The organism is Janibacter limosus NBRC 16128, from assembly GCF_001570985.1.
Classification (GTDB): domain Bacteria; phylum Actinomycetota; class Actinomycetes; order Actinomycetales; family Dermatophilaceae; genus Janibacter; species Janibacter limosus.
The window spans coordinates 1-40,780 of the sequence record NZ_BCSS01000032.1; the positions used below are offsets into that span (position 1 = coordinate 1).

At 70.6% G+C, this 40,780-nt stretch carries 33 protein-coding genes and 1 pseudogene; 22 read left to right on the forward strand and 12 right to left on the reverse strand.

Annotated elements, in window-relative coordinates; genetic code table 11:
• A partial coding sequence (locus JLI01S_RS11885) for an AMP-binding protein (protein ID WP_157074930.1) occupies positions 1 to 427 on the reverse strand: 427 nt, incomplete at its 3' end.
• 120 nt (positions 428 to 547) lie between these two features.
• Between JLI01S_RS11885 and ligA the strand changes: the two genes are divergently transcribed.
• From ligA to JLI01S_RS11905, 5 genes are read left to right on the forward strand one after another with little or no spacing between them, the layout of a single operon-like run.
• Entirely contained in the window at positions 548 to 2,686 is a 2,139-nt protein-coding gene (gene ligA / locus JLI01S_RS11890) for an NAD-dependent DNA ligase LigA (protein ID WP_245634606.1), read from the forward strand.
• Between the two features lie 59 nt (positions 2,687 to 2,745).
• Positions 2,746 to 2,976 carry a hypothetical protein gene (locus JLI01S_RS17150; protein ID WP_169797323.1) on the forward strand — a complete coding sequence of 77 codons (231 nt, stop codon included), beginning with the start codon at positions 2,746 to 2,748 and terminating at the stop codon, positions 2,974 to 2,976.
• The gene (locus tag JLI01S_RS17155) at positions 2,973 to 3,449 is read left to right on the forward strand and encodes a mycothiol transferase (RefSeq protein ID WP_068264810.1); all 477 of its coding nucleotides are present in this window, start codon (positions 2,973 to 2,975) and stop codon (positions 3,447 to 3,449) included. Before JLI01S_RS17150 ends, JLI01S_RS17155 begins: the two co-directional genes overlap by 4 nt.
• A gap of 55 nt (positions 3,450 to 3,504) precedes the next feature.
• The gene (locus JLI01S_RS11900) at positions 3,505 to 5,256 is read left to right on the forward strand and encodes a DEAD/DEAH box helicase (protein WP_068264812.1); all 1,752 of its coding nucleotides are present in this window, start codon (positions 3,505 to 3,507) and stop codon (positions 5,254 to 5,256) included.
• Positions 5,256 to 6,260 (forward strand): class I SAM-dependent methyltransferase, encoded by a 1,005-nt coding sequence (locus JLI01S_RS11905; RefSeq protein WP_068264814.1) that lies wholly within the window; start codon positions 5,256 to 5,258, stop codon positions 6,258 to 6,260. Before JLI01S_RS11900 ends, JLI01S_RS11905 begins: the two co-directional genes overlap by 1 nt.
• Before the next feature lie 74 nt (positions 6,261 to 6,334).
• Here JLI01S_RS11905 and tpx read toward each other — a convergent pair whose 3' ends face one another.
• Genes tpx through JLI01S_RS11920 form a run of 3 tightly spaced genes read right to left on the reverse strand, consistent with a single transcriptional unit; the run spans position 6,335 to position 8,121 of the window.
• Positions 6,335 to 6,829, reverse strand: a complete 495-nt coding sequence (tpx, locus tag JLI01S_RS11910; RefSeq protein ID WP_068264816.1) for a thiol peroxidase — start codon at positions 6,827 to 6,829, stop codon at positions 6,335 to 6,337.
• Between the two features lie 57 nt (positions 6,830 to 6,886).
• Positions 6,887 to 7,681: a hypothetical protein gene (locus JLI01S_RS11915; protein ID WP_157074931.1), complete on the reverse strand. Its 795-nt coding sequence runs from the start codon at positions 7,679 to 7,681 to the stop codon at positions 6,887 to 6,889.
• A complete protein-coding gene (locus JLI01S_RS11920; protein WP_068264821.1) occupies positions 7,678 to 8,121 on the reverse strand; it encodes an HIT family protein in 444 nt (147 codons plus the stop codon). Before JLI01S_RS11920 ends, JLI01S_RS11915 begins: the two co-directional genes overlap by 4 nt.
• Before the next feature lie 23 nt (positions 8,122 to 8,144).
• Here JLI01S_RS11920 and JLI01S_RS11925 point away from each other — a divergent pair, with 23 nt between their 5' ends.
• Together JLI01S_RS11925 and JLI01S_RS11930 are read left to right on the forward strand one after the other, a co-directional pair.
• The gene (locus JLI01S_RS11925; RefSeq protein WP_068264824.1) at positions 8,145 to 8,681 is read left to right on the forward strand and encodes a type II toxin-antitoxin system RatA family toxin; all 537 of its coding nucleotides are present in this window, start codon (positions 8,145 to 8,147) and stop codon (positions 8,679 to 8,681) included.
• Positions 8,678 to 9,481: a carbon-nitrogen hydrolase family protein gene (locus tag JLI01S_RS11930; protein ID WP_068264826.1), complete on the forward strand. Its 804-nt coding sequence runs from the start codon at positions 8,678 to 8,680 to the stop codon at positions 9,479 to 9,481. Before JLI01S_RS11925 ends, JLI01S_RS11930 begins: the two co-directional genes overlap by 4 nt.
• Before the next feature lie 64 nt (positions 9,482 to 9,545).
• Here JLI01S_RS11930 and JLI01S_RS11935 read toward each other — a convergent pair whose 3' ends face one another.
• Complete coding sequence (locus JLI01S_RS11935; protein ID WP_068264828.1) at positions 9,546 to 10,487, reverse strand: PDDEXK-like endonuclease domain-containing protein; 942 nt, start codon at positions 10,485 to 10,487, stop codon at positions 9,546 to 9,548.
• A gap of 243 nt (positions 10,488 to 10,730) precedes the next feature.
• Here JLI01S_RS11935 and gatC point away from each other — a divergent pair, with 243 nt between their 5' ends.
• The 4 genes from gatC to JLI01S_RS11955 are packed head-to-tail and all read left to right on the forward strand — an operon-like array spanning position 10,731 to position 15,107.
• Positions 10,731 to 11,027 carry an Asp-tRNA(Asn)/Glu-tRNA(Gln) amidotransferase subunit GatC gene (gene gatC, locus JLI01S_RS11940; protein WP_068264830.1) on the forward strand — a complete coding sequence of 99 codons (297 nt, stop codon included), beginning with the start codon at positions 10,731 to 10,733 and terminating at the stop codon, positions 11,025 to 11,027.
• Positions 11,028 to 11,041: 14 nt separating this feature from the next.
• Positions 11,042 to 12,556 carry an Asp-tRNA(Asn)/Glu-tRNA(Gln) amidotransferase subunit GatA gene (gene gatA, locus JLI01S_RS11945; RefSeq protein WP_068264832.1) on the forward strand — a complete coding sequence of 505 codons (1,515 nt, stop codon included), beginning with the start codon at positions 11,042 to 11,044 and terminating at the stop codon, positions 12,554 to 12,556.
• A 3-nt stretch (positions 12,557 to 12,559) separates the two neighbouring features.
• Complete coding sequence (gatB, locus tag JLI01S_RS11950; RefSeq protein WP_068264834.1) at positions 12,560 to 14,134, forward strand: Asp-tRNA(Asn)/Glu-tRNA(Gln) amidotransferase subunit GatB; 1,575 nt, start codon at positions 12,560 to 12,562, stop codon at positions 14,132 to 14,134.
• Positions 14,135 to 14,189: 55 nt separating this feature from the next.
• A complete protein-coding gene (locus JLI01S_RS11955; RefSeq protein WP_369407376.1) occupies positions 14,190 to 15,107 on the forward strand; it encodes a 2-hydroxyacid dehydrogenase in 918 nt (305 codons plus the stop codon).
• A 7-nt stretch (positions 15,108 to 15,114) separates the two neighbouring features.
• Here JLI01S_RS11955 and JLI01S_RS11960 read toward each other — a convergent pair whose 3' ends face one another.
• From JLI01S_RS11960 to JLI01S_RS11970, 3 genes are all read right to left on the reverse strand, one after another.
• Positions 15,115 to 16,524, reverse strand: coding sequence for a hypothetical protein (locus JLI01S_RS11960; RefSeq protein ID WP_068264838.1), 1,410 nt, complete (start codon positions 16,522 to 16,524; stop codon positions 15,115 to 15,117).
• A gap of 61 nt (positions 16,525 to 16,585) precedes the next feature.
• Positions 16,586 to 17,977 (reverse strand): outer membrane protein assembly factor BamB family protein, encoded by a 1,392-nt coding sequence (locus JLI01S_RS11965; RefSeq protein ID WP_157074932.1) that lies wholly within the window; start codon positions 17,975 to 17,977, stop codon positions 16,586 to 16,588.
• Between the two features lie 38 nt (positions 17,978 to 18,015).
• Positions 18,016 to 19,113 (reverse strand): PQQ-dependent sugar dehydrogenase, encoded by a 1,098-nt coding sequence (locus JLI01S_RS11970; protein ID WP_068264843.1) that lies wholly within the window; start codon positions 19,111 to 19,113, stop codon positions 18,016 to 18,018.
• 55 nt (positions 19,114 to 19,168) lie between these two features.
• Here JLI01S_RS11970 and JLI01S_RS11975 point away from each other — a divergent pair, with 55 nt between their 5' ends.
• A complete protein-coding gene (locus JLI01S_RS11975; RefSeq protein ID WP_068264845.1) occupies positions 19,169 to 19,696 on the forward strand; it encodes a SixA phosphatase family protein in 528 nt (175 codons plus the stop codon).
• Here JLI01S_RS11975 and JLI01S_RS11980 read toward each other — a convergent pair.
• On the reverse strand, positions 19,693 to 20,634 hold the full coding sequence (locus JLI01S_RS11980; protein WP_068264847.1) for a GNAT family N-acetyltransferase: 942 nt from the start codon (positions 20,632 to 20,634) through the stop codon (positions 19,693 to 19,695). The two genes, JLI01S_RS11975 and JLI01S_RS11980, sit on opposite strands and share 4 nt — an antisense overlap.
• Before the next feature lie 242 nt (positions 20,635 to 20,876).
• Between JLI01S_RS11980 and JLI01S_RS11985 the strand changes: the two genes are divergently transcribed.
• The 3 genes from JLI01S_RS11985 (at position 20,877) to ilvC (ending at position 24,423) form a co-directional block, all read left to right on the forward strand.
• Positions 20,877 to 22,793 carry an acetolactate synthase large subunit gene (locus JLI01S_RS11985; RefSeq protein ID WP_439645573.1) on the forward strand — a complete coding sequence of 639 codons (1,917 nt, stop codon included), beginning with the start codon at positions 20,877 to 20,879 and terminating at the stop codon, positions 22,791 to 22,793.
• Positions 22,794 to 22,801: 8 nt separating this feature from the next.
• A complete protein-coding gene (gene ilvN / locus JLI01S_RS11990) occupies positions 22,802 to 23,311 on the forward strand; it encodes an acetolactate synthase small subunit (RefSeq protein ID WP_068264849.1) in 510 nt (169 codons plus the stop codon).
• A gap of 83 nt (positions 23,312 to 23,394) precedes the next feature.
• Positions 23,395 to 24,423, forward strand: a complete 1,029-nt coding sequence (ilvC, locus tag JLI01S_RS11995; protein WP_068264851.1) for a ketol-acid reductoisomerase — start codon at positions 23,395 to 23,397, stop codon at positions 24,421 to 24,423.
• 263 nt (positions 24,424 to 24,686) lie between these two features.
• Here ilvC and JLI01S_RS12000 read toward each other — a convergent pair whose 3' ends face one another.
• On the reverse strand, positions 24,687 to 28,214 hold the full coding sequence (locus JLI01S_RS12000) for an ATP-binding cassette domain-containing protein (RefSeq protein ID WP_068264853.1): 3,528 nt from the start codon (positions 28,212 to 28,214) through the stop codon (positions 24,687 to 24,689).
• 209 nt (positions 28,215 to 28,423) lie between these two features.
• Positions 28,424 to 28,561 carry a hypothetical protein gene (locus JLI01S_RS16975; protein ID WP_157074933.1) on the reverse strand — a complete coding sequence of 46 codons (138 nt, stop codon included), beginning with the start codon at positions 28,559 to 28,561 and terminating at the stop codon, positions 28,424 to 28,426.
• 46 nt (positions 28,562 to 28,607) lie between these two features.
• On the opposite strand from JLI01S_RS16975, the gene ilvD reads away from it, so the two are divergent.
• The 5 genes from ilvD (at position 28,608) to cimA (ending at position 35,456) form a co-directional block, all read left to right on the forward strand.
• Positions 28,608 to 30,449 (forward strand): dihydroxy-acid dehydratase, encoded by a 1,842-nt coding sequence (gene ilvD / locus JLI01S_RS12005; RefSeq protein ID WP_068264855.1) that lies wholly within the window; start codon positions 28,608 to 28,610, stop codon positions 30,447 to 30,449.
• A 93-nt stretch (positions 30,450 to 30,542) separates the two neighbouring features.
• Complete coding sequence (locus JLI01S_RS12010) at positions 30,543 to 31,586, forward strand: 3-isopropylmalate dehydrogenase (protein ID WP_068264857.1); 1,044 nt, start codon at positions 30,543 to 30,545, stop codon at positions 31,584 to 31,586.
• A gap of 59 nt (positions 31,587 to 31,645) precedes the next feature.
• Complete coding sequence (locus JLI01S_RS12015; RefSeq protein WP_068264859.1) at positions 31,646 to 32,746, forward strand: branched-chain amino acid aminotransferase; 1,101 nt, start codon at positions 31,646 to 31,648, stop codon at positions 32,744 to 32,746.
• A 28-nt stretch (positions 32,747 to 32,774) separates the two neighbouring features.
• Positions 32,775 to 33,566: an HAD family hydrolase gene (locus JLI01S_RS12020; RefSeq protein WP_068264872.1), complete on the forward strand. Its 792-nt coding sequence runs from the start codon at positions 32,775 to 32,777 to the stop codon at positions 33,564 to 33,566.
• A 309-nt stretch (positions 33,567 to 33,875) separates the two neighbouring features.
• Complete coding sequence (cimA, locus tag JLI01S_RS12025) at positions 33,876 to 35,456, forward strand: citramalate synthase (protein WP_068264861.1); 1,581 nt, start codon at positions 33,876 to 33,878, stop codon at positions 35,454 to 35,456.
• A 191-nt stretch (positions 35,457 to 35,647) separates the two neighbouring features.
• On the opposite strand, the gene JLI01S_RS12030 is transcribed toward cimA, so the two are convergent.
• A complete protein-coding gene (locus tag JLI01S_RS12030; protein ID WP_068264863.1) occupies positions 35,648 to 39,070 on the reverse strand; it encodes a proline dehydrogenase family protein in 3,423 nt (1,140 codons plus the stop codon).
• 137 nt (positions 39,071 to 39,207) lie between these two features.
• On the opposite strand from JLI01S_RS12030, the gene JLI01S_RS12035 reads away from it, so the two are divergent.
• Both JLI01S_RS12035 and JLI01S_RS12040 read left to right on the forward strand, forming a co-directional pair.
• Positions 39,208 to 40,233: an SDR family NAD(P)-dependent oxidoreductase gene (locus JLI01S_RS12035; RefSeq protein ID WP_068264865.1), complete on the forward strand. Its 1,026-nt coding sequence runs from the start codon at positions 39,208 to 39,210 to the stop codon at positions 40,231 to 40,233.
• Positions 40,234 to 40,275: 42 nt separating this feature from the next.
• Positions 40,276 to 40,780: pseudogene (locus tag JLI01S_RS12040) on the forward strand (hypothetical protein); the annotation flags it as partial.

A 40,780-nucleotide genomic window follows, 5' to 3' on the forward strand; every position in this document is an offset into this window, starting at 1 on the left:
TCGGCTCGCCCGCCGGCAGGTCCTCCTCGCTCGGGCCGACCGGGCCCGAGGTGATGACCGTGGTCGACGTGCCCTCGGCGCCCAGGTGCGCCTCAGCGGCGAAGTCGCCCCAGACGAAGGAGAACTTCGCGCCGGAGTCGGTGTAGAAGTACTCGATCTCCTGACCCTTGAGCAGCGGGTTCATCGGCACGACGATGCCGCCGGCGAGCAGCGTCCCGTAGAAGAGGATCGGGAAGGCCGGGACATTGGGCAGGATCAGCGAGACCCGGTCGCCGGGCTGCAGACCGGCAGCGCGCAGGGCGCCAGCCGTCTTGGCGGCGAGACCGTGCAGTTGCGCATAGGTCAGCTCGGCGTCATCGAGCTTGATCGCCACCGCGTCAGGGTGAGCTTGGGCGGTGGTGACCAGATTGGTCGCCAGGTTGGTCATCGTCGACTACTCCTTGGTAGGCCAGCGGGGTGTGGTGGCAATCTCTCACGGCCGCGCCCCGGAGCGGAAGGGGGTGACGCCACGACCCGCGGTGTCGGCAGCCTGCGGCAGGATGGTCGCGTGAGCGAGATCCCCGACGACGCCCGACACGCATGGACCGACTTGGCCGAGCAGGCCACGGCGGCCCAGTTCGCCTACCACGTCAAGGATGCGCCGACGATCAGCGACGCCGAGTACGACCGGCTGATCCGTGGCCTGCAGGAGCTCGAGGAGGCGCACCCCGCCCTGCGCACGCCCGACTCGCCGACGCAGACGGTCGGCGGCGCGGTCTTCTCCACCGACTTCACCGCGGTCGACCACCTCGAGCGGATGCTCAGCCTCGACAACGCCTTCGACGGTGACGAGCTGCTCGACTGGGCGCGCCGCGTGGAGCAGGAGGTGAGCGGATTCCACTACCTGTGCGAGCTCAAGATCGACGGCCTGGCGATCAACCTCCTCTACGAAGGGGGCAAGCTCACCCGCGCGTTGACGCGCGGCGACGGCCGCACCGGTGAGGACGTGACGATGAATGTCCGCACCATCGCTGGCATCCCCACCCGCCTCGACGACAGCGAGCACCCGGTGCCCGACCTCGTCGAGGTCCGCGGCGAGGTCTTCTTCCGGCTCGAGGACTTCGCCGAGCTCAACGCCGGCCTCGTCGAGGCGGGCAAGGCTCCCTTCGCCAACCCGCGCAACTCGGCCGCCGGGTCGCTGCGGCAGAAGGACCCTCGGGTCACGGCCCGCCGCCCGCTGCACATGCTCGTGCACGGCATGGGCCGGCGCGAGCGCTTCGACATCGACAGCCAGAGCCACGCCTACGAGCTGATGGCCAGCTGGGGGCTGCCGACCTCCCCGCACTACCGGGTCCTCGACTCGATGACGCAGGTGCGCGAGCTCATCGCCGAGGTGGAGCGCCAGCGCCACGAGTACGACCACGAGATCGACGGTGTGGTGGTCAAGGTCGACGAGATCGCCGTGCAGCGCCGCCTCGGCACCACCTCGCGGGCGCCTCGCTGGGCCATCGCGTGGAAGTACCCGCCCGAGGAGGTCAACACCACGCTCCTCGACATCCAGGTCAACGTCGGGCGCACGGGGCGGGTGACCCCCTTCGGCGTGATGGAGCCGGTCACGGTCGCCGGCTCGACGGTCTCCCTCGCGACGCTGCACAACGGCCACGAGGTCAAGCGCAAGGGCGTGCTCATCGGCGACACGATCGTCCTGCGCAAGGCCGGCGACGTCATCCCCGAGATCCTCGGGCCCGTCGTCGAGCTACGCGACGGCACCGAGCGGGAGTTCGTCATGCCGACCCACTGCCCGTCCTGCGGCACCGAGCTCGGCCAGCAGAAGGAGGGCGACAAGGACATCCGCTGCCCCAACTCGCGCACCTGCCCGAGCCAGTTGCGTGAGCGGCTCTCGTCGCTCGCCGGTCGTGGGGCCTTCGACATCGAGGCGCTGGGGTGGGAGGGGGCCGTCGGGCTCCTCGACTCGGGCGTGCTGACCGACGAGGGCGGTCTCTTCGGCCTCACCGCGCAGGACATCGCGCGCGTGCCGCTCTTCACCCGGACGGCGAAGAAGACCGACCCGGAGGATGCCGTGCACGACGGGCGGGTCCTGTCGGCCAACGGCGCCAAGCTCGCCGAGCACCTGCAGCAGGCCAAGCAGCAGCCGCTGTGGCGGGTGCTCGTCGCGCTGTCGATCCGCCACGTCGGGCCGACCGCCGCGCGGGCCCTGGCCCAGCACTTCGGCTCGATCGCCGCGATCCGTGAAGCCGACGAGGAGGCGCTCGCCGACGTCGAGGGCGTCGGGCCGACCATCGCGGCGTCCGTGCGCGAGTGGTTCGACGGCGAGGGCAATGACTGGCACCGCGGCATCGTCGAGCAGTGGGCCGCGGACGGCGTGCGCATGGAGGACGAGCGCGACGAGTCGATCACGCAGACGCTCGAGGGCGTCACCGTCGTCGTCACCGGCTCGCTCGAGCGCTACTCCCGTGACAGTGCCAAGGAGGCGATCCTCGCGCGGGGCGGCAAGGCCTCGGGCTCGGTGAGCAAGAAGACGCACTGGGTCGTCGTCGGTGACAACGCCGGCACCAAGGAGGCCAAGGCGCGCGAGCTGGGTCGCCCGATCCTCACCGAGGACGAGTTCACCGAGCTCCTCGAGACCGGGACCGTGGCGCGCTTCGCCGAGGCCGCGTCCGAGGCTGATGCTGAGGACGAGTCCTGACCGGGACCGGCGGACCACCGGCGTCGGACTCTCCCTTCGGCAGTCCGCTCGCGGTCTGGTTGAGCCGGCACTACCGGACCCAGGGCGCGCCCCGGGCCCACGAGTGGGAGGGCGAGCGGGGGGTCGCCCTCCCACTGAAGCCGCCACCGAGCCACCTCGGGGTCGACCCGAAGGCCACGCTGGATGTCCTGCGACGGTTGCACCTCGACCCCGCGCTGCGCGCACGGCTGGCGACGGACGACGGACCCGGCATCTTCACCGAGGTGACAGGGAGCAGGAGAGAGACATGAGCTCTGGCATCGATCGAGCCACCGTGCAGTGGTACATCGACTCGGCGCTGGCCAAGCTGCTCGCGCGAGCGGACGAGCTGGACGAGGCCGGGGGAGCCGAGCTGCTGTGCCGCCGGCCCGACGTCGAGGGGGCCAACAGCGTCTACGCCCTGATCGTCCACTGCTGCGGCGTGCTGGAGCGGTGGGGCGGCGAGACGATCGCGGGGCGATCGATCTCCCGCGACCGGGCCGCAGAGTTCACCGCGAGCGGGACTCTCGAGCAGCTCGAGGCGATCGTCGCCGCCCAGCGAGGGCGCTGGGTGCAGGATCTCGCCGACTTCGAGGCTGACGCGACCCCGCGCGGACCGGACGGCCGGGATGAGGGCGATCCCGAGCCGATCACGCAGGGTTTCGTCGCGCTGCACGTCATCGAGGAGCTCTTCCAGCACCTCGGGCACGTCGATCTGAGCGTCGATCTGGTGCGGGGGCGTTGAGGGACACACGCGCCGCTGTCGCCGTGAGGCTCTGTGCACGACTACCGTCGGGGGTGTGAGTGACGACAGTGTGACGACCCCAGAGCCCGACCAGCAGTCCTTCGCCGACCTCGGCCTCGACGAGCGCGTGGTGCGCGCCCTCAAGGACATCGGCTACGAGACGCCCTCCCCGATCCAGGCGGCGACCATCCCCGCGCTGCTCGAGGGACGCCACGTCGTGGGGCTCGCCCAGACCGGCACGGGCAAGACTGCGGCCTTCGCCCTGCCGATCCTGAGCCGGCTGGACGTCAAGCAAAAGCTGCCCCAGGCCCTGATCCTCGCGCCCACCCGTGAGCTCGCGCTCCAGGTCTGCGAGGCGATCGAGAAGTACGCGTCCCGGATGCCGGGCGTGCGGGTCCTGCCCGTCTACGGCGGTCAGGGCTACGGCGTGCAGCTGAGCGCCCTGCGGCGCGGCGTGCACATCGTCGTCGGTACCCCCGGGCGCATCATGGACCACCTCGACAAGGGCACGCTCGACCTGTCCGAGCTGCGCTTCCTCGTGCTCGACGAGGCCGACGAGATGCTCAAGATGGGCTTCGCCGAGGACGTCGAGACGATCCTCGCCGACACCCCGGACGACAAAAATGTCGCGCTCTTCTCCGCGACGATGCCCTCGCAGATCCGCCGCATCTCCAAGAAGTACCTCACGGACGCGCTCGAGATCACGGTGGAGCGCAAGACCGCGACGGCGCCCAACATCACCCAGCGCTACCTCTTCGTCTCCTACCCGCAAAAGGTCGACGCGCTGACGCGGATCCTCGAGGTGGAGAACTTCGAGGGCATGATCGTCTTCGTCCGGACCAAGAACGAGACCGAGACTCTGGCAGAAAAGTTGCGGGCACGTGGTTTTTCGGCCGCAGCCATCAACGGCGACGTGGTGCAGGCGCAGCGTGAGCGGACCGTCTCCCAGCTGAAGTCCGGCAAGCTCGACATCCTCGTCGCGACCGATGTCGCCGCCCGCGGGCTCGACGTCGAGCGGATCAGCCACGTCGTCAACTACGACATCCCGACCGACACCGAGTCCTATGTGCACCGCATCGGCCGCACGGGCCGGGCCGGGCGCTCGGGTGACGCGATCTCCTTCGTCACCCCGCGTGAGCGCCACCTGCTCAAGGCGATCGAGAAGGCGACCCGCACGACGCTCGTCGAGATGCCGCTGCCGTCCCCCGAGGACGTCAACGCCACCCGGCTGGGCCGCTTCGACGACAAGATCACGGCCGCGTTGGCCTCCAGCGACCTCGCGGACTTCCGTGGTGTCGTCGCCCACTACGTGGCCGAGCACGATGTACCCGAGGGTGACGTCGCGGCTGCCCTGGCGATCCTCCTGCAGGGTGACGAGCCGCTGCTACTGGGTCCCGACCCGGTCCGTCCGCCGCGGCGCGAGCGGGATGACCGCGGACCCCGCCGGGACGACCGGGGTGGCTCGCAGGGACGAGGCGATCGCAACGACCGTGGCTCGCGAGGCGACCGCGGACAGCGCGGCTCGTCGGGCCCGATGGCCACCTACCGGATCGCTGTCGGCAAGCGGCACAAGGTCGAGCCGCGCCAGATCGTCGGGGCACTGGCCAACGAGGGCGGTTTGGGCCGTCAGGACTTCGGACGCATCGACATCCGCGGCGACCACTCGCTCGTCGAGCTCCCCGCCTCGCTGCCGGCCGGTACCACCGACCGGCTGAGCCAGACGCGGATCTCCGGTCAGCTCATCGAGCTGAGCGAGTCCACCGAGCGCGCTGACAAGAAGCCGTACCGCAAGGGCCCGCGCACCTGATGGGTCCCGATCTCGACCCCGTGGACCGGTTGCTGGTCGACGAGCTGGGGGACCTCCCTTCGGGGCGGATCGCGGTGATCGGTGACGACCACGGCGCGCTGGCCGCAGCCGTGGCCGAGCGGGCCGGGGCTGATGTCGTGGCCCACAGCGACAGCCTGGTCAGCGAGCGGCGGGTGGCCGCCACGGGCGTCGAGGTGGCTCCCGACCTCGCGACGGCGCTCACCGGTGCCCACCTCGTGGTGCTGCGCCTGCCGGCATCGCTCGACGCCCTCGACGAGATCGCCCGCACCGCCGCGGTGGTGGGGGCGCCGGACATCCGGATCGTGGCCGGGGGGCGGGTCAAGCACATGACCCGATCGATGAATGACGTGCTCGCGGTGAGCTTTGAGCAGGTGAGCGCCAGCCTGGGCCGGCAGAAGTCGCGCGTCCTGCACGCCGCGACCCCGCGTGCGGTCGAGCAGTGCTGGCCACGCTCACGTCACCACGACGACCTCGACCTGACCGTGCACGCGCACGGTGCTGCCTTCGCCGGCACACGCATCGACGCGGGGACGGCACTGCTCATCAGCCAGCTGGACCAGCTCTCCGACACCGCTGCCACCGTCGTCGACCTCGGCTGCGGCAGCGGCGTCCTCGCCGCGCTCCTGGCTCGGCGCTTCGCCGATGTGGTCGCGCTGGACGTCTCGTCTGCAGCGGTGGCGTCGACCAGGGCGACGACCGGAGGCGCGGTCGACGTGCGCCGCACCGACGGGCTGACCGAGCTGGTCGATGCCTCCGTGGGCGCCATTGTGAGCAACCCGCCCTTCCACGTCGGCACCGCCAAGGACTCGACCCCGACGCTGGAGATGATCGCGGACTCGGCTCGGGTCCTCGTGCCCGGAGGTGAGCTGGTACTGGTCTACAACGCGCACCTGCCCTACCTGCAGCGCCTGCGGGACATCGGCGCGACCGACGTCCTCGTGCGCGACCGCAGCTACATCGTCACGCGCACCGTCCGGGACTGACCCGGGACCAGCGCAGATCGACCAAGGGACGCGACCGTGTGGTCGCGTCCCTTGGTCGATCGGAAGGGCTGGGGTCAGCCGAGCGCCTTGACGGCCGCGTCGTAGTCGGGCTCCTGGGTGATCTCGGGGACGAGCTCGGTGTGCAGGACCTTGCCGTCGGCGTCGAGGACGACGACCGAGCGGGCGAGCAGCCCGGCCATCGGGCCGTCGGCCATCGTGACGCCGTAGTCCTCACCGAAGGAGGAGCGGAAGGCCGAGCCGACCTTGACCTTGTCGATGCCCTCGGCACCGCAGAAGCGGGCCTGCGCGAAGGGGAGGTCCTTGGAGACGTTGACGACGGTCGTGTTGTCGAGGCTGGCGGCGAGCTCGTTGAACGTGCGCACGCTCGCCGCGCAGACACCGGTGTCGATGCTGGGGAAGATGTTGAGCACGACGCGACCGGGGACGTCGGCGGTGGTCAGCGACGACAGTCCGTCGCCGACGAGGTCGAAGGCCGGAGCGCTGGCGCCGGCGGCCGGCAGCTCGCCGACGGTGTTGACGGGGTTGCCCTTGAATGCGGTGGTAGCCATGTCTCATGCCTACACCCTCAGGGCCGGTGAGTCACGATCGGCCCGAGGTGTGGGCCCTCAGCCCGCCAGGTTCTGCACGAGGAGGCCGACGGGGACGAGGACGAGAGCGGACAGGCCCATCACGCCCATGACGAGCGCACCCTTGGACTCGGCATCGAGTGTCGCCCGCCAGCCCGCCCGCGTCATGATCGCCTTGACGGGCTGGTTGATCTCCGCGGTGGAGAACTCGAAGTCGACCCTCTTCTTGAAGCCGTCCAGGCCCAGGCCGTACTCGACCCGTCGGGTGTGGCCCCACTGTCGGCCGGACTGCACGCCCAGCTGGGCACCGAGGTGGGTCACCCCGGCACTCGCCTCGAGGCGGCGCGACTCGTCGGTGCGGCGGATCACGCCGGGCTTGCCGGTCGGGGTGAAGCGTGTGACGAAGGTCTGCCGCAGGTGGTGGGCCGTCGCGACGTGCTGCCAGCGCGCGTCGACGAGGTCGGCGTGCACGAGGATCGAGCGACCGTTGCTGCGCACCACATAGGGCGTGCCCTCGAAGGCCTCGGCCAGCGCCGGCGCCAACCACTCGACCGGCCACGGGTTGTTGCGGTCCGTCGCGGGAGGAAGGGGGGCTGCCGGGGGAGCGACGACGGTGTGACCCCCCTCGTCCACCAGTGCAGGGTCGGTCTCCCTGAGGAAGCCGACGAGTCCCCAGATCGTCGTGACGACCGCGATGCCCCAGATGAGCACCCACGCAGCCGCCGCCCAAGGCTGTCCGGTGCTGGCGAAGAGCACCGTGCCACCGGCGAGGGCCAGCGAGAAGGCGAGGATCATCGCGATGAAGATCAACGCCTTGACGCGGCGGGACATCATGCGGGCAGGGCCCCCGGGCCGGGGACATTGGCCGCGTGACCGTCGGCGCGCAGACGCGAGCGGAGCCGCTCGGCCACCTCGTCGAAGCGCTCGGCCGGGACGTCCTTCATGATCGCGTGCGGCTCGACCTCGGCCGCGGACGCTGCCGGCCACACGTGCACGTGCAGGTGGGGGACCTCGAAGCCCTCGAGCATCTGGGCGATGCGCGGGGTCTGCCACTCGGCCTGCTGCGCGCGACCGATGAGCCGGGCGACCTCCTGCAGGTGCGCCCATGTGGTCGGGTCGGCATCGGTCCACTGCTCGATCTCGGCGCGCGAGACGATCATCGTGTGGCCGTCGGTGACCGGCTCGATGGTCAGGAAGGCCACGCAGGTCTCGTCGGACCACACGAACCGTCCGGGGATGTCGCCGTTGATGATCTTGGTGAAGAGAGTCGCCATGCCGTCCAGCCTAAGGTGGAGGCATGCCCCAGGTCAGCGCCGACGTGCACGTCCCGATCCCACCGGACCTCGCCTTCGCCGTGTCCCAGACGACCGGCGTGGTCCGCCGACGGTGGGACCCCTTCATCCGCGAGCAACGCTTCCTCGACGGCGCGGACGAGCCGGGGGTGGGCGTGCGCACCTACACCCGCTCCTCCTTCGCCGGGCCGATCTCGCCGAGCATGGTCAGCGAATACGTCTCGTGGCGCCCGCCGACCTCCGTCGGGATGACGATGGCCCAGGGCCCGTGGTTCTTTGCGCGCTTCGGCGGTGGGTGGCGCTTCCAGCCCGACGGTGACGGCACGCTCGCCGTGTGGAAGTACACCTACGACGTGCGCCCCACCTGGCTGCAGCGCATCGCCCACCCGATCGGGCAGTGGCTGCTCGGCCGGGAGATCAGCAAGCGCATCGAAGGCTTCGCCGCCGGGTGCCGCGACGAGGAAGTCCTCGCTGCAGCGCGTGCGGACATGGCCCGTCGTGCCCGTGCCATCCCTCAGGGCGAAGGGGGCGAGGTCGCGTGAGCGGCTCCCTTCGTCTGGCGGGGTGCCAGTGGACCTCCACCGATGACCCGACCGCCAACCTCGCCCGCATCGACGAGCTCACGGGCCGCGCTGCTCAGGCCGGCGTCCGTCTGGTCGTCCACCCGGAGGCGGCGATGGCCTCCTTCGCCGGGCGCCTGGACACCGTCGCCGAGCCGCTCGACGGACGCTTCGCCGACGGGGTCCGCGCGCTCGCCGAGCGCCATGGCGTGGCTGTCGTCGTCGGGATGTTCACCCCCGCTGACGCGATCACCACCCCGGACGGTCGGGAGCGCTCGCGGGTGCACAACACGCTGCTGGTCACCGGCCCCGGCACGACGGAGACGAGCTATCGCAAGATCCACCTCTATGACGCCTTCGGCAACCGGGAGTCCGACAACGTGGCGCCGGGAGACGAGGTCGTCACGGTCGAGGTCGGCGGCTGGCAGGTGGGCCTGGCCACCTGCTACGACGTGCGCTTCGCCGACCACTTCACCGCGCTCGGTCGGGCCGGTGCGCAGGTCGTCGTGCTGCCGGCGTCGTGGGGCGACGGTCCCGGCAAGGCCAGCCAGTGGGACCTGCTGACGCGGGCGCGCGCCCACGACGCCCAGGCGTGGATCCTCGCGGTCGGGCAGGCGTGGACCGCTGAGTCGGTCTCCGGCCCCTACGGCATCGGCCGGTCCGTCCTCGCCGACCCCACCGGTGAGGTCCGCGCCCGGCTGGGCGGGGGAGAGGACGTGCTGGTCGCCGAGATCGACCGGGAGAGCGTCGAGCGGACCCGGGCGAGCATCCCGATCCTGTAGTTACCTGCGGGTACGACGTGCAGGTCTGGTGCAGGGCTGAGTTTCTTCCCCTGAATCTCGGGCCTCACGACGCGAGGTCGTCCGGAGGTGCACGTCGTACCCGCAGGTAGTTCTGGAGGAGAGTGCGCCGGACCAGCTCGCGGACCCGCTCCGGATGCCGCATCACCTGGTCCCAGCTGAAGCGCAGCACCAGCCATCCCTCTGCAATCAGCCGGTTGTAGCGGATGCAGTCGCGCTCGAGGGCCTCGCGACTCCCGTGCCATTGGAAGGAGTCCGCCTCGATGACGATCCGCAGTTGCTCGTCGGCAAGGTCCACGATCCCGATCTGTCCGTCGTCGTCGGTGATGCGCACCTGCGGTCTGACGTCCAGGCCGGGGATGTCCGAGACGATCCAGCGCAGCACCGACTCGAAGGGGTTCGCCGCGTCCGGATCGGCGAACCGGATCAGTCTCTCGACCTTGCTGCGGTACAACGGCGCCAGCCCCGCCGCCGCGAGGAGAAGTTCGTCGCGATCGACCGCACCTTCTCGCAACGCCGAGTCGAGTACCGCGACGGCCTCGTCCGGCGGAAGGAGACTGGCGCAATCGAGCGCCGTCCGCACCCGCGAGGTCACCCATCCGTCGTCACGATCGCTCGATGGCACATCGCGAATGCGTACATCGAATCTGCGGCGCACGCCGGTCGCGACCTTGCGGTTGCGAGGAAGCGCGACCTGCGGCTTGGTGGGCACCCACTTGGTCGGCCACCCCCACCGTGCCGTGGCGCTCAGCAGGATCGCGGTGCCGGACAGCTCGTGGGCCGCACGCCGTCCGGCCTCGGCCAGCTCCGTGAGCTCGGCGCGCTCACCGATCCATGTGGCGGAGGGCAGGGCATAGCGACCTCGCGACTGGCGGATGACGGTGCCAGCGGCCACGGCTCGGCGCAGCGCGCCCTCCGTGACTCGCGTGAGGAGCTCGGAGCGAGTGGCGACCCCACCGAGCTCGGCGAGAACCTCCTCCACCGGCATGTCAGCATCCTCGCGGCCGCGTGCGCAGCCTGCTCTGCGTCATCCACAGACATGTGACGTGCGGGTACGACGTGCACCTGCGGACCCTGGGGGAGTCACAAGCCAGCGTTCGCAGGCCTCGGCCCGCGACTGACGCGAGAGGTGCACGTCGTACCCGCAGGTAACAACCGATCGGTGCACCTCGCGAGGAGGCCCCGCCGACCGGGGACACCGCTCGCGCAGCCGGAACCTAGACTGTCGACCATGGCTGACCTCACTCGCGACGACGTGGCGCATCTCGCCTCGTTGGCTCGTATCGACCTGTCCGACGCCGAGCTCGACACCATGGTGGGCGAGCTCGCGACGATCATCTCCTCGGTGGCGGCCGTGCAGCAGGCCCCGATCGAGGGCGTCGAGCCGATGAGCCACCCGATGCCGATCGTCAACGTCACCCGCCCCGACGAGGTGCGCCCGTCGCTGACCCCCGAGGCGGCTCTCGCGATGGCGCCCGCCTCCGAGATCGAGCGCTTCGCCGTGCCGCGCATTCTCACCGAAGACTGAGCCAGAAGGACCCCATGAGCGACCCCACCCGCATGACCGCTGCCGCGCTCGCTGACGCGCTGGCCTCCGGTGACTTCTCCTCCGAGCAGGTCACCCGCGCCCACCTCGACCGCATCGAGGGAGTCGACGAGCAGGTCGGCGCCTACCTCCACGTCGCCGGTGAGTCCGCCCTCGCCGAGGCGCGCGCCATCGATGACCGCCGGGCGAAGGGGGAGGACCTCCACCGTCTCGCCGGTGTCCCGATCGCCGTCAAGGACGTCATGACGACGACCGGCATGCCGACGACCGCCGGGTCCACGATGCTCCAGGGCTGGGTCCCGCCGTACGACGCGACCATCGTCGCCAGGCTCAAGGCGGCCGGGATGCCCATCCTCGGCAAGACCAACATGGACGAGTTCGCGATGGGCTCCTCCACGGAGCACTCGGCCTACGGCCTCACCCGCAACCCGTGGGACCTCGAGCGCACCCCCGGTGGCTCCGGCGGTGGATCGAGCGCGGCCGTCGCCTCCTGGCAGGCGCCGCTGGCGACGGGCACCGACACCGGTGGCTCGATCCGTCAGCCCGCGGCACTCACCGGCTCGGTCGGTGTGAAGCCCACCTATGGCGGCGTCTCCCGCTACGGCATGATCGCGATGGCCTCCTCCCTCGACCAGGGCGGGCCGTGCGCACGCACCGTGCTCGACACCGCGCTGCTGCACGAGGTCATGGCTGGTCACGACCCGCTCGACTCCACCTCCATCGACCAGCCGGTCCCGGACGTCGTCGGCGCTGCGCAGCGCGCTGACGTCAAGGGCATGCGCATCGGCATCGTCAAGGAGCTCACGGGCGAGGGCTTCTCTCCGCTCGTCCAGGCCCGCTTCGACGAGTCGGTCCAGCACCTCGTCGACGCCGGCGCAGAGGTCGTCGAGGTCTCCTGCCCCAACTTCGTCCACGCCCTGGGTGCCTACTACCTGATCATGCCGAGCGAGGCGAGCAGCAACCTCGCCCGCTTCGACGCGATGCGTTACGGCTTGCGCGTCTCTCCGGACGGGGTCGACGCACCGAGCGCCGAGCAGGTCATGGCCGCCAGCCGCGACGCGGGCTTCGGTGACGAGGTCAAGCGCCGCATCATCCTGGGCACCTACGCCCTCTCCTCGGGCTACTACGACGCCTACTACGGCAGCGCGCAAAAGGTGCGTCGCCTCATCGCCGACGACTTCACCGCAGCCTTCGGCAGCGCTGACGTCCTCGTCAGCCCGACGGCTCCGACCTCGGCCTTCCGCTTCGGCGACAAGACCGACGACCCGATGGCCATGTACCGCGGTGACATCGCGACGATCCCGGCCAACCTCGCCGGCGTCCCCGGCATGTCGCTGCCGAGCGGACTGGCCGAGGACGGGCTGCCCGCGGGCTTCCAGATCCTCGCGCCTGCGATGGCCGATGACCGTCTCTACACCGTCGGCGCCGCACTCGAGCAGCGCCTCGTCTCCGCCTGGGGTGGGCACCTGCTCGAGCAGGCCCCCGAGCTGGCCATCACGAAGGGAGCCTGAGACATGGCGACGACCACCACCGACGACGTCCTTGGCTACGACGAGGCTCTGGCCACCTTCGACCCCGTCATGGGTCTCGAGGTGCACGTCGAGCTCGGCACCAGGACCAAGATGTTCTGCGGCTGCGCGACCGGCTTCGGCGCCGAGCCCAACACCCAGGTCTGCCCGGTCTGTCTCGGTCTGCCCGGCGCGCTGCCCGTCGTCAACGAGATCGGCGTCGAGTCGGCCATCCGCATGGGCCTGGCGCTCAACTGCGAGATCGCGCAGTGGTGCCGGTTTGCCCGGAAGAACTACTTCTACCCGGACATGCCCAAGAACTTCCAGACCTCGCAGTACGACGAGCCGATCGCCTTCGACGGTCATCTCGACGTCGAGATCCCCACCGCCTCCGGCGAGGGCACCGAGATCTTCCGCGTGGAGATCGAGCGCGCCCACATGGAGGAGGACACCGGCAAGAGCCTGCACGTGGGTGGCGCCACCGGCCGCATCCAGGGCGCCGAGTACTCGCTCGTCGACTTCAACCGCGCGGGCATCCCCCTCATCGAGATCGTCACTCGGCCGATCGTCGGTGCGGGCGAGCGGGCTCCCGAGGTCGCCAAGGCCTTCGTCGGGGCGTTGCGCGATCTGCTGCGGGCGCTCGAGGTCTCCGACCTCAAGATGGAGCAGGGCTCGATGCGCTGCGACGTCAATCTCTCGCTGCGCGCCAAGGCGGGCGATGACCCGACCTCACCCGAGCAGCTGGCCGTGCCCCTCGGTACCCGCTCCGAGACCAAGAACGTCAACAGCCTCCGCAGCGTCGAGCGGGCCGTGCGCTACGAGGTCTGCCGCCACGCCGCGGTCCTGACCTCGGGCGGGTCGATCCTGCAGGAGACGCGCCACTGGCACGAGGACACGGGCGTCACGACGAGCGGCCGCGAGAAGTCCGACGCGGACGACTACCGCTACTTCCCCGAGCCCGACCTCGTCCCGGTTGCTCCGAGCCGTGAGTGGGTCGAGGAGCTGCGCGCCGCCCTTCCGGAGCCGCCGGCGCAGCGCCGCAAGCGTCTGCTGGGCGAGTGGGGCTTCTCCGACCTGGAGATGCGCGATGTCATCAACGCCGGGGCCATCGAGCTCATCGAGGCCACCGTCGCGGCGGGTGCCAAGCCGCAGTCCGCACGCAAGTGGTGGCTCGCCGAGCCCTCCCGCCGGGCCAACACCGAGGGCGTCGACCTGACGACCTATGCCGAGCAGGTCGGGATCACGCCGGCGTACATCGCCGAGCTCGAGTCGATGATCGTGGCCGGCCGGCTCAACGACAAGATGGCCCGCCAGGTCCTCGAGGGTGTCCTCGATGGCGAAGGTGCCCCGACGGCCGTCGCCGACGCGCGGGGTCTCGAGCTGGTCCAGGACGACGGAGCGCTCGAGGCGGCGGTCGACACGGTCATCGCGGCCAACCCCGATGTCGCGGACAAGATCCGTGGTGGCAAGGTGCAGGCCGCCGGTGCCCTCATCGGTCAGGTCATGAAGGAGATGAAGGGCCAGGCCGACGCCGGCAAGGCCCGGGCGATGATCCTGGCGAAGCTCGGGGTCGAGGGCTGACGCCACCGCCACACCCGCGGTACCCGAGACGGTCGGCATGCCTACGATGAAGGGCATGCTGACCGTCTCCTTTCCTGACCAGACCTGGCTCGACGACGTGGGACCGATCGAGGGAGTGACCCCGGTCGTCTGGGACCCGACGCAGCAGCCGCCGGGGGAGGACGTCGAGGTCTTCGTGGCGCCCTACATGGCGCCTAGTGCCCTGCTCGAGCCGGTCCGCGACAAGCCCTCGGTGCGCTTGGTCCAGCTGCTCTCCGCCGGCGTCGACGCGGCCCTGCCCGTCGTCCCCGAGCACATCGCCCTGGCCAATGCCCACGGCGTGCACGACGCCGCGACCGCCGAGCTGGCGGTGGCGCTCGTCCTGGCCTCCCAACGCGGGTTCGACGAGTTCGCCGTAGCTCAGACGCAGGGGGAGTGGCTGCCCCGTGAGTTCCGCCCCGGTCTGGCCGACAAGCGGGTGCTCATCCTCGGCTACGGTTCGGTGGGCTCGGCGATCGCTCGCCGACTGGCCCCCTTCGAGGTGGAGCTGACCGCGGTCGCGTCGCGGGCTCGCGGAGGTGATGACCTCGTCGACCGCATCCACGGCACCGACGAGCTGCTCGACCTGCTCCCTCAGCACGACATCGCCATCTCGGTGCTGCCCGGCACGGCCGCGACCAAGGGCATGCTCGGGACCGAGGCGCTCGCTGCGCTGCCGGACGGAGCGCTCGTCGTCAATGTCGGTCGCGGTCCGGCGCTGGACACCGACGCGGCGCTGGCCGAGGCTGGCCGTCTGCGCTTCGCGCTCGACGTCACCGACCCCGAGCCACTGCCGGCGGACCACCCGCTGTGGTCGGCCCCGGGTGTCATCATCAGCCCGCACGTCGGTGGCGTGACCGAGGCCTTCCGTCCGCGCATGGTGGCGCTGCTGCGCGAGCAGCTGCGCCGGCTCGCTGCTGGTGAGCAGCCGCTCCACGTCGTGGACCGCGGCTGAGGCCGGCTCACTCCAGGGGGTAGACCCGTGAGCCGATGCGCAGGATGCCGTCGGCGATGCTCGAGCCGTCGTCGAGGGCAGCGCTGCCGCCGATGAAGGGGCCGTGCAGTTTCCCCTCGGGCGACACGGCCCACGTGGTCCGGATGCGCTCCCCGACGACATTGCTCGTGGCGTCCTCGACCGCGACCCAGCCACTGGGATCCGCCTCGGTGAGCACGATGTGAGGGCCGCCCGGGAAGCGCACGACCTGATCGGTCCCGACCTGCCACAGCCCGGCGGACCGGCCGCGTCGCACCGGCTGCCAGAGCACGTCGGCACGTTGGTCCTGCACGACATCGACATCGGACACCCACCCGGCCGGTGGCTGGGTCTGCGAGATCTCACCGGTCCGCAGGTCGAGCGCGGAGTAGTGGTCGACGACGATGTCGTTGCCATCCCTGCTCAGCTGGTCGGGGATGTAGATGGTGCCGTCGCTGTCGGGGAGGGAGAAGGGCCGCGCCCGGTCGATCCAGTCCTCTTGCCACTCGACCGCGCCGGTGCTCACCGACCGTCCGGTCAGCACCCCGGCGCCGTGCTCGACATAGGTCTCCCCGACGACGCGTCCGTAGTTGACGCAGTCCAGCCCCCGGACGACGATCTTGCCGTCATCGACGCGGGCGAGGTCGACCCCCTTCGATCCACGCGATGACGAAGGGAGGAAGACCACCGGTTGGTCCAGGTCGGGGACGTCGAGGGTCTGGGGTACTGCGTGCTTGCATTCGGTACCGGCCCGCCGTGGCGAGGTCCACAGCTCGTCGCCGGTGGTCAGGTCATGGCCCGCGGTGCCCTCGCGTGAGGTGGTGACGAGGACACCGTCGTGCTGGGCGACGGCCGTGGGCTGCCCCGGGGTCACGGTCCACCACACCTGCCGGCCCGAGTCGATGAGACGGGCGACGATGCGCCGGTCCTCTTCGCCCTCGACCGACTCGTCGAGGACGACGGTCGCATCCGTCGTGGTCAGGACATGGCTGTCGTCGGGCGCGGTCCAGCGCACCTCGCCGGTTTGCGCGTCACGGGCGACGCCCTCGGCGAAGAGGGTGCTGCCCAGGCGGAAGGAGTCGACCGCAAGGTGGCCGCGGCTACTGGCCTCGTCCCAGTGCGCACGACGGTCGGGGAAACCATGGAGACCGAGCCACGCGCCGCCGCCCACGCCGAGCGCGATGGCCAGGGTAGCGGCGACCAGAGGGATCCTGCGGCTCAGGAGGTGGCTGAGCACGAGCACCGGGCCCACGACGAGCAGGGCGGCCCCGAGGAGATAGGGCCAGCGCCCGAGGTCGGCCAGCACAGCGGCGGTGACCAGGCCGACGCCGATCACGGTGAGGGCTGCGCCGACGACGACCGGGTGGCTCCTGAGCCAGCGCACAACCTTGCTCACCATGGCTCGCAGTGTAGGTCTGGGGTCACCACCCGACCGGGCACCGCGCCGCCAGCGCCCGGGTTCACCGAGGGTCGGCGACCTCGAGGGGGTACACGACGTCGTCGACCATGATCAGGCCGTCCTCGACGTAGGCAGAGCGCCCAGGGAAGGGACCGTGGAGATCTCCATCGGGGGAGAGTGCCCACGCAGTGCTGTGCTCGTCACCGACCGGGTCCTCGACGTGGCCGGTGACGGCGAGCCACCCGCTCGTCGGGTCGGTGTCCACGCCGCGGTGGATCCGAGGGCCCGGGATGGTGACGACCCGATCGGTGCCGACCTCCCACATCCCGAGTCCATCGTGGTCTCGGACAACCGGTTGCCAGACGTGTTCTCCGACCTGACGCCGTGTCTCGTCCCGGACGACCCACCAGCCTTGGGGCGGGCTGGTCTCGGAGAGGTCGCCGGTGGCGACGTCGATGGCGAAGTAGTCCTTGGAACCGTCGGGGGTGAAGATGGTCGAACCGTTCCCGGACACGTTGTAGTGCGATCTGAGCCTGATGTGCTCCGGTGTCCGCCAGACGGCGGTGCCGTCCTCGGTCGAGCGAGCGACGAGGCGACTGTCATCCGCCTGCACGATGACATCGCCGACGACGCGGACGCTCAACAGGCAGCTGAGATCATCGACGAGGACCTTGCCGTCGCTCACTCGCACGACATCGGCCAGGGCGCCTCGTTCCTCGCCCGACAGCAGGACGACGCTCTGCGACGGGGATGGGCCATAGGAGTGACGCACGTCGCCGAGCTCGCACGATGCCGCCGACTCCTCGGGCGAGGTCCACACCGTGTTGCCTGTACGCAGGCCATGGGCCGTGGTGCCTTCGGACGACGTGACGACGAGGACATCTCCGTCGGTGGCCGAGCCGCGCACGCTCGGGCTCGGGACCGACCAGAGCGTGCTGCCGTCCGCTGGAGCGCGTGCGACGAGCTGCCCGCTGTATCGGTCCTGCGTCGAGGGCTCGAAGCTGACGACCATCGTCGGCGTCACGGCGATCAGCCGGATGTCCTCGGCGCCCTTGGGCGGTGCGCCCGCGCCCCAGCCGGTCCAGCGGACCTCACCCGTCGAGATCTCGTAGGCGGCCGCCCCGGTGAACCACAGATCGCCCTGCCGGGCGACGTCACCGGTGACGTGGTAGTCGAGGGATCCACCCTCCTGCGGCCAGGCCGAGTGCTGCTCAGGCAGACCGTTCAAGCCCAACCAGGCCCCACCGCCCACGACGACAGCGACGGCCAAGCACGCGGCGACGAGCGCAGCGCGGTGTCGCAGGATCCGGGTGAGCAGCAATGCCAGACCGATGACGAGCACCACGGCTCCGCCGTAGTACGGCCAGCGACCGAGGTCGGCGAGCACGGCCGCGACGACCCCCACGGCGCCCACGATGACGAGCCCAGCTCCCAGTACCCCCACGCGCCTCATGGCCACGGATTTTAGGAGCGGGTGTCGTGGGCCGGCGGTCAACGGAAGGTGACCTTCAGGACACGGTCGTCACCGTCACGCGGTGCCCCGCGGAAGGTGTTGCTCGTCAGGACCCACAGGCTCCCGTCGGGCGCGAGCTCGACATCCCGCAGTCGACCGTGCCGGTCCTCGAGCAGCCGCTCGGGCTCACCGACACTCGCGTCCTGCCCCTCGCCGGTCACCGGCACCCGCCACAGGCTCTTGCCGCGCAGGGCGGCCATGACGACCGAGCCGTCCGGCGCGACCGCGATCCCGCTGGGGGAGGCGTCCGCCGTGGCCCATGTTGCGACCGGGTCGACGAACTCGTCCTCACCACCGTCGCCCTCGACCTGCGGCCAGCCGTAGTTGCCGCCCGGCTCGATCCGGTTGAGCTCGTCCCAGGTGTCCTGACCGAACTCGCTCGCCCACATCACCTCGTCCGTGCCCCACGCCAGGCCTTGGACATTGCGGTGGCCTGAGCTCCACACGGGGGAGCCCGGGTCAGGGTTCCCAGGGGCAGGATCGCCGTTCGAGGTGATCCGCAGGATCTTGCCGCCGAGGCTGTCCGGGTCCTGTGCCGCGGAGGTGTCGCCTGCATCCCCGGTCGCCACGTAGAGCTGGCCGTCGGGACCGAAGGCGATGCGTCCGCCGTTGTGGTGGCCCGCCTTGGGGATGCCGGTGAGGACCGGCTCGCCGTCGCTGAGCCCCTTGTCTCCCAAGGTCATCCGTAGCACCCGGTTGTCCCCGGCGGTCGTCGCGTAGACATAGACGCTCTCGTCGTGCGCGAAGTCGGGGGAGACCGCGAGACCGAGCAGGCCCCCTTCGCCATCGGCCACGACGCCGGGCACCGTGCCGGCGCTGCTCACCTCGCCGTCCGCGATCCGCACCACCTCACCGCGATCACGCAGGGTGACCAGCGCATCCCCGTCGGGGAGGAAGGCGATGTCCCACGGCACGTCCAGGTCACCGACGACCTCGGTGACATCCAGCTCGGTGGTGGGCGCGACGGCGGAGGACGACGAAGGGGGAGACTCGCCCCCTGTGTCCGCGCTGCAGGCGACGAGCACAGCCGGTAGGGCCATGCCGAGGACGATCCGGACCGCAGCGTGCCGCGCCATGCACAGACGCTATCGAAGGGTGGCGCCGAGGTGTGTCTCGCGCCACACTCATGTCATGACGATGTCAGCAGAGGACCGGACCCTGATCCTGCTGAGGCACGCGATGCCCGAGCCGGTCCGTGCCGGTCAGGACGACCGTGAGCGACCACTGACCGACGAGGGCCGCGAGCATGCTCTGGACGTCGGTCGCTGGCTGCGCGAGCAGGGGCTCGGCTGCGACGAGGTCATGTGCTCGCCGGCGCTGCGCACGAGGGAGACGATGCAGGAGGTGGCCGCGGCAGGGTGCGCCGAGGCCGAGGTGCAGATCGAGCACCGGCTCTACAACGCCGACGCCGACGCGGTGCTGTCCGTGATCAGGGAGTCCGACGACGACGCCAACGTCGTGCTGGTCATCGGTCACGCGCCCGGTCTGCCCGCGACGGCCAGCCTGCTCGCTGACGGGGAGGGCGATGACGACGCCCACGAGCTGCTGAGCAATGGCTTCCCGCCCGGTGCGGTTGCCGTGCTGCGCTTCTCCGGGCACTGGGACGACCTGGACTTCGGCGGCGCGCGCCTCGACGACTACCGGGTGCCACCGGACTAGCGACGGATGGGCTCGTCCAGCTCTAGCGCGTAGTGCCTGAAGAAGGAGACGACGTCCATGCCGATGTGCTCGTAGAGGCCGAGGGCGCCGGTGCGCGAGTCGGTCGACAGGCCGCAGCGGGCGAGACCCCGTCTGCGTCCCTCGGCGAAGGAGTCGGCGAGCAGCGCCCGGGCCAGCCCGAGGCCACGGCAGTCCGCGGTCACCGCGAGCTCGTCGACCCACAGCATCCCGTCGTCGCTGCCGATGATCATCGCGACACCAACGATCGCGCCCTGCGGCTCGCGCACGACGCGGCAGCGCCAGGGCGCTGACTCCGCGCCCTCGAGGAAGTCGGCGGACCACTCCTCGTAGCTCGTCGGACGGCGTCCTGGCCACTCACCGAAGGCATCCTCGATCACGCGGTGCACGGCGCGCACCTCGTGGGCCGCACCTTCGCCCAGCGTGTGGCCCCGCGGGAGCGGCTGGTCGACCAGCCGGCGCTGCGGCGGCAGCTCCAGCACCCATGCGTCGTACTCGGCGCGTGCGCCGGCCGCGACGAGGAAGGCCTCTGCCGGGCTCTCGACAGGGACCGTCTGCGAGACCTCGACCGCCCCGAGACCGGGGGCGCTCGTGCGAGCCCAGTCAAGGAGCGCCCGACCCAGGCCCCGACCACGCCACGCAGCCGAGACGACGGCGTCGAGGCGTCCGTGCCGTCCGATGACGACGTACCCGACGAGCCGGTCCCCGTGGAGGACCCCCAGCGAGCGGCTGGCGAGGTCGGCGCCAGGCGTGCGCCAGCTGCGCTGGACGTCGACGAGCTCGGTCATCGCCTCCGGCAGGCTCTCGATCTCGTCGGCTCGGGCGAGGTCGACGACCGCCTCCGCGTCCGTGACCTCGAGCGGGCGGACGGTGAGCGGGACACCATCAGGCAGGGTGCAAGGACTGGTTCGCTCGCTCATCGGGCCAGCCTGCCCCCTTCGACCGCTCTCGTCACGCGAGTATCCGTCCGCATCGTGGACTTCGCTGTCTCAGACGTTGACACGGGGTGGGCGGCGGGAGAAGGTAGCCGCATGGCCCTCATCCTCGTACTTCCCCGGCGCGCTGCCTGAGCGACGACTCGTCGTCGACGCAGCGCGCGCCCTTCATGTCCACCCGGACTGAGGGGCTTTTTCATGCCGGGAGAGGATCAGGAACACAGCAGATGGCACGCCAAACCGAAGGACACACGGTGACTGACACCAGCAGCAGCGCCCCCAGCCCGGCCGCGATGGCGCGCCGGCCCGGGACCGCCCGCCCGACCCCCGAGCAGGTGACCGGTGCCAAGAGCCTGGTCCTCGCCCTCGAGCACGTCGGTGCGGAGGTCGTCTTCGGCATCCCGGGCGGCGCGATCCTGCCGGCCTATGACCCACTCATGGACTCGACCGCGGTCCGTCACATCCTCGTGCGCCACGAGCAGGGCGCCGGCCACGCAGCCGAGGGCTATGCCTCGGCCACCGGCAAGGTCGGTGTCTGCATGGCCACCTCCGGCCCCGGCGCCACCAACCTCGTCACCGCGATCGCCGATGCCCACATGGACTCCGTGCCGATGGTCGCTATCACGGGCCAGGTCGCCTCGAGCTCCATCGGCACCGACGCCTTCCAGGAGGCGGACATCCGCGGCATCACGATGCCGATCACCAAGCACAACTACCTCGTGACCGACGCATCGCAGATCCCGCGCGTCATCGCCGAGGCCTTCCACATCGCGAGCACCGGCCGACCCGGCCCGGTCCTCGTCGACATCGCCAAGGACGCGCTGCAGGCCACCACCACCTTTGCGTGGCCGCCGCAGATGGAGCTGCCGGGTTACCACCCGGTGACGCGTCCGCACGCCAAGCAGATCCGCGAGGCCGTGCGCCTGATGGCTGCCAGCCGGCAGCCGGTGCTCTACGTGGGCGGCGGCATCATCCGCGCCGGCGCCCACGCCGAGCTGCTCCGCCTGGCAGAGCTGACGGGCATCCCGGTCGTCACGACCCTGATGGCGCGGGGCGCCTTCCCCGACGGGCACCCGCTGCACCTGGGCATGCCCGGCATGCACGGGTCGGTCGCCGCCGTCACCGGTCTGCAGCGCAGCGACCTGCTCATCACGCTCGGTGCGCGCTTCGACGACCGGGTGACCGGCCAGCTGTCCTCCTTCGCGCCCGGCGCCAAGGTCATCCACGCCGACATCGACCCGGCCGAGATCTCCAAGAACCGTGTGGCCGACGTGCCGATCGTCGGTGACGCCAAGGCGATCATCAGCGAGCTCATCGCCGCCATCGAGGCGGGCACGGGCGATGCCGCTGAGGTCAACCCGCACACCTACAACGCGTGGGCAGCGACGACGAGGGGCTGGACCCAGGAGTTCCCCGTCGGCTACACCGCTCCCTCCGAGGGCGCGCTCATGCCACAGCAGGTCATCGAGCGCATCGGTGCGATCACGGGCCCGGAGGCTGTCTACGCGGCCGGGGTCGGACAGCACCAGATGTGGGCCGCACAGTTCATCGGCTACGAGCGTCCCAACTCCTGGCTCAACTCCGGTGGTGCCGGGACGATGGGCTACTCGGTGCCTGCCGCCATGGGAGCCAAGGTCGGCGAGCCCGATCGTGTGGTGTGGGCGATCGACGGCGACGGCTGCTTCCAGATGACCAACCAGGAGCTCGCGACCTGCGTCATCAACGACATCCCGATCAAGGTCGCGATCATCAACAACTCGAGCCTGGGCATGGTCCGGCAGTGGCAGAGCCTCTTCTACAACGAGCGCTACTCCAACACCGACCTGCACACCTCGGTCGGCAACCGCATCCCTGACTTCGTCAAGCTCGCGGAGGCCTACGGCTGCGTGGGTCTGCGCTGCGAACGACCCGAGGACCTCGATGCCACCATCGAGCAGGCGATGGCGATCAACGACCGCCCGGTCGTCATCGACTTCGTCGTCGAGCGGGACGCCATGGTGTGGCCGATGGTGCCCGCCGGCGTCAGCAATGACGCGATCCAGACGGCCCGTGACGCCGCCCCGGTCTGGGACCGGGAAGACTCCGAGGCCGACGAGCAAGCAGAAGACGTCGGCGCCGACCCCAGCGCTGACCAGGGCAAGTGAGGCAGACCATGAGCACCAAGCACACTCTCTCCGTCCTCGTCGAGAACAAGCCCGGCGTCCTCGCCCGGATCTCGGCGCTCTTCTCCCGCAGGGGATTCAACATCGACTCGCTCGCGGTCGGCCCGACGGAGCACTCCGAGGTCTCCCGCATGACCGTCGTCGTCGAGGTGGACCTGCTGCCGCTGGAGCAGGTGACCAAGCAGCTCAACAAGCTCGTCGAGGTGCTCAAGGTCGTCGAGCTCGACCCGCTCGCCTCGGTCAACAGCCAGGTCGTGCTCGTCAAGGTGCGCGCCGATGCAAACACTCGCAGCGGGGTCCTCGAGACGGCCCAGATGTTCAAGGCCAAGATCGTGGACACCACATCCGAGGCGATCGTCCTGCAGGCCATCGGCAACGCCGACAAGCTCAACTCGATGCTCGACATCCTCGAGCCGCACGGCATCAAGGAGCTCGTCCAGTCGGGCGTCGTGGCCATCGGCCGCGGTCCTCGCTCGATCACCGACCGTTCCAGACACTGACCCCCTTCGTCATCGTCGCGCCGGACGCGAGACGATGACATCAGACGTGACTGCAGTACCTACACCACAAGGAGAACCGCCACATGGCCGCCGAACTGATCTACGACGACGACGCCGACCTGTCCATCATCCAGGGCCGCAAGGTCGCTGTCATCGGCTACGGCTCGCAGGGCCACGCCCACGCGCTCAACCTGCGTGACAGCGGTGTCGACGTGCGCGTCGGCCTCAAGGAGGGCAGCAAGAGCCGCGCCAAGGCCGAGGCCGAGGGCCTGACCGTCCTCACCCCGCGCGCTGCCGCAGCGGATGCTGACGTCATCGTCATCCTCGCGCCCGACCAGGTGCAGCGTCACCTCTACGCGGACGACATCGAGCCCGAGCTCAAGGACGGCGACGTCCTCGTCTTCGGTCACGGGTTCAACGTGCGCTTCGGCTACATCCAGGCGCCCGCCGGCGTCGACGTCATCCTCGTCGCCCCCAAGGCCCCCGGCCACACCGTGCGTCGCGAGTTCGTCGACGGTCGCGGCATCCCGGACATCATCGCCGTCGAGCAGGACGCCTCCGGCCAGGCCTGGGACATCGCCAAGGCCTACGCCAAGGGCATCGGTGGCACCCGCGCCGGCGTCATCAAGACGACCTTCACCGAGGAGACCGAGACCGACCTCTTCGGCGAGCAGGCCGTCCTCTGCGGTGGCATGTCGCACCTCGTGCAGGCGGGTTTCGAGACCCTCACCGAGGCCGGTTACCAGCCGGAGATCGCCTACTTCGAGGTGCTCCACGAGCTGAAGCTCATCGTCGACCTCATGTGGGAGGGCGGCATCGCCAAGCAGCGCTGGTCGATCTCCGACACCGCTGAGTACGGCGACTACGTCTCCGGCCCGCGCGTCGTCGACGCAAAGGTCAAGGAGTCCATGCAGGGCATCCTCAAGGACATCCAGGACGGCACCTTCGCCACGCGGTTCATCGAGGACCAGGACAAGGGCGCCGTGGAGTTCCAGCAGCTGCGCGACAAGGAGGCCGGTCACCCGATCGAGGCCACGGGCAAGGCACTGCGCGCGCACTTCGCGTGGAAGTCCGGCGACGACGACTACGTCGAGGGCTCTGCCGCTCGCTGATCACAGACTCCCGCTGCGGTCACCCCCGCGGTCGGGTCCCCACAGGGGGCGCCCACCGGCTCACCGGCCGGGGCGCCCCCTGTGTCATGTCTCCCGCCCTCGCGATTGGAGGTATACGCGCCGGTGATTCGCCCGCGCGTTGGCTTCCACCCGCGAAGGGGGGCCCGCCAGTGGAGGTATACGCGCGGGTGATTCGTCGGCGCGTATACCTCCAATCGTGAGTGGGGGCGAAGGACAGGGGGCGAGCGAAGGGAGATCAGGCCTCAGCCGGCGAGGTGCCCCCATGCGGGGGACAGCTCGCTCCACGGGCCAACGGCGACGGCCCTGCCCGCGACGAGCACGACCACCCGGTCGGCCTGCTGGAGGGCCGCGCGCTTGGAGGTGGCACCGATGACGGTCGCCCCTCGTTCGCGCAGCCCGCGCCACAGGGCGATCTCGGTGGTCGCATCGAGCGCGGAGGAGACATCGTCGGCGAGCAGCAGCTCGGCCTCGGTGGCCAGCGCCCGGGCCAGCGCCAGTCGCTGGACCTGACCGCCGGACAGCCGCACGCCGCGGTGCCCGACGAGGGAGTCGGGGCCACCTGCGGAGGACACGTCCTCGGTGAGGCGGGCGAGAGACACCGGCTCGTCGAGGGGGCGCTCGTGCCCGAGCCGGACATTGTCGGTGAAGGTGCCCGACAGCACCCTCGGCACCTGCGCGACGTGGGCGACTCGACCGGGACGCAGCACGCGCTGCGGGTCGGTGACGGGCTCGCCGTTCCACAGGACGCTACCGCGGTGGTCCACGAGCCCGGCGAGCGAGGCGAGCAGGCTCGACTTGCCCGACCCGACCTGACCGACGAGGAGCACGAGCTCACCCGCGTGGACGGTCAGGTCGACCTCGCTCGCGCCGACGGTGCCGTCGTCGTGGACGACCGTGACATCGCGCAGCTCGAGGTGCTGCAGGGGCTCGCGCTCGCCGGCGACCGGCACCGGTGCGGTGCCTGCGACGAGGTCGACGCCCTCGGGGAGGTCCATCAGGTCGGCTCCACCGGCGAAGCGCGCGGTCTCGACCTGCCAGGCGCGCGTGCCCGGCGCCTCGGTGACGACCATGCTCGCGACCCGACCAAACCAGTCGAAGCCGGCGACCGCGCCCGAGACGAGGATGGCGGTGCCGAGTCCCCAGCCCCCGGCGACGTGGATCCACCAGGTGACGACGACACCGGACTGCACCATGATGAGCGGGACGGCGTCCAGGACGGCCTGCACCCGGTGTTCCTTGACCGCGGCGTCGACACGGCCGCCGTCGACCTCGCGCAGGTGGCGCCGGACGAAGGGGGTGGCTGCCGCCAGCTTGATGGTGCGCACCGACTCCAGTGCGGAGACGACGGCGCGACCGAAGCCCGCGCGTGCGGTGGAAGCCGCCGCAGCAGAGCGGCCTGCGATGGGTCGACCGAAGCTCGCCGCGACCGCGGAGGTGACCATGACGGTCAGGAGGACAGCGCCGGCGACCCAGGTGCCGGCGAGCACCGCGGTGAGCGCGGCGATGACCAGTCCGTTGATGAAGTCGACCCACCGGTCGGCATAGCGCGCGTACCGGTCGGCATCCATCGAGCGGGCGACGACCTCGCCGGGAGGGGTGCGGGGCAGGCGCTCGGCGCGGATCTGTCCGGCGAGCACGGACATGCGCGTGCGCAGCATGACCTCGATCCACCAGCGCGGGTAGCGGGCAAAGGCCTCAGCGGTGAGGAAGGGCACGACGAGCAGGCACACGGCAAGCACGACCGCGAGGGCCGTCGGAGTACGTCCGTCCTGGAGATCCTCGATGATCCGACCCCAGACGAGGCCGGTGACCGCGCCCTGTGCGCCGAGGAGCGACATCGCCAGGAAGCAGACCGCCCCGGCGATGCCCCAGATCGGCGTGACCGACAGCGCGTGCACGATGCCTCGCGCCAGCGAGGGGCCGTCGCCGACCTCGGGCTGCTCGGGAGGGGCTGTCGTGCGACGGCGCCCACCGACCGGGTCGAGGTCGGAGTGGTCGAGGTCCCCGTCGGCTGCCGGCACATCGGTCGCGGACTCGGTGCGGCTGTCGAGCAGGAGGCTGCGGAAGGGGCCCTCAACCCCCGCCAGCTCCGTGCGCCGGCCCTGCTGGATGACTCGTCCGTGGTCGAGGACGACGACGTGGGGTGCCCGCTCGATGGTGTTGAGACGGTGGGCGATCAGGATGCCGGTGCGGCCCACGAGGAGCCGGTCCGCGGCCGAGACGACGCGCCGCTCGGTCAGCGGGTCCATCCGGGCGGTCGCCTCGTCGAGGACGACGACACGGACATCGCGCACGAGCAGCCGGGCGAAGGCCACGAGCTGCTCCTCACCAGCGGACAGGGTCGTGCCGCCGGGACCGAGCAGCGTCTCGAGCCCGGCGGGCAGGCCGTCGACCCAGTCACGCAGCCCGAGCTCGACGATGGCCGCCTCGACATCGGCGCGGGGAGTGTCGTCGAAGAGGGCGATGTTGTCGGCGAGGGAGCCGGCCACGATCTCGGTGCGCTGCGTGACCACACCGACGTCCGTGCGCAGCTCCTGCAGGTCGATGTCGCGTACGTCGACACCGCCGACGAAGACGCTGCCGCGGGGCGGCTCGACCGCCCGGGAGACGAAGGACGCGAGGGTCGACTTGCCTGACCCCGTGCGCCCGACGAGCGCGACGGTCTCGCCGGCAGGAGCGGTGAAGGTGACATCACGCAGCGCGAAGCTGCCCTCGGCGTAGGAGAAGTCCAGGCCACGCACCTCGACGGCGACCTCGGCGCCCGTCGGGACCGCGACACCGCCCCGCGGCTCCGGCTCGACCGCGAGCATCTGGCGCAGACGGATGACCGCGCCCAGACCCGCTTGCAGGTCCGGCAGGTGGTTGGCCAGCTGGGTGACCAGACCGACGAAGGTCGAGGTGACGATGAAGAGGGTGACGAGCTCGCCCACGGACAGTGAGTCACTCACCGTCAGGGCGATGCCGGCGATGCCGATGCCTGCGAGCAGGGCGTGGAGCAGCAGCCCCGCGCGCCGGGCCAGCTGGCTCTCGAGCGTGACGACGTCACGGAAGCGTGCGTGGACCCGCGCCGTGAGCGTGGCGAGCCGCTGCACCATGTGCGCCTGTCCCAGGCTGGTGCGCAGGTCATCGCGTCCGGCGATGCCCTCCTCCAGCGCGCTCGCGTGGTCGGTCCAGGCCATCTCCTCGATGACCTTGCGGCGGGAGATCTCGCCGAGCAGGGGTCGCACGACCACCCCTGTGAGGCCTGCAAGCATGGGGAAGATCAACCAGGCAGGCCACCAGGTCAACCCCGCGACGATCCACATGGGCAGGACCGAGAAGGCGGTGCGGGCGAACATCCAGATCTGCCACCGCATGAGGTTGCCGACCTCGTGGGTGTCGTCGTCGACGCGGTCGAGGATCTCGCCAGCAGCCTGCTCGGAGAGGACCGCGACCGGTTGGGCCAGGGCCGCGTCGAGCAGGTCATCGCGCAGCACGCCCTCGGCCCGGTCGGACAGGCCGACCCACACGACCTTGCCGATGTTGTCGATGACCGCTCCGCCGATGACCAGCACGGCGAGCATCTGGACGAGGGCGCTCGTCGGGGTCTCGGCGAGCCGGCCGATGACGACGGTGCCAAGGGTGAGCAGGATGGCGGCCAGAGCCGAGCACCCGAGCGCCGCTGCTGCGGCGGGTGAGCGCATCCGGCGCCAGGTGACGGTGCGCTCCGGGGGTGTCGGGTCGGTCGTGGGTGGGGGCGGCGTGGCGGTCCGCTCAAGGGTCTGGGTCATGACCTGTCAAGGCTATGTCCACGCATCGACACGCGCCTCCCAATTCTCATCCCGGGCCGGCATGAGACGGGCGTCCACCCTCTGGATGGGGTCTTCCGTCGCACCACCACGTCGGCGTACGGTCGCGATCGGCGGCCCACCCGGCCCACCCCCTTCGCACCATCGGCACTCCCACCCACGTCGTGCCCGTCCGCACCACCGCACGTACGTCAGGAGCCGTCATGAGCGACGAGGCCACCGAAGCCCGCCGCGCCCTCCAGGAGAGCCTGGACCGCCGCGACAGCGGCGTGTGAGCGCACCCGCACCAGCAGACCGCCCCCGACCGCACGGTCGGGGGCGGTCTGCATGTGAGACGCGGTATCACCCCGCGGACCGGCGAACTACGGTGGAGTCATGCCTGAGCTGCGTTCTCGAACCACCACCCACGGTCGCAACATGGCCGGTGCCCGTGCCCTGTGGCGCGCCACCGGCATGGGGGAGGGCGACTTCGGCAAGCCGATCGTCGCGATCGCCAACTCCTTCACCCAGTTCGTCCCCGGGCACGTCCACCTCAAGGACATGGGCCAGCTCGTCGCCGGCGCCATCGAGGAGGCCGGGGGAGTCGGCAAGGAGTTCAACACCATCGCCGTCGACGACGGCATCGCGATGGGCCACCACGGGATGCTCTACTCGCTGCCCAGCCGCGAGATCATCGCCGACTCGATCGAGTACATGGTCAACGCGCACTGCGCCGATGCTCTCGTGTGCATCTCCAACTGCGACAAGATCACGCCTGGCATGCTCCTGGCCGCGCTCCGGCTCAACATCCCGACCGTCTTCGTCTCCGGTGGTCCGATGGAGGCCGGCAAGGCGATCATCGGCGAGGACGGCGAGACCTTCACGCGTCTGGACCTCGTGGACGCGATGGTCAAGGCCGTCGACGACAACGTCAGCGACGAGGAGATCACTGCGATCGAGCAGGCCGCCTGCCCGACCTGCGGCTCCTGCTCGGGCATGTTCACCGCCAACTCGATGAACTGCCTGACCGAGGCACTGGGCCTCTCCCTCCCCGGCAACGGCTCGACGCTCGCGACGGCAGAGCTGCGCCGCGAGCTCTTCCTCGATGCCGGCCGCATGGTCGTCGACCTGTGCCGCGACTACTACGACAACGACGACGAGTCGGTGCTGCCGCGCTCGATCGCGAGCAAGCCCGCCTTCGCCAATGCCATGCGTCTGGACATCGCGATGGGCGGCTCGACCAACACGATCCTGCACCTGCTCGCTGCCGCGCAGGAGGCGGAGGTCGACTTCGACCAGGAGGACATCGATGCGCTTTCGCGCGTGACACCCTGCCTGGTCAAGGTCGCGCCCAACAGCAGCGACTACTACATGGAGGACGTCCACCGCGCCGGTGGCGTCCCCGCGATCCTCGGTGAGCTCCACCGCGGCGGCATGCTCGACACGGACGTGCGCTCGGTGCACAGCACAACCCTCGAGCAGTGGCTCTCCGACTGGGACATCCGCTCCGGGGCGACGACCGCCAAGGCGTCCGAGCTCTTCCTCGCCGCGCCCGGTGGGGTGCGCACGACGGAGGCGTTCTCCTCCACCAACCGGTGGACCAGCCTCGACACCGACGCCGAGACCGGGTGCATCCGCTCCGTCGAGCACGCCTACACCAGCGAAGGTGGCCTGGCCGTCCTCACCGGCAACCTCGCCCCCGACGGCTGCATCGTCAAGACCGCCGGCGTGCCCGAGCACCAGTGGAACTTCTCCGGCCCCGCCCGCGTCGCCGAGTCCCAAGAGGACGCGGTGACGATGATCCTGTCCAAGGAGGTGCAGGAGGGCGAGGTCGTCGTCATCCGTTACGAGGGCCCCAAGGGCGGCCCCGGCATGCAGGAGATGCTCTACCCGACCTCCTACCTCAAGGGCACCGGCCTCGGTCCGAAGTGCGCCCTGATCACCGACGGTCGCTTCTCGGGCGGGTCCTCGGGCCTGTCGATCGGCCATGTCTCCCCGGAGGCCGCCTCTGGCGGCGCGATCGGGCTGGTGCGCGACGGTGACGTCATCGAGTTCGACATCCCCGGCCGCCGCGTCAACCTCCTCGTCGACGACGAGGAGCTGGCCCGCCGCCGCACCGAGCAGGACGCGAAGGGGTGGGCTCCCGTCTCCCGCGAGCGTCCCGTCTCCGCGGCGCTGAAGATCTTCGCCACGTTCGCCCAGTCCGCCGACAAGGGCGCCGCCCGCAAGGTCGACTGAGGCGGGGTCGGTGGTCCCTGGCTTCCCCCGGGGCGTGACCACATGTCGGGACGAGGGGTTCACATGTCGGGACGGCGTCCTAGGGTTGACGACATGAGCGACACGCAGCAGACCACGTTCGACATCGCCGTCATCGGGGGCGACGGGATCGGCCCCGAGGTGGTGGCCGAGGGCCTGAAGGTCCTCGCGGCCACGGGTGTCGACGTCCGGACGACCGAGTACGACCTGGGCGCCAAGCGCTGGCACGCGACCGGCGAGACCCTGCCCGACTCGGTCGTCGAGGAGTTGCGCGGTCACGACGGCATCCTGCTGGGCGCCATCGGTGACCCGACCGTGCCGTCTGGTGTCCTCGAGCGCGGCGTGCTGCTCCCCCTTCGCTTTGCGTTGGACCACTACGTCAACCTGCGTCCGGCCAAGCTCTTCCCGGGTGTCACCAGCCCGCTGTCGACCGAGGTCACCGACAAGGGCCTGGACTTCGTCGTCGTCCGCGAGGGCACCGAGGGCCCCTATGTCGGCAACGGTGGCGCGCTGCGGGTCGGCACCCCTCACGAGATCGCGACCGAGGTCAGCGTCAACACCCGCTTCGGCGTCGAGCGGGTCGTCCGTGACGCCTTCGCCCGTGCCCAGGCCCGCCCGCGCAAGCACCTGACCCTCGTCCACAAGCACAACGTGCTCGTCAACGCGGGTCACCTGTGGCGTCGCACGGTCGACGAGGTCGGCGCGGAGTTCCCCGACGTCGAGATCGCCTACCAGCACGTCGACGCCGCGACGATCTTCCTCGCGACCGACCCGGCACGCTTCGACGTCATCGTCACCGACAACCTCTTCGGCGACATCATCACCGACATCGCCGCGGCGGTCGCCGGTGGCATCGGTCTCGCCGCGAGCGGCAACATCAACCCCACGCGTGAGGCGCCGAGCATGTTCGAGCCGGTCCACGGCTCGGCCCCCGACATCGCCGGTCAGGGCAAGGCCGACCCGACCGCCGCCATCCTGTCCGTCGCCATGCTGCTGGACCACCTGGGTCGTCCCGAGGACGCCGCGCGTGTGGAGGCAGCCGTCGCGGCCGACCTCGCCGAGCGCTCCGGCGAGCGGTCCACGAGCCAGATCGGTGACGCGGTAGCGGCTCGGCTCTGACGCCTCCCGCCCGGGGGGTAACCTGCAACACACCAGACCCCCGAGGAGACGTGTCACCGATGACCGCTGAGCTGACCTTCGCGACCACCCGCAGCGAAGCCCCCCTTCCCGACGCCGAGCGCGAGGCCGTCTTGGCCAACCCCGGTTTCGGGTCCACCTTCACCGACCACATGGTCACGGCGACGTGGACCAAGGGGGAGGGCTGGCACACCGCTGAGGTGCGTCCCTTCGGGCCGCTGCAGGTCAGCCCGGCCGCGTCCGTCCTGCACTACGCGCAGGAGGTCTTCGAGGGGATGAAGGCCTACCGCCACGAGGACGGCTCGGTGTGGACCTTCCGGCCCGACCGCAACGCGGCTCGCATGGCGCGCAGCTGTGAGCGGCTGGCGCTGCCGACGATCTCGCAGGAGGACTTCGTCGGGGCGATCAAGGCGCTCGTCGAGGTCGACCAGGCGTGGGTTCCCGCCTACGGCAGTGGCGAGATGAGCCTCTACCTGCGTCCCTTCATGTTCGCGTCCGAGGCCTTCCTCGGCGTGCGTCCGGCCAACGAGGTCACCTTCTCCGTCATCGCGAGCCCGGCCGGCGCCTACTTCGCCGGTGGGCTCAAGCCGGTCAACCTGTGGCTGAGCCGCGACTTCGCGCGCGCCGGCGCAGGTGGCACCGGCGCGGCCAAGTGCGGTGGCAACTACGCCTCCTCGCTCGCCGGTCAGATGGAGGGCATCGAGCAGGGCTGTGACCAGGTGGTCTTCCTCGACTCCTCGACGCAGACCTACATCGAAGAGCTCGGCGGGATGAACCTCTTCTTCGTCACCAAGGACGGCCGGCTGCGCACCCCAGCACTCACGGGCTCGATCCTCGAGGGCGTCACCCGCGCCTCCATCCTCGACCTCGCCCCCGACCTGGGCCTCACTCCCGACGAGTCGCGCATCGAGATCGACGAGTGGACGCAGGGCGTCGCCTCCGGCGAGATCACCGAGATCTTCGCCTGTGGCACCGCTGCGGTGGTCACGCCCGTGGGCGAGCTGCGCTGGGACGGTGGCTCCACGGCGTCCACCGCTGGCGAAGGGGGCGGGGAGTACACCCGCAAGATCCGCCAGGCCCTCCTCGACATCCAGTACGGCGTCGCCGAGGACACGCGTGGCTGGATGACCCGCCTCGCCTGACCTGTCCTTCGTGGCCGAGACTGGGGCCGTGACCCCACGCCTGATCGCGACCGATCTCGACGGCACCCTGCTGCGCAGTGACGGGAGCGTCTCGCAGCGTTCGGTCGACGCCCTTCGTGCCGTCGCCGAGGCCGGCCTCGAGACGGTGCTCGTCACCGCTCGCCCACCCCGGTGGATCGACGAGCTCGCGCATGTCGTCGGTGCCCGGGGCGTGGCGATCTGCGGCAACGGTGCCTTCCGCTACGACGTCGCCGAGCGGCGGATCTTCGGCGTGCGCTCGATCCCTCACGAGATCGTCACGGCGATCGTGCACGACCTGCGCCAGCAGGTGCCGGGGACCGGGTTTGCCGCGGAGCGGCACAACGGGCTGGCCGCGGAGAGCATGTTCGCCGCGATCCATGACCACCCCGAGGACCTCGTGACGACACCGGCGATCGAGCTGCTCACCGATGCCTCCGTCGGCAAGCTGCTCGCCCGCAACCCGCACCTGACCGACGAGGAGTTCATCCAGGTCGCCACCGAGGTCGTGGGGGACCGGGCGATCGTCGCCTTCTCCGGTGCCGGGGGGCTGGCAGAGATCTCGGCTGTCGGCGTGACCAAGGCTGCCGCGCTCGCCGGCTGGTGCGCCGAGCTGGGGATCGCCGCGGAGGATGTGTGGGCCTTCGGCGACATGCCCAACGACCTGCCGATGCTGACCTGGGCCGGCCGCTCCTTCGCCGTTGCCAATGCTCATCCCGAGGTGCTCGCGGTGGCGACCGACCGCGTCCCCGGCAATGACGAGGACGGCGTCGCCCAGGTCCTCGAGGGTCTCATCGGGTGAAACGCCCGGTCCCACGATCCGGACAGGAGGCAAGACATCCGGCGCATCGGTGCCATGGTGGCCACGTGATGCTTCAGATGACGACCCGGGCTGCTACCGCGGCCGAGCTCATTATCTAGGCGCGACGAGCCACTTGCTCGTCGCGCAGACCTCCCACACCCGGGGGGTCTTTTGCTTTTGTCGAGCAGGTGACGGCACAAGCAGACGGATCCGGAGCATCATCCCAGCACCGGACGGGCGCGACGAGCAGGTGTCACACTGCCGCGGGAGGCGAGATCGTCCCCGTTGTCCCGAGCGAGAGATCCAGCCATGCACGGTTTCCACGTCTACGACACGACCATGCGCGATGGTGCCCAGCAGGAGGGCATCAACCTCTCCGTCGTGGACAAGCTGACGATCGCGCGCCATCTGGACGACCTGGGCGTCACCCACATCGAAGGCGGCTGGCCCGGCGCCAACCCCAATGACACCGAGTTCTTCGCTCGGGCCGCCGCCGAGCTCGACCTGCACACCGCGACGCTCGCCGCCTTCGGCGCCACCCGGCGTGCGGGAGGGTCGGCAGCGACCGACCCGCAGGTCCAGGCGCTGCTGGACTCCGGCGCAGAGGTCATCACGCTCGTGGCCAAGATGCACCCCGGCCACGTCGAGCGGGCGCTGAAGACCACCCGTGAGGAAAACCTCGCGATGATCACCGACACCGTCAGCCACCTACGCGAGCAGGGTCGCACGGTCATGGTCGACGGTGAGCACTTCTTCGACGGCTACCACCTCGACCGTGACTACGCCCTGGCGTGCGTGCGTGCAGCGCACGAGGCAGGTGCCGAGGTCATCGCCGTCTGCGACACCAACGGCGGGATGCTGCCGGGCCAGGTGAGCACGGCCGTCGCGGATGTCATCGAGGCGACCGGTGCCCGGCTGGGCATCCACTGCCACAACGACACCGGGTGCGCGGTCGCCAACACGATGGCGGCCGTCGAGGCCGGTGCCGACCATGTGCAGGGCACGGTCAACGCCTACGGAGAGCGCACTGGCAACGCTGACCTGATCACCGTGGTCGCCAACCTCCAGCTCAAGCTCGGTATGGACCTGGTCGAACCGCACCGCCTGCAGGACGCCACCCGCATCGCGCACGCGGTGAGCGAGGTGACCAACTTCCCGCACTTCTCCCGTCAGCCCTATGTCGGCTCGGGAGCATTCGCGCACAAGGCCGGTCTGCACGCGAGCGCGATCAAGATCGACCCCGACCTCTATCAGCACATCGAGCCCAAGGACGTCGGCAATGACATGCGCATGCTCGTCTCCGACATGGCGGGGCGGGCCACGGTCGAGCTCAAGAGCCGCGAGTTCGGCGTCGACCTGTCGGGTGATGACGCGGCGCTGACCCGCGTGCTGGCCAAGGTCAAGGAGCTGGAGCAGCAGGGCTACACCTTCGACGCTGCGGACGCGTCCTTCGAGCTGTTGCTGCGGCGTGAGCTCGATGAGGACGCGCCCGAGTACGCGCAGATCGAGTCCTGGCGGATCATGATCGACGCTCGTGGCGGAGCCGACGCGCTGTCGGAGGCGACGGTCAAGGCGGTCGCCGGTGGGCAGCGGCTCGTCGCGACGGGTGAGGGCAACGGTCCCGTCAACGCGCTCGACCAGGGGCTGCGCCAGGCGCTGTCGGTCGTCTACCCGGAGCTGGAGCGGATCGAGCTCATCGACTACAAGGTGCGCATCCTCGACGCGGCCCACGGCACCGATGCCACGACGCGGGTGCTCATCGAGCACAGCGACGGGGCAACCTCGTGGACGACCGTCGGTGTCGCGGCCAACATCGTCGAGGCCTCGTGGCTCGCCCTCGTCGACGGCGTCACCTACGGCTTGATGAGGGCCGGGGTGCCCGTGCGCTGAGGCGCACCAGGTCCCCCTTCGCCCCCCACCGCCAGCTGGCCCCCACCGCCGGGTGGAGGTAAACGCGCGGGACAATCGTCGGCGAGTCCACCTCCACCCAGGTGCCCCGACCAGCGGGTGGAGGTATACGCGCGGACGAAAGACCCGCGCGTATACCTCCACCCGGAGGGCGGGGAACGGTGTCTCGAGCGTCAGGCGCCGGCCACGTGACCGAAGCGGTGACGGGTGGTGCTGATGGCCTGCTCGCGCACGAAGGGGAGGACCTCACGCCGTCCCGTGGCCAGCACCTCGCCGGTGATGACGTCGACACCGGCATCGACGAGATCGTCCACGAGTGAGGCGGGTGCTCCACCGATCGCGCGCACGCGGACGTCCTTGGTCCGGGCGGCGCGCGCGAGGAAGGCGGCATCGGTCTCGGTGACGACCTGCACGTGACCGATGCTGCTCGGGAGCGAGCAGGTCGGGTCGGCGGAGACGGTGACGTGGGCGCCGGTGAGGGTGGCGGCGGCGACGAGACGCAGCACCTCGACCAGACGCGTGGCCGCGCCGGCCCGCACGAGCACCCGAGGGTGAGCGCGGTAGTGGAAGACATTGGTCTCCACCACGAGTGCGCTCTCGTCGTGCTCGACGCCGAACTCGTCGGCCCAGGCGGCGGCGTCACTGGCCATCGCGGCCTCGAGCCAGGTGCGCTCGGAGTCGGTCACGCGATCCCCGAGCGCGCTCAGCTGCGCGTCGACGGTGGCGCGCACCGCAGAGGTGAGGGGCGCTCCCTTCGTCGGCAGGTCGGTGCTCGACCAGGTGCCGAGCTGCGCGATGTAGTTGGGGCCTCCGGCCTTGGCCCCGGGGCCGATGGAGCTGGACTTCCACCCGCCGAAGGACTGGCGGCGCACGATCGCGCCGGTGATGTGCCGGTTGACGTAGGCATTGCCGACGGCGGCGGATTCGCTCCACCGCGCGATCTCCTCCTCGTCGAGGCTGTGCAGGCCACCGGTGAGACCGAAGTCGACCGCGTTCTGCAGCTCGATCGCCTCGTCGAGGGAGTCGGCGTGCATGAGGCCGAGGACAGGACCGAAGACCTCGGTGAGGTGGAAGAAGGACCCCGGACGCACCCCGTCCTTGACGCCCGGCGACCACAGGCGGCCGGTGTCGTCGAGGTGCTTGGGCTCGACGAGCCAGGTCTCGCCCGGCTCGAGGGTGGTGAGGGCGCGCAGCAGCTTGCCGCTCGGCTCCTCGATGACCGGGCCCATGCGGGTGCCGAGGTCGGCGGGCCAGCCGACGGCGATCGACTCGACGGCGTCGACGAGCTGACGGCGGAAGCGCGGCGAGTCCGCGATCGACCCGACGAGGATCCCGAGCGAGGCCGCCGAGCACTTCTGCCCCGCGTGACCGAAGGCCGAGGAGACGAGGTCGGCGACGGCCAGGTCGATGTCTGCCGAGGGGGTGATGACCAGGGCGTTCTTCCCCGAGGTCTCACCCAGGACGCGGGCGCCGTGCTCGCGACCGGCACGCCACCCGGCGAAGAGGCGTGCGGTCTCGCTCGCACCGGTGAGGACGACGGCGTCGACGTCGGGGTGCGAGACGAGGTGCTGGCCGACCTCGTCCTCGTCGGTGCGCACGACGTGCAGCACCTCGCGGGGGATGCCGGCGGCGTGCAGCGCGTCGACGGTGACCTCGACGCAGACGGGGGTCTGCGGCGCGGGCTTGATGATGACCGCCGACCCTGCGGCCAGCGCCGCGAGGACGCCACCGATCGGGATGGCGACGGGGAAGTTCCACGGCGGGGTCACCAGCGTCAGGGCGAAGGGGGTGAAGCTCGCCCCGTCCGTCATCGGCCCGTCCTCAAGCTCCAGGGCCCGGTCGGCGTAGTAGCGAGCGAAGTCGACGGCCTCCGAGATCTCCGGGTCCGCTTCGGCGACGGTCTTGCCGGCCTCGGCCGCCATGACGGCCAGGAGCTGCTCGCGGCGGGCGTCGATCTCGCGAGCGGCCTTGCGCAGCAGATCTGCTCGCTCGGCAGCGGGGCGGGCAGCCCACCCCTCGTGAGCGGTGCGGGCGACGTCGACGACATCGTCCACGGCCTCGGTGCTCGCCAGGTGCGGGGAGGTCGGCTCGGGGCGCGGTGCGGCGACCGCGCGGGCGGCCCACTCGCGGTTGGCGGGCAGGGCCGGGTCGGAGTCGGGGGTGTTGGCGAAGTCCTCACCGATCGGGGCGCGCTCGGCGCAGCGGCGCGGACCGACGGGGACCGACCCGATGGCCTCGACGCTCGCCCGGAAGCGGCGCTCCTGGTCGGGCATGGCGGCAGGGTCGTCGGCGAAGGAGGCGTGCAGGTAGTTCTCCGGCGAGGCGGTCTCCTCGAGACGGCGCACGAGGTAGGAGACCGCGGCGTCGAAGTCCTTGGGAGCGACGACCGGCGTGTAGAGGATCACCGTGCCGACCTCGTCGCGCACGGCGCGGGCCTGTGCCGGCGACATGCCCTGCAGCATCTCGATGTCGAGGGCGTCCTGGACGCCACGGTCCTGTGCGAGCAGGTGTGCGGCGGCGACGTCGTAGAGGTTGTGCGAGGCGACGCCCAGGCGCAGGGCACCCGCGAGCTCGGGGCGCAGCGCGCGCTCGATGCAGCGCAGGTAGTTGGCATCGACATCGGCCTTGGTCGTGTACGGCGCCTGCTCCCACCCGTGCATGACCGCCTCGACGCGCTCCATCGCCAGGTTGGCACCCTTGACGAGGCGGATCTTGATCGGCGCGCCGCCGGCATCGCGGCGGGCGATGGCGAACTCGATGAGTCGCTCCATCGCGGGCAGGGCGTCGGGCAGGTAGGCCTGCAGGACGATGCCGGCCTCGAGGTCGTGGAACTGCGGCTCGGACAGGAGGGTCATGAAGACCTCCATCGTCATCTCGAGGTCTCGGTACTCCTCCATGTCGAGGTTGACGAAGGCGTGCGGGGTGGACGCCTTGGCGGTCTCGTAGAGCGGGCGCAGCCGGGTCAGGCAGCGCTCGGTGGTGCCGGCCGTGTCCCAGGTGGTGATCTGGCTGACGAGCGAGGAGACCTTGATCGAGGCGTAGTCGACGTCGGCGCGCGCGAGGATCTCGCGGGTGCGCTCGGTGCGTGAGGCGGCCTCGCCCTCGCCGAGGACGGCCTCGCCGAGCAGGTTGATGTTCAGGCGGAAACCGTCCTCGCGAGCCGCGGCGAGGTGCTTGCCGAGCTTGGGGTCACGGGCATCGACGATGAGATGGCCGACCATCTGCTTCATCCGGGCGCGTGCGGCGGGCACGACGACCCGGGGGGCGATCTTGGCCGCACGGGCGCCGAGGCCAAGCAGGCTGCGGTCGAGGGTGCCGAGGAAGGACGCGGAGTCCGACGCGGTGATCCTGTTGAGCGCCGTCGCGGCGACCGTGTTGTCCTCGGGGCGGGCGACGCGGTCGACGAAGAAGACCGCGAGGTCGAGCCCGGCGGGGTCGGACAGCAGTGCGGCCAGCTGGCCGGTCGACTGCGCCTCCCGCTTGGTCTCGCCGGCGCTCGCGGTCGCGGACCAGCGCTCCGCGAGCGTGATCGCCTCCTCGACGAAGGGGGCGAAGGCTGCGGTGCTCGGGTCGGTCGGCGCAGAGGTGGTGGTCATGTCTTCGACGGTAGGTGCCCGTCGTGGCGATCGCCACAGACATCTGTCGCGGTGATGGTGTCGTGTGACAGACAGATGTCTGACGATGACGGCCGTGCGTTCTGCGTGGCTTCCGTCGGGGCGGGTAGAGCGTGTCAATGCAGACACCTACAGGACAGGACGGGCGTCGTTGCGCCGTGGTCGCCGGGGCCTCGCGTGGGCTGGGCCTGCTCATCAGCGCCGAGCTGGTCGCTCGCGGTTACCGCGTGCACGGTTGCGCACGTGACGAGGCCGCGCTGGACCGGGCCGCGCGGCTCATCACGCAGGGGCGGGTCGGTCCGCAGGAGACGGCCGGCACCGGGTCCTTCGTCGGGGACGTCTGCGACGTGACCGACGCCGAGGCCGTCGAGGCCTGGGTGGCGGGCGTCCGCCACGAGGAGGGTCAGGTCGATGTCGCCATCCACGTGGCCGGGATCATCCAGGTCGGTCCGCTCGAGTCGACCTCCCTGGGCCACTTCCGCGCCGCGATCGACACCATGCTCATGGGCCCGGTGCACCTCTGCCTCGCCGTCCTGCCCTCGATGCTCTCCGCGGGTTCCGGTCGGCTCGGCGTGGTGAGCTCGGTCGGCGGCGTCGTGGCCGTGCCGCACCTGCTGCCCTACTCGGTGGCGAAGTTCGGCGCCGCGGCTCTCACGGAGGGGCTCCGCTCGGAGCTGAGCGGCACCGGGGTCACGGCGACGACGATCATCCCGGGCCTGATGCGCACGGGCGGCCACTGGCACGCGCAGTTCGTGGGGGACGCGCCCAAGGATTACGCGTGGTTCGCCCCCGGCGCCTCCATGCCGCTGCTCTCGGTCTCCGGCCCGCGGGCCGCCCGAAGGATCGTCGACGCGGTCCTGGCGGGGCGGCCGCAGGTCGAGCTCACCCCCTTGACCTGGGTGGGCCGACGTGTCCACGGGGTGGCGCCCGGGACGACCTCGCGTCTGCTCGGGCTCGTGGCGCGCCTGCTGCCCCGCGGTCAGGGGAGTGGACCCTCGATGTCGTCAGACGCCGGCCACGTGACCGGTGCCCGTGCCCGGCGCGACCTCGGGTCGAGGGTGGTCGACGCGCTCAGCGTCCTCGGCGACCGCGCGGCCCGCAGGCACAACGAGGCCACGCCGGAGGAAGTGGACCGGGTCGGCTGAGGACGTGCTCGCCGGTGGGGCTCACGGGCATACATTTGTCTGATGGCAGATGTCCAGGACCTCGTCGACGAGGCATCCGCAATCCTCCTGGCTCCGGTGACCCTGGAGGACCGGCGCTTGCGTCTGCTCGCCTTCGCCGCCCACGCGGGTGATGTCGACAGCGTGCGGGCGGAGACGGTCCTCTCTCGCGGTGCGCACCCGCGCACGCGGGAGTGGTTCGAGAGCTTCGGCATCGCCAAGGCACATGGACCGGTGCACATCCCGGCCGACGCGGAGCGTGGGACCGCGGCCCGCCTGTGCCTGCCGGCCCGGTGGCGTGGCGTCGTCCAGGGCTACCTGTGGGCGGTCGAGCCGCCCGAGGGCCTGTCGCTCGAGCGGGTCCGCGCCGCGACGGTGCTTGCCGATCAGGCGGGGGAGCACCTGGCGCGGCTCGCCTCCCGTCGCCGCGAGACCGAGCGTCTCGTCCTTGACCTGCTCGACGCGGAGCCGAGTGCCCGCAGCGGCCCGGCGCGTGAGCTCGCCGACGAGCTGGCGGTCGATCCCGCCA

Coding starts and splice junctions, on each gene's coding strand:
- JLI01S_RS17155 (WP_068264810.1), top strand. CDS start 2,973: ATGAGCTCTGGCATCGATCGAGCCACCGTGCAGTGGTACATCGACTCG.
- JLI01S_RS11905 (WP_068264814.1), top strand. CDS start 5,256: ATGGGTCCCGATCTCGACCCCGTGGACCGGTTGCTGGTCGACGAGCTG.
- tpx (WP_068264816.1), bottom strand. CDS start 6,829: ATGGCTACCACCGCATTCAAGGGCAACCCCGTCAACACCGTCGGCGAG.
- JLI01S_RS11915 (WP_157074931.1), bottom strand. CDS start 7,681: ATGATGTCCCGCCGCGTCAAGGCGTTGATCTTCATCGCGATGATCCTC.
- JLI01S_RS11920 (WP_068264821.1), bottom strand. CDS start 8,121: ATGGCGACTCTCTTCACCAAGATCATCAACGGCGACATCCCCGGACGG.
- JLI01S_RS11925 (WP_068264824.1), top strand. CDS start 8,145: ATGCCCCAGGTCAGCGCCGACGTGCACGTCCCGATCCCACCGGACCTC.
- JLI01S_RS11935 (WP_068264828.1), bottom strand. CDS start 10,487: ATGCCGGTGGAGGAGGTTCTCGCCGAGCTCGGTGGGGTCGCCACTCGC.
- gatC (WP_068264830.1), top strand. CDS start 10,731: ATGGCTGACCTCACTCGCGACGACGTGGCGCATCTCGCCTCGTTGGCT.
- gatA (WP_068264832.1), top strand. CDS start 11,042: ATGAGCGACCCCACCCGCATGACCGCTGCCGCGCTCGCTGACGCGCTG.
- gatB (WP_068264834.1), top strand. CDS start 12,560: ATGGCGACGACCACCACCGACGACGTCCTTGGCTACGACGAGGCTCTG.
- JLI01S_RS11955 (WP_369407376.1), top strand. CDS start 14,190: ATGCTGACCGTCTCCTTTCCTGACCAGACCTGGCTCGACGACGTGGGA.
- JLI01S_RS11960 (WP_068264838.1), bottom strand. CDS start 16,524: ATGGTGAGCAAGGTTGTGCGCTGGCTCAGGAGCCACCCGGTCGTCGTC.
- JLI01S_RS11965 (WP_157074932.1), bottom strand. CDS start 17,977: ATGAGGCGCGTGGGGGTACTGGGAGCTGGGCTCGTCATCGTGGGCGCC.
- JLI01S_RS11970 (WP_068264843.1), bottom strand. CDS start 19,113: ATGGCGCGGCACGCTGCGGTCCGGATCGTCCTCGGCATGGCCCTACCG.
- JLI01S_RS11975 (WP_068264845.1), top strand. CDS start 19,169: ATGACGATGTCAGCAGAGGACCGGACCCTGATCCTGCTGAGGCACGCG.
- JLI01S_RS11980 (WP_068264847.1), bottom strand. CDS start 20,634: ATGAGCGAGCGAACCAGTCCTTGCACCCTGCCTGATGGTGTCCCGCTC.
- JLI01S_RS11985 (WP_439645573.1), top strand. CDS start 20,877: ATGGCACGCCAAACCGAAGGACACACGGTGACTGACACCAGCAGCAGC.
- ilvN (WP_068264849.1), top strand. CDS start 22,802: ATGAGCACCAAGCACACTCTCTCCGTCCTCGTCGAGAACAAGCCCGGC.
- ilvC (WP_068264851.1), top strand. CDS start 23,395: ATGGCCGCCGAACTGATCTACGACGACGACGCCGACCTGTCCATCATC.
- JLI01S_RS12000 (WP_068264853.1), bottom strand. CDS start 28,214: ATGACCCAGACCCTTGAGCGGACCGCCACGCCGCCCCCACCCACGACC.
- JLI01S_RS16975 (WP_157074933.1), bottom strand. CDS start 28,561: ATGCAGACCGCCCCCGACCGTGCGGTCGGGGGCGGTCTGCTGGTGCGG.
- ilvD (WP_068264855.1), top strand. CDS start 28,608: ATGCCTGAGCTGCGTTCTCGAACCACCACCCACGGTCGCAACATGGCC.
- JLI01S_RS12010 (WP_068264857.1), top strand. CDS start 30,543: ATGAGCGACACGCAGCAGACCACGTTCGACATCGCCGTCATCGGGGGC.
- JLI01S_RS12015 (WP_068264859.1), top strand. CDS start 31,646: ATGACCGCTGAGCTGACCTTCGCGACCACCCGCAGCGAAGCCCCCCTT.
- cimA (WP_068264861.1), top strand. CDS start 33,876: ATGCACGGTTTCCACGTCTACGACACGACCATGCGCGATGGTGCCCAG.
- JLI01S_RS12030 (WP_068264863.1), bottom strand. CDS start 39,070: ATGACCACCACCTCTGCGCCGACCGACCCGAGCACCGCAGCCTTCGCC.
- JLI01S_RS12035 (WP_068264865.1), top strand. CDS start 39,208: ATGCAGACACCTACAGGACAGGACGGGCGTCGTTGCGCCGTGGTCGCC.